This window comes from Streptomyces sp. NPDC001604 (assembly GCF_042893475.1).
GTDB lineage: Bacteria > Actinomycetota > Actinomycetes > Streptomycetales > Streptomycetaceae > Streptomyces.
The window spans coordinates 445,720-501,517 of the sequence record NZ_JBIAUY010000001.1 but is presented as its reverse complement, the minus strand read 5'-3'; the positions used below and the strand labels follow the sequence as shown (position 1 = coordinate 501,517).

Sequence of the window (55,798 nt, the reverse complement as noted above, 5' to 3'; positions counted from 1 at the left end):
GCACACAGCCGCTCCTGCTCGGCACGAGCCCGCTCCCGGTCCCCCGAGCGGCACAGCCCGTCCAGACGGACGTACCCCTGAGGATCGACATTGGCGAGACCGGGCACCGCCCCGTCCGCCCCCATCGCAAGCGCCGCATCGACGACCAGTTCGGAGCCCGTCAGGACGCTGAAGCCACGGATGTCTGACCGGTTGCGCGCGCCGCCGACGACCTCCCGGAAGCCCCCCAGATCACCGCTCGAGTCCTTGAGCCCCGCGAGCACGCCCTCGGCGGCCAGATCGAGCACGACGTCCGCCGGCAGCTTCGTGTGCACGGCCACCGGGATGTCATACGCGACCACCGGCACCGGCGACGCAGCCGCGACCAGGCGGTAGTGGCGCGCGATCTCCGCCGGGTGCGTGCCCGCGTAGAACGGCGCCGTCACCACCACCGCATCCGCACCCGCGGCCGTCACCGCCGCCACGTGATCCAGCACCCTCGGCGTCGTCATGTCGATCGCCCCGGCGAGGACGGGCAGCTGTCCGGCCACATGAGCCACCACCGACTCCACCACCAGCCTGCGCTGCCCGTCCCGCAGAAACGCCGCCTCCGACGACGACCCCAGCACGAACAGCCCGTGCACCCCGCCGGCCACCAGGTGGTCGACCAGCCTGAGCAGTGAGGGGACGTCCACCTCGCGGTCCGGTGTCAGGGGCGTGCAGACGGGCGGGACGACACCGGTCAGCGGGGTGGGGATGGTCATGAGGGCTCCGTGGGGTGGTTCTGGCGTACAGGGTCCTGCGTCGACTGGTTCTCCTCCCCAGGATGGTGACAGCGGAAGCGGTGTCCCGCGGAGGACGCGGCCGAAACTCCGGCTTTTTGACGGTCCGCCGCCACCACTTCCGCGGCATCGAGGCCCGTACCCTGATCCGATGACGGACACCTGGCATCCCGCGGACCCCGGTGTGCTGCGACTGCCGTCGGGACGACTGGTCCGCGGCCGCGGGCTACGGCGCCCCCTCGCCCCGGGGGCGCCCACGCCCTCGTACGCCCTCTACCTCCTCGGCAGACAACCCCCGCCCGTCCCCTGGGAGTTCACCTGGATCCGCTGGCCCGACTTCCGCCTCCCCGGCGACCGCCCGGCCGCCCGCGCCGCACTGACCGCCGCCTGGGAGCGGATGGCGACCGAGCGCGTCGAGATCGCCTGCGGGGGCGGCCGCGGCCGAACGGGCACGGCCCTGGCCTGCTTGGCGGTCCTGGACGGCGTACCGGCAGGGGAGGCGGTGGCCTATGTACGGCACCACTACGACCGGCACGCGGTGGAGACGCCGTGGCAGAGGCGGTATGTGCGGAGGTTCTGAACCGTTGGGTCACCTGCACGGCAGCGTGCGGCGGCCTGAGATCTCGGTCTCCTTCCGTCGGTACGGAACGGCGATCTCTTCACTGCCCCACGCCGTACGTCATCCCTTGGTTGCCCGGCCGTAGACCATCGGCGGACGGCGGTGAGGGCGCGTCCTCGCCACAGTGAGGGGCATGGAGAAGACGAAGGGGATCAATCGGGCGCAGTTCCTGGCGGGGGCGGCGGCCCTCGGCCTGTCGGCGGCGGTGCTGCCGGCCGGCCCGGCCGCAGCGACCGGCCGCGGGCTGCGGCACCGCGGTGTCGTCTACACCGTGGGCGAGGGCGAGACGCCGGGGACCGCGTGGAGTGCGGCCCGGATGCGCCGGGACGTCCGCGTCATCCGCGACCGGCTGCACGCCGACGCCGTCGACGTCACCGGCGACGGCGTCGAACGCCTCACCGCCACCGCCGCCGAGGCCGCCGAACGGGGGCTGCACATATGGCTCCAGCCGACCCTCGCGGACGCCCCGCAGCGCGACACCCTCGAGCACCTGGCCGAGTGCGGTCGGTTCGCGGAGCGGCTGCGGCGGCAGGGCGCGAGCGTCGACCTCAGCGTGGGCTGCGAGTTCTGGCTGCTGGTGCCCGGGATCGTGCCGGGGGAGACGGTCCTGGAGCGCGTGCAGACCATGCTGAAGGGCAACTTCGACCCCGTGAAGATGCAGCGCCGCCTGGACCGCTTCACGGCGAGGGCGGCGGCGGTGGGCCGGTCCGTCTTCCGCGGCGAGCTGAGCTATGCCGCCGCTCAGGACGACAAGGTGGACTGGCGTCTCTTCGACGTCGTGGGCATCGACTACTACTCGTACTTCCACCAACGCTCGGCTTACGTACGGGAGTTGCGGAAGTACCTGCGGTGGGGCAAACCCCTCGCCATCACCGAGTTCGGGACCTGCACCTACGTCGGCGCCCCGGAGGCGGGCGGCATGGGCTGGGACGTCGTCGACCAGGACAAGGACCCGCAGGAGATCAAGGGCCACCTGGTCCGCAGCGAACACACCCAAGCCGCCTGTCTGACCGGTCTGCTGGACGTCTTCGAGTCGATGAGCCTGTACGCGGCGATGGCCTTCGAGTTCGTCACCCCGGACGCCCCGCACCGCACCGACAACCCGCGCTACGACCTCGACATGGCGAGCTACAGCATCACGAAGACCATCAAGGACCGCCCCGACGACCCCCGTTCGCCCTGGCACTGGGAGCCGAAGGAGGCGTTCCACGCACTGGCGCGCCAGTACGGGCGGGCCTGCGTACGCCCGGCACCGTAGACGGACCGGCCGCGCGCCGACGGGAGCGTGTTCAGCGGCAGTGGACGTCCTGCCGCGGCCGCTCGCCTGTCGCCAGGAAGCGGGAGACCGTCGCGTCGCCGCACCCGGTGCCGTTGGCGAGGTAGGCCTCGTGGCCGGTGGCGTCGTTGGTGACCATGACGGCGCGGCGGCCGAGGGCCTCGCGGAGCTTCAGGGCGCCGCTCAGCGGGGTCGCGAGGTCGCGCTCGTTCTGGACGAGCAGGACGTTGGACGGGCCCCGGTCGGTGATCCGTACCGGAGGCTCCTTCGGCTGCCACGGCCAGGCGGCGCACACCAGCGCGTTCCTCGGCATGCCCGCGGTCAGCGGGTACTTGGCGCGGCTTTCGGCGACGTCCTTCCGGTAGGTGGCGGCATCGCGCGGCCAGGCGGCGTCGTTGCAGATGGTGGCGGCGCTCACCGCGACGACGTTCTGCATGGCCGCGTCCGGCGGGGCCGCCGGTGCGGGCGGCACGGTGCCCTTCAGGGCGGCCGCGATCAGCTTGGCCAGGGCGGGGTAGTCGTCGGGGTCGGTGAGGCCGTCCAGCATCGTCTGGCGCAGCACGTTGCCGTTCAGCTCCTCCGGGTTGGCACCCGGCCAGGGGAGCGGCTCGCGGTCCAGGCGGGCGGCGAGGCGGAGGAAGAGCGGACGGATCTCGGCGGCGGTGCCGGCCAGGCGGTACGGGTTGCCGGGCGTGGAGGCCCACTTGGCGAACTCGGGGAAGTTGTCCTCGACGCCCACCTCGTACGCGGCGACCCAGGCCCGCTCCGCCCGTACCGGATCGGGGTTGTCGTTGCTGTCCAGCACGATTCGGTCGGTGCGCTGCGGGAACATCTCGCTGTAGGCGGCGCCCACATACGTGCCGTACGAGACGCCCCACGCGGACAGCCTGCGCTCGCCGAGCGCGGCGCGGATGCGGTCGATGTCGCGGGCGTTGTCCCTGGTGGTGATGTGGCGCATCAGCTCGCCACCGTTGGTCGCGCAGGCGGCGGCCACCCGGCGGGCGGTGCGCATGTTCTCGGTGACGGACCCGTCCGGGGCGGGCCACGGGCGCAGCTTCGACAGGGCGAGATCGGCATGATCGAGGCCACAACTGACGGCTGTGGAAGGCGCGTTGCCGCGCGGTGCGAACCCGATCAGGTCGTAGGCGTCCCGGACGGACTGCGGCAGCTTCTGCCCCTTCCGCGAGGGGTCGTCCAGACCGGTGCCGCCCGGCCCGCCGGCGATCAGCAGCAGGGCGCCCCGGCGGGCGGACGGTTTCTCGGCGGGGATGCGCGAGACGGCGATGTCGATCGTGCGGCCGTCGGGGTGGGCGTAGTCCATGGGGACTTCGAGGGTCGCGCACTGCTGACGGGGGTCGAGGCCGCTGCCCGCGCACCTGGCCCACTTCAGCGGTTCCTCGGCGGCGGACGCGGTGAGGGGCGTGACGGCACCGAAGACGATGCCGGAGGCGGCGGCGATCAGGGCCGCGCTTTTCGTGATCTCCTTCATGGACACGAGACTCCCGGATGCCGCCTGCGCATCCCATCCGGTCAACTGCCTTGTCGGCAGGGGGGTTTACCCCCGGCCGTACGCAGGGTTTCTCATACGTCCCGCCGGTCCACGACCACCACCGCCACGACGGCCGCGACCGCCGCCCACACCGCGAACACGACCCACCCGCCCGCGACGGTGGCCGGATACTTCGGGACCAGCACATAGCGGGTCTGCCCGTACCCCACGTCCACGAGCCGAGCCCAGGCGTTGAACGGAAGGGCGTGGCGGACCGACGCCGTCCAGTGGTAGCGGTCCGTGACGAAGGACGGCAGGAGCAGCAGGACGAACGTCGTCAGGACCATCGTCGTGGCGCTGTGCCGGATCACCGCGCCCAGCCCCATGCCGACCAGCGCACACACCGGGGCGAGCAGGGCCGATGCCACGACCACCCGCCAGGCGCCGGGATGGCCGATCGGCACGCCCAGGCCCCGCCCGTCGAGGATGGCCTGCGAGGAGGCGTACGAGGCGGCGGCCAGGAGCGCGCCGTACATCGTCATGACCGCCGTGAGCACCGCCACCTTGGCCGCCATCAGGGCCCGTCGGTCCGGCACGGCGGTGAACGTCGTACGGACCAGGCCCGTCGCGTACTCCCCGACGACCGTGATCGCGCCGATGCCCGCGCACACCAGCACCAGGATCATGGCGGAGCCCTGGGTGAAGGCGTCCCGCAGCGCCCAGTACACGAAGTCCTCGCGGATCGGCCCGCCGTAGTGCGGATAGTTGACGTAGTCGGCGCGGGCCGCGTTCGCGTTGAAGCCGACGACGGCCAGAGCGCCGGAGCCGAAGGCCCAGTAGGTGGAGCGCAGGGAGCGCAGTTTGATCCACTCGGCGGCCAGCAGGTCGGTGAAGCGGGCGGCGGGCAGGGCGAGGGTGGTCATCGGTTCTCTCCAGCCGCGTACTCGACGCTGTCGGCGGTCAGTTCCATGAAGGCCGTCTCCAGCGAGGCCACCTGTGTCGTCAACTCCCAGAGCAGGAAGCCGTGTTCGTGCGCCAGCTCACCGACCCGGACGGCGCTCGTCCCGTCCACCTTCAGCGTCTCCTCGTCGTACGGCGCCACCACCGCACCCTCCGACTCCAGTACGGCGGCCAGGGCACCCGCGTGCGGCGAGCGCACCGTCACCGTCGGCGCCGTGCCGCGCGCGGCGAACTCGGCAAGGCTCTCGGCCGCGATGAGCTCCCCGCGGCCGATGACGATCAGCTCGTCCGCGGTGTTCTCCATCTCGGACATCAGATGGCTGGAGACGAAGACGGTACGGCCTTCGTGCGCGAGCCTGCGGAACAGCCCGCGCACCCACAACACCCCTTCGGGGTCGAGCCCGTTGAGCGGCTCGTCGAACAGCAGCACCGGCGGGTCGCCGAGCAGCGCGGCCGCGATGCCGAGCCGCTGCTTCATGCCCAGCGAGAAGGAGCCGACCCGGCGCCGGGCGGCAGCCTGGGTGAGCCCCACCTCGGCGAGCACCTCGTCCACCCGCGCCCGCGGGATGCGGTTGCTGCGGGCCAGCGCGTGCAGATGCGCCCGCGCACTGCGCCCGCCGTGCACGTCATGGGCGTCGAGCAGGGCACCGACGTGCCGCAGCCCGCGCGGATGCCGGCGGAAGGAGTGCCCGCTGATCGTGGCGGTACCGGCGCTCGGCTCGATCAGCCCGAGCAGCATCCGCAGGGTCGTCGTCTTGCCCGCGCCGTTCGGGCCGAGGAAGCCCGTGACATGGCCGGGGCGGACGCTGAAGGACAGATCGCGTACGGCGGTCGTGGGGCCGTACCGCTTGGTGAGCTGCTCGACTTCGATCATGCCGACCACGGTGGCGCGGGCGGCCCTCCCTGGGCATCGGCCGGACGCTGACACTCGTACGAGGCGACTGTCGACCCTGGTTGTACGTCCACGGTCCGATGACCGCACCGCGCCCGGCGCCTACGATCACGGCATGCCCGCCACCTCGCCTCCGCCGCCCCTGCTCAAACGCGTGCCGCCGGCCGGGTGGACGGCGATCGTGTGGACCGCGAGCACGCTGTTCACTCTGCTGACGACCGTCCGGCTGCCCGGCGAGTCGGTGCCGTCCCAGTGGCCGGCGGCCCAGTTGTACCGCTGGGACGGCCTGTCGTTCCTGGCGGTGTCGACCGCGTTGGCGTTCCAGGCCGGTCGGCTGCTGCAACGCAGGCCGTTCCTCGCGACCACTCTGGCGATCCTGGCCGGGGTCTTCGAGACGACCACCCTCGGCGTCGACCTGCTGCCGATGAACCAGTACCTCACGACCATGGTGGTCCTGTACTTCGTCGCGGTCGCCCACCCTCGGCGCATCGCCCTCATCGCCCTCGCCATGGCGATCGGCACCCTGATCACGTACATAGCCGTACGGATGCTGCGGCACTGGCCCGCCGGCACCTCCGCCGAACTGGCCGTCGCCCTGGTCACCGTGATCGTCTGGCTGCTCGGCAACTCGGCGCACCAGTCCCGCCTGCACGCCGAACGCCTCAGCGCCGAGCATGCGGCCCAGGCGGTCACCGCCGAACGGCTGCGCATCGCCCGCGAGATGCACGACACCGTCGCCCACAGCATCGGGATCATCGCCCTCCAGGCGGGCGCGGCTTCCCGGGTGGCGACGGCGCATCCCGAGGCGGCCCTGGCGGCGATGCGGGCGGTGGAGAACGAGGGCCGCCAGACCCTGGCGGGCCTGCGCCGCATGCTGGTCGCACTGCGCGCGGCCGACACCGGGCAGGACCCGGAACTCGCTCCCGCGGGCCTGTCGGACGTCGACCGACTGGCGGCCACGACCACGGCCGCGGGCGTCCGGGTGGAGGTCCACCGGCTCGGCGAACCACGCCGACTCCCACCCGACATCGACCTGTCCGCCTTCCGGATCATCCAGGAGTCGGTCACCAACGTCGTACGGCATGCGGGCACACGCGCATGCCGGGTCACCGTCGACTACCGCGACGAGGAGGAACTCGCCCTGGACATCACCGACGACGGCCTGGGACAGGGCAGTTCGACCGACACCGGGTTCGGTCTGGCCGGCATGCGCGAGCGGGTGGCCCTGCTGCACGGCGAGTTCACGGCGGCCCCGCGCCCCGAGGGCGGCTTCCGTGTGACGGCCCGTCTGCCGCTCCCGGTGTCCGTCCGATGACCGCTGCCCCGACGGTCCGGGTCCTCCTCGTCGACGACCAGGAACTCATCCGCACCGCACTGAGCATGGTCATGGCCGACATCGAGGACGTGGAGGTCGTCGGCGAGGCGGCGACGGGCAAGGACGCGGTACGGCTGGCCGGTGAACTCGCCCCCGACGTGGTGGTGATGGACATCCGCATGCCGGGGATGGACGGCATCGAGGCGACACGCCGCATCACGGAGACCCAGGCCGACGTCCGGGTGGTCGTCCTCACCACCTTCGACGACGACGCGTACGTGTACGGGGCGCTGCGCGCCGGTGCGGCAGGCTTCCTGGTCAAGGACATGGCGCTGGACGACATCATCGGCGCGGTACGGGTGGTGGCGGCAGGCGACGCGCTGATCGCGCCGAGCGTGACCCGCCGCCTGATCCAGGACTTCGCCGCCCGGCCCGAACAGACCGTCAAACGGCGGGAGTTGAAGGCCATCACGGACCGCGAACGCGAGGTCCTCATCCTGGTCGGCAGCGGCCTGTCCAACGCCGAGATAGCCGCCGAGCTGTGCATCAGCGTGGCCACGGCGAAGACGTACCTCACCCGCCTGCTCACCAAGCTGGACGCGCGGGACCGGGTCCAGCTGGTGATCATGGCCTACGAGGCGGGGCTGGTGTCCCCCTGATCCCGCCGGTCTCCTTGATCCCTCTGTCTCACAGCCCCAACGTCATGATCAACCGGTCCTCCCCGGGCCCGAAGTAGCCCTTGCGCACCCCGCCCTCGAACGAGAAGCCCAGGGACTGGTAGAGCGTGATCGCGGCCGCGTTCGTCGGTTCCACCGTCAGGCGGACCTGGTGGACGCCCTCGGTGCGCAACCGGCGTATCACCTCGACCATCAGCCGGCGACCCAGCCCGCGTCCGCGCAGTTCGGGGGTGACGGCGAGGCTCTTGATCCAGTTCACATAGCCGTCCGAGGTGGTGACGAACAGGACGTAGCCGTGCAGGCTCTGGCCGTCGTCGAGGACGAGGATGCGGTCGCCGTGGATGTCGTAGCTCTGGCGCAGCTCGAAGTAGTGGTACGGCTCCTCGGGGAAGGCCTCCCTGTCGACGCGGTGCAGTTCCGGCAGGTCGGCCTCGACGACGCCCCTCATGGTCAGGGGGCGGTCGGCGCGGTCGGCCGTGGAAGGAAAACGTTTCTCTGGAAGAGTCGTCATGCCGCCCCCTGCGGGTTGGGAGTCAAGGGCGCGTTGACACCCGTACGAGTGGTCCGGGTGAGACGCCTGTTGTCTGCCTTTCTGGTGTGTTCGGCAGAGTTCCGACCATCTTGAGCGGGACAATCCGGCCGTTCAAGGCCGGATCAGGCCGCAGGAATGCATTCGCCACGGTGCGCCCCCAGTGCGCCCCGTCCCCCTGCCGGGGACATGACGTAATTCTCGGGACATTGACCGCAGGGGGATCCGGAGGGCCTCCGGTGTTGGTACCGTAGGTAAATGACCTTGAGCTCGTCGGGGGATGCCCAGGTGAAAAATGCGGACGCGCCCTGGGACTCATTCGACCCGATCGCCTACGTTCGGCACAACTACCGCTTCTTACAGGCGGAGGACGAGGAGATCCTGCATATCATCCGAGGTCATTTCGGCGCTCATTTCCGGAAGCAGGGCGTCGGACCTGTTTACGGCATCGACGTGGGCGCCGGGGCGAATCTCTATCCCGCGCTCTCCATGCTGCCCTGGTGCGACGAGATCACCCTCTTCGAGCACTCGTTCGCGAACGTGGAGTACCTCGAGCGCCAGACGGACGGCTACGACGAGAACTGGGACCCGTTCTGGAACGCCCTGTGCGAGCACGAGGCGTACGGCTCGCTCTACTTGGACCCCCGCGACCGGTTCCGCAAGGTCGTCAAGGTCGAGCAGGGCAACATCTTCGGGCTTGAGCGCTTCGGCGGGCGCTGGTCGGTCGGGACCATGTTCTTCGTCGCCGAGTCGATGACCACCTCCCGCCAGGAGTTCGACCTGGGGGTGAGGCGCTTCATGTGCGCCCTGGCCCCCGGTGCTCCCTTCGCCGCCGCCTTCATGGAGCATTCGAAGGGCTATCACGCCGGGGAGGAGTTCTTCCCGGCCTGTGACGTCGGCGAACCCGAGGTGCGCGCGAGTCTCGCACCATTCGCGCGCGACTTCGAGGTGCAGCGGCTCAAGTCTGCGGCAGGTGTGCGCGACGGGTATTCGGGAATGATCCTGGCCTACGGTTGGCGAGGGAATACGGACGCAGGCATTCCGGCCGGATAAAAAATCTTCACAACAGAAAAGGGTCATTCCTCAAATGACGGCAGTGCGGCCTGTGTGAGGGGCATGGGATGCAGATCAAGCCACGCCAGCATTTGCTGGACATCTGGCAGGCCATCGCCCGCCACTCCTTCGAGCGGGAGCAGTGGGCCTGGGGCGAGTGGGGCGGACAGAGCAGCGTCGCCGACGCCGAGCGGCTGCTCTGCCTGCTGTACCCGGCCACGGAGATCCCCGCGTTCCGGCTCGACGACCCGGACACCACACAGGAGGACGTCCAGCAGGCGCTGAGGAAGGCCGGCGGGCGGCTCGACCTCCCGGCCAACCTCGTCAAGGCCGCGTCCGACTTCATGCGCACCCACACCGGCGAGGACAAGAGGCCCACCTTCGCCGGTGGTTACTACTTCGGATCCCAGGACAAGGCCCAGGGGGAGCCCACCGAGGAACAACGCCAGCTCGGAGTGGTCGACTCCTTCTCGATGTCGATCACCCTCTGCCTGGCCACGCTCGGCTTCCTCAAGGTCTACGAGACCAGGACCAGACGCAGCGACATCCAGGAGACGATCGCCGAGCTGCGTTCGGCCACCAGCAACCGGCTCACCGCCGCCATGGTGAGCCTGCTGCGCTCCTTCACCGTCAACGCCTTCGACGCCGACTCCGCCCAGGGCCGCAACCTGGTCGAACTCCTCGGCCAGGGACGGCTGTCGCCGCGGCAGGTGCTGAACATGTACCAGAGCCGCTTCCGCGCGCTGCGCGCAGCGATCGTGGAGAGCCTCACCCTCGGCATCGACGTCCAGGCGGGCCTCAAGGACGAGAACCAGTTCTTCGAGTGCGGCTGGTCGTGGAGCCTGGTGAAGGACGCCCCCGAGGTCGAGACCGACGAACTCATCGGGCCGCAGCCCAAGGGCGCCGCCGACCCGGTGCCGTATCTCTACTTCACCGTGGTGGCGCTCGACGGCATCCAGGACCTGTTCTCCGACCGCACCCTCACCCTGGGCCTGCTCAACGCCGAACAGCAGAAGCTCGCGGAGGCGCTCCGGCTGCGCTGGGAGCTGACCCAGCAGTACTGGTCCGGCATCGCCCGCTTCGACGCCGAGCGCTGGCCCCTGGAGGACATCCCCTGGCGTACGACGGGACAGGAACTGGAGTCCGAGTACTTCTCCCTCTCCGTCGCCGCCATCCTCGTCCACGACCTGATGCGGCGCCGGGCCACCGACGACGACCTGGCCCGCACCGTCACCGTCATGGAACGCCTCGCCGAACGCGGCCGTATCACCAGCCGTATGACCCGCGACGACCGCACGGTCTACGAGCTGCACAACGCGGGCGTCAAACTGCCCCTGCAGGGCAGCGAGCGGCTCGGCCCGCCGATGGTGTGGTCCCTGCACGACTTCTCGGCGCAGCTGCTGAAGCGGACCATCCAGCTGCGTGCGCTCTCCCGCAACCTCGACTCGCACGACCGGCTGCTCAGACTCGCCGAGGACGTCTTCGACCACATGTGGCGCCGCCGTATCCGCGAGGGCGAGGGCACCGGCCTGTGGGACTACGTCCACGCCGCCTATCCCGAGGCGGAGATCGTCCCGCGCCGGGTGCCGGTGTCGTGGAACATCACCGAGCGGGTCGCCGAGGTGATGGTCCAGGTCCACCAGATGTACCGGCAGCCCCCGGTACGCAGCCTCGAACTGACCGAGCTGGCAGGGGCGTTGCTCAGCGAGTCCGCCCATCTCCTGGGCAACGAACAGATGGAACCCGCGCCCAGCGACGACGGCCGGCACGGCATGCAACTCAGGAACATCGAGGTCAAGCTGCGCCGCGCCCGCAGCCTCCTGGACCAACAGCCGGGCACCGCCTACGCGTTGGCGCTCGACGTGCTGGGACAGCTCGACGCGCTCACCCGGGCTCGCGAAGCCGCGGCCCAGGGACGGTGACCGCGTGCTGATCTTCGCCGCCTCCGACAAGGGGGGCACGGGCCGCTCCGTCACCAGCGCCAACCTCGCCTACCACCGTGCGCTGGCCGGGGACGACGTGTGCTACCTGGACTTCGACTTCGGCTCGCCCACCGCCTCGGCCGTCTTCGACGTGGCCGACGCCCGCGCGGCCGTCGAGGACCGCGGCCTGCACTCCTACCTGATAGGGGAGGTCGGCGAGCCGGAGCGCATCGACGTCTGGGCCGGCACCGAGCACCAGGTGCTGCGCGACCCGCCGCCCGGCTGCGGCCGGCTGGTGCTGATGCCCGGCGACGTCGGCGGCGGCGAGTTCGCCACCACCGGCGACCACGTGCGGCTCTGCGTCGACCTGCTGATGAAGCTGTACTACGAGTTCGACCTGGTCGTCGTGGACCTCAGCGCCGGCCGCTCCTACGCCGTCGACATGGTCCTGGAGGCCACCGCGCAGCCCGAGATGCGGGAGATCACCGCCCGCTGGCTGGTCTTCCACCGCTGGACCCGCCAGCATGTGGCGGCCGCCGCGAGCCTGGTCTTCGGCGAGCGCGGCATCGTCGCCGGCGGTGTCGACCGCGGCCACGAGGAGGAGGCGCTGCGCGGCGCCATCCGCTTCGTCCGGGCCGCCGTACCCGATCCCGAGTCGCCGCTGTGGTCGCAGGTCTCGCCCACCCAGTCGGCGTGGATGCGCAAGACCGACAGCGACCTCAAGCAGCTCGCCTCCACGCACGGCATCGGCTACAGCCAGGTCCTCGGCTCCATTCCCCTCGAACCGGTCCTGCAGTGGCGTGAGCAGCTGATCACCGACGAGGACGTGCTCGACAGTCAGATCGCCAACATGGAGACCTGGCGGGCGCTGAACCAGCTGGCCGCCCGGCTCACCGACGACAAGTACTGGGAGCAGGCGTGACAGAGGCCGTCTTCCGGGAGACCACGGCGGAGCTCCGCACCCAGTCCGTGCCGCTGTCCCACCTCTCCCTGGAGCTGGGCCACCTCTACATGGAGGACTTCGAGGCGGGCCCCGAGCGACTGCGGGAGCACTTCGCCGAGGTGCGGCTGTGGGTGGACGCCGCCCGTGCCTCCGCCGCCCGCCGCACCGGCGGCAAGCGCCCCCGTATCAGCACCTGTTTCCTCGTCGACGACTACTTCACGCGCTTCTCCACCCCCGCCGAACTCGTCCCGCTGGTCCTCAAGGAGGCCGAGAAGGCCGGCCTGGTCATCGACTACCTGGCCCGCGAGTCGGGCTGCGCGGTCGCCGACCGGATCGAACTCGCCGAGTCCGTCATGCACCGCCTGGTCGAATCGCCGCCGCCGGGCAGCTACGGCTCCCGCCCCTCCGTCAGCCAGACCGGCTGGCTCGCCAACGGACAGCGCACCCCCACCACGAAGCGCGCCGCCCTGGGCGAGGTCAAGGGCTGGGAGCCGCCCCAGGAGACGGCGGCCCGCAACCACTCCGTCTTCATGGACGTCGAGCTGTGGTCGGAGAAGGACGGCCGGCGGCTGTGGTCCTGCCCGTTCCTGGCCGCCGTATGGCAGCTGGCCAGGCTGGGCCTGTTACGACACCTCGGTGAGCCGGTGCTCGTCCCGCGCCCCTGGAACGGCGAGGACTTCCCGCAGGACTGGGACCGGCTGCCGCCCCTGCTCCAGCTCAACCCGCGGGCCGCGGCCTTCAGCGCCTACCGCACCTGCACCCTGATGCCGAACCGTTTCCTGGCCGTCGAGGACGCGGTACGGCTCATCCTCGACCAGACGGAGGTCGACTCCGGGGCGCTCAGGCAGGTCGCCGAGCGCTCGGCCCGGGAGGGGCTCGCGGTCCCGGCCGCGGTCGCCCAGCGCGCGACGTACGTCTTCTACGAGGAGCCCGTGGGCGCCCTTGCCGACGAGGGGCCCTGACATGACGACGGCCCTCGGACAGCCCGCGCGCCCGGTCCTCGCCTGTGGTGAGGTGCGCACCTGTCTGCTGCCGTCCTTCCAGGCGCTGGACGGCAGGGCCGCCGCCCAGCTGCTCAGGCTGCGCGCCGACGAACACGTCCGGGTCTCCGAGCGGCCCAACCTGTACGCCCTGTCCCCGGAGGTGCTGACCGGGGTGGACTGCCGGCTGCCCACCTCCAACGGCGCCAAGGTCCGGGCCGTCGGCACGGTCGCCACCCGTGTGGCGCTCACCGAGGGCCGGCTGCTGCAGTCCACCGCGTACTTCAGCGCACCGGCCGCGGGCCCCGACACGCGCCGCCCCTGGGGGCACTATCTGGTACGGCCCGGGGTGGTCGAGCCGTTCGGGAAGCTGCCCGAACAGGCCACCGCCGAAGGCGTGCTGCGCGGCGCCGGGCGCGGTGAACTCGACCTGGGGATGATCGCCGAGTCCCTGCTGACACGGCTGCTGCGCCACCCGCTCCTGGATCGCAAGGTCCCCTTCAAGTCCCGCCGCACACACCTGCGTTGGACCGCCCGCCGGATCCCGGGGGGCGAACGGGCGGAACTGACGCGGTTCACGCTGGCGGAGAACGGGCTGCGGACGGTGGAGCTGCGGCTGCCGGAGGACACACCGGTCTCCGCGGCCGCGGGTCTGTGCGAGGACCTCGCGCTGCACGACTGGCTTTTGACGACGGTGGTGCACATGCTGGACAGCAGTCGGCTCGCCGCGGCGGACGGGGGCGCCGTGGTCCAGGCGCTGCGCCCGGCCGTCGACCATCTGCTGCATCTGTGGATGCCGCACGCGCAGGTGGACCGCTCGCTGGTCCACCTGTGGGAAGTGCTGGAGCGGGAACCGGGGTTCACACGCCAGTGGCAGAACCTGGTCCAGCGCATCCGGGACCAACTGGCCGTCCAGGCCATACCGCTGCTGCACCAGGCACTGAGCACGAGCTGAGGGGCGGCACCAACCACATACCCGACGGGGGAGAGACATGAGCGGAGCGACGTTAGGGCCCGGGGACCACGGAGCGGGGCCGCAGCGGCAGGGCATACCCAAGCTGTTCTGGAAGATCCTGATCACGGCGTCGGCGGCGGGCGGCGCCTTCCTGCTGACCATCCTGCTGAACGGCGACAACAACGACATCTGGCAGTGGGTGGCGTCCATCGTCCTCGGCAGCGCCACGCTGATCGTCCAGTACCTCGTGGACTTCGGGGAGCGCCTGGAGGTGGTCGAGGAGAGCCAGCGTCACCACATCGACGACATGAAGCGGAGCCTGGCCAATCACCACGCGGAGATGCGCACCGCGGTCGACCAGAGCTTCGCCAAGATCAACGAGGCGACGGAGCTGTTCAGCAAGGTGGACGGCTCCGTGCTGCGCTCCGAGGAAGTGACCCGGCTGGTCAAGGCGTACACCCAGGTCGGGGACGAGGCGCCGGGGATCGTCAAGAGCTTCGCCGAGGAGGAGCTGAAACGTCTCGCCGAGCTGATGGAGGACCTCATCAGCGGAAGAGCGGACTCGTCGTTCGAGAACCACGAGTGGCTGATCGACCTCGCCCTGTGCGTCAAGAAGACCCTCTACGCCACGAGCACCACCGTCGACCGGGACTTCTGGGCCAGCGAGCCCGCCAAGCGGTATCTCAGCGCGCAGGAGAAGGCCATCAAGACCCGTGGGGTGGAGGTCCGGCGGCTGTTCCTGGTGGACGAGCCGGAGGAGGTCACCGAAGCCCTCGAGCAACTCTGCGCGCGGCAGCGCAGGTACGGCATCGACGCGCGGATAGGCGTGCAGTCGCAGCTGGATCCGGGCGGCACGGTGATGGACTACATCATCTTCGACGGGGAGCTGTGCTACGAGACCCGGCCGGACAATCACGTCCGGCCGGACATGACGATGCTGAGGATGAAGCGCGAGCACGTCGAGGACCGCGTCAGCCAGTTCAACGAGCTGTGGGCGGCGACTGAGCCGGACCACGAGCCCGAGCCGGAACAGGGGAGCGTCCGCCGGCGGCTGCGCCGGGTGGCCGACTGACTGCTTTCTTCATATAGGCGGCCGGTCGCGCCCCGCGCCCCGTCGAACTCCGTCAACCGATCGAAAATACCGTCGGTTTTTGCAGGGCCTGGTCAATGCGCATCGCGATTTCGGGCCGAGGCTTTTCGAAAGGCCTGCTCGAACTCCCGGATTGCGAGCCGTGACGCGTGCGAAGCATTGGCCATGGCCCAACCGCCTCTCCCTGGCCTGCACTTGTGGAGCACAGACTCCAGCCGAGTGTAGGCGCAGCGGCCCACGCCGGAGACGAAAAGCGTGAAACTCAAAAGGAAAGGGGAGCACGCTGTAGGCGCAACGAACACGGTGCCCGCAATTATGAGTCGTGTTCGTTACGGTCGTTAAGGAGAGGAAATGAAACCGCCCGTCGGTACTCATGTCGTGGACACGCGAACTGGGAAGGTGGGAATCGTCATGGGGCACGAAGGGCCGTATGTGCAACTGAGACCGTACGGGGGCGGCAGGGAGTGGGACGCCGATCCCGCCGCCGTGCGCGGGGCCACCCAGGCGGAGCGGCTGAGCGCGGCGACCGCGTACGCCAACGCCCGCAGCCGGGGTGAAGTGCCTTGAGTAAGGTGCGGGCGCATGAGTCTGCCGAGCATCTGGAGATGGCGCAGGCCGCGGGCCGCGCGGCGCTACCCCGACCCGCTCACGGCACACCAGCTGTGGATGGTGTCGCTGAGCGCGCCGGTCAGCCGGGACCGCGGCGCCTCGCGGACCACTCTGTACCCGTTCACGCGGATCGATGACGACAGCGCCCGCAGCCGGCTGGCCGAGCAGTGGGAGATCACCTCGCGCGCCGGGCTGACGGACCGGCTGGACGGCTTGTCGCGCAGCGGCTACCGCGCCCGGGCCCTGCAGCTCCTCGGCGTCTCGCCGCTCGCCTGGGACGCCGCCCTGTACGCCGACATCACCCGGCTCGGCTTCGGAGCCGGAATGATCACCGAGGCCGAGGCCTGGACCGCCCTCAAGAACATCGTGCCGGCAGTCGTGGGGACGTACGCCTCCTGGCAGGAGTACGCCGACCACTGCCTGCTGGGGCGGGCCGTGTGGCGCGACGGGCTGCGCGGCACCCGGGACGCGGCCTTCCCCGCCCCCCGGTCGGCCGCCGACGCCCACCTGCGCGCCCTCCTGAACCCGGCGAACCGGACCAGCCCCTGGAACCTGGCCCCCTGGGACACCATCAGCCACCCCGACCGTCCCCGCTGAGCCCGGCGGTACGGGAGAATGGACCTCATGAGTCTGTTCCGCGACGAAGGCCGACCGGAACCCTGCGGGGGCCGGCGATGAGTCTGTTCCGGGACGACGGCATCGTGCTGCGCACCCAGAAGCCGGGTGAGGCGGACCGGATCATGCTGCGTCACCGCGGGGGACACCCCCCGCGCCCCCGGCCGAACACCCCCGGTGGTGCGTGATGAGTCTCTTCCGTGACGACGGCATCGTGCTGCGCACCCAGAAGCTCGGTGAGGCCGACCGCATCATCACCTTGCTCACCCGTGGTCACGGCCGGGTGCGGGCCGTGGCGCGTGGGGTGCGGCGTACGAAGTCCAAGTTCGGCGCCCGTCTCGAACCCTTCTCCCATGTCGACGTGCAGTTCTTCGCGCGCGGGAGTGAGCTGGTCGGGCGCGGGCTGCCGTTGTGCACGCAGAGCGAGACCATCGCGCCGTACGGCGGCGGGATCGTCGCCGACTACGCCCGCTACACCGCGGGGACCGCCATGCTGGAGACCGCCGAGCGGTTCACCGACCACGAGGGCGAGCCGGCGGTGCAGCAGTACCTGCTGCTGGTGGGCGCCCTGCGCACCCTCGCCCGCGGCGAGCACGCCCCGCACCTCGTCCTCGACGCCTTCCTCCTGCGCTCCCTCGCCGTCAACGGCTACGCCCCCACCTTCAGCGACTGCGCCAAGTGCGGAATGCCCGGGCCGAACCGGTTCTTCTCGGTGGCCTCCGGCGGAGCCGTCTGCGTCGACTGCCGGGTGGCCGGCAGCGTCGTACCCTCGCCGCAGACCCTGGAACTGCTGGGCGCACTGCTTACGGGAGACTGGGAGACCGCGGACGCGTGCGAGCCGCGGTACGTCAGGGAGGGGAGCGGGCTGGTGTCCGCCTATCTGCACTGGCATCTGGAACGCGGGCTGCGCTCGCTGCGTTACGTAGAGAAGTAAGCCGAAGAGGAGACGAGAAGCACATGGTCGTACGCGGGATCCTGGGACGCCAGCGCCGCGAGTACAGGGCACCGGAGCCGCACCCGTCCGGCGCCCGCGCGCCGAAGCTGCCGGGCGAGCTGGTCCCGAACCATGTGGCGATCGTCATGGACGGGAACGGGCGGTGGGCGAAGGAGCGCGGGCTGCCGCGCACCGAGGGCCACAAGGTGGGCGCCGAGCGCGTCCTGGACGTGCTGCAGGGCGCCGTCGAGATGGGCGTCGGCAACATCTCGCTGTACGCCTTCTCCACCGAGAACTGGAAGCGCTCGCCCGAAGAGGTCCGCTTCCTCATGAACTTCAACCGGGACTTCATCCGCAAGACCCGCGACCAGCTCGACGAACTCGGCATCCGGGTGCGCTGGGTGGGCCGTATGCCCAAGCTGTGGAAGTCGGTCGCCAAGGAGCTCCAGGTCGCGCAGGAGCAGACGAAGGACAACGACAAGCTGACGCTGTACTTCTGCATGAACTACGGCGGGCGGGCCGAGATCGCCGACGCCGCGCAGGCCCTGGCGGAGGACGTGAAGGCGGGGCGGCTCGACCCCTCCAAGGTCAACGAGAAGACCCTCGCCAAGTACCTCTACTACCCGGACATGCCGGACGTGGACCTGTTCCTGCGGCCGAGCGGCGAACAGCGCACCTCCAACTACCTGCTCTGGCAGAGCGCATACGCCGAGATGGTCTTCCAGGACGTGCTGTGGCCGGACTTCGACCGCCGCGACCTGTGGCGGGCCTGTGTCGAGTTCGCCTCCCGCGACCGCCGCTTCGGCGGCGCCGTCCCGAACGAGGAACTGCTCGCCATGGAGCGGGACATGCAGGGCGGCCCGGCCACCTGAGGGGACTGGCCGGGAGCTGGTCATCTCCTGGCCGAAAAGCACCTGTACGATCCCGCCTCATGGTCATGGACATGGGGCGGGACGCCGAACAGGGCGTGGTGGAGCTGGCGTACGAGCCGGTGGTGGACGACTTCGTCGGGGCGCTGCGGGTGCGCCAGGGACTGCGGCGGCGGGGATGGGTGCGTAAATGGGCCATCGGCCTCACGGTCTTCGCCTTCCTGCTGAAGGCCTCGCTCGCGGTGGCGGGTAAGGAGGACCCCGACTGGTTCCTGCTGATCTGGCTGCCGCTGGTCGCCACCCTGTTCCTGCTCACACCCAGGCTCCAGGCCCGAGCCTTCCTCAAGCTCGCCGCCCGCAACGGCACCTACCGCGTGAGCGTCGCGGACACCGGCCTGACGATGACCAACGACAACAGCACGACGTCGGTCAAGTGGGCCGCGCAGCCCCGCTACCGGGAGACCAAGGACGCGTTCTACACCTACAGCGACGACAAGAACGCCAGTTGCTTCACGGTGCTGCCCAAGCGGGGCCTGCAGAGCCCCGCGGACGCGGACCGGCTGCGGGAGATCCTCGACCGCAACCTGACCCGCGTCTGAGCGTCAGTTCCCGGCGGAGGCGCACTCCGCGCAGGTACCGAAGATCTCCACGGTGTGCGCCACGTTGACGTACCCGTGCTCCGCCGCGATCGCCTCCGCCCACTTCTCCACGGCGGGGCCCTCGACCTCGACCGCCTTGCCGCAGACGCGGCAGACGAGGTGGTGGTGGTGTTCACCGCTGGAGCAGCGGCGGTAGACGGACTCGCCGTCGGAGGTGCGCAGGACGTCGACCTCGCCGGCGTCGGCAAGGTTCTGGAGGGTGCGGTAGACCGTGGTCAGGCCGACCGAGTCGCCCTTGTGCTTGAGCATGTCGTGGAGTTCCTGCGCGCTGCGGAACTCGTCCACCTCGTCGAGCGCCGCCGCCACAGCGGCACGCTGCCGGGTGGCGCGGCCCTTCACGGGCGGTCCAGCGGTCGTCACCGGTTCCTCCTCTTTTCGGCTCGATCGCCTGCGGGGCGCCTTGTGCCGGTGTCGAGACCGCGACCGTGCTCAGCCCTCCGGGCCTCCGCGCGCTCGCGCCGTCGACACCGGCGCGCCCCTTCGGCTCCTCGCGCCTCCTACGTCTGCGCTTGCCGGGCCATTGTGCCAGCCCGGCCTGTGCGCAGTCAGACGCCGACCTTCCCCTCGGTGGCCCGCGCGGCCGGAATTGCACACTCCGCCGGGTCGCCGGCGGGCTGTGCGGCCGCTGCGGCACGGGCGCGGCGGCGGGCCAGCGGGGCCGCCAGCGCGGTCAGCGCCATGAAGGCCGCGATGGTCAGCAGCACGATCGTCGCGCCGGGCGGCACGTCCTGGTAGTACGACGTGATCGTGCCGCCGATGGTCACGGAGACCCCGATCGCCACCGCGATCGCGAAGGTCGCCGCAAAGCTGCGGCTCAACTGCTGTGCCGCCGCCACGGGCACCACCATCAGGGCGCTCACCAGCAGCAGGCCCACCACCCGCATCGCGACCGTCACCGTCACCGCCGCCGTGACGGCGGTGAGGAGGTTCAGGGCACGCACCGGAAGGCCCGTGACCCGCGCGAACTCCTCGTCCTGGCTGACCGCGAAGAGCTGTCGGCGCAGACCGAGGGTGACCAGCACCACGAAGCCCGCGAGCAGGCAGATCGCCGTGACGTCCGACTGGGAGACGGTCGACAGCGAGCCGAAGAGGTACGAGGTCAGGTTGGCGTTGGAGCCGCCCGGCGCGAGGTTGATGAACATCACGCCGCCGGCCATGCCGCCGTAGAAGAGCATCGCGAGGGCGATGTCACCGCGGGTGCGGCCGTACCAGCGGATCAGCTCCATCAGGACCGCGCCGAGCACGGAGGTGAGGGTCGCCATCCAGACCGGGGACGCGGAGAGCAGGAAGCCGAGGCCGACGCCGGTCATCGCGACATGGCCGATGCCGTCGCCCATCAGGGCCTGGCGGCGCTGCACGAGGTAGATGCCGATCGCCGGGGCGGTGATGCCGACGAGGACGGCGGCGAGCAGGGCCCGCTGCATGAAGGCGAAGTCGAGAAAGTCCATTACCGATCCATCAGCTCAGCAGGCCGGTGCGCACGGGCGTGTGCTCGTGGGGGTGTACGTGGTCGTGACCGGGCAGCGCGTGCTGGCCGACCGCCCGCGGGGGCGGCCCGTCGTGCAGGACGCAGCCGTCGCGGAGCACCACCGCGCGGTCGATGAGGGGCTCCAGCGGCCCGAGTTCGTGCAGGACGAGCAGCACCGTCGTACCGGCCGCGACCTGCTCCCGCAGCGTCTGCGCGAGCACCTCCTGGCTGGCCAGGTCCACGCCCGCCATCGGCTCGTCCATGATCAGCAGTTCGGGTTCGGCGGCGAGCGCGCGGGCGATCAGCACGCGCTGGTGCTGGCCGCCGGAGAGGGCGTTCACCGAGTCCTTCGCCCTGTCGGCCATGCCGACCAGCTCCAGGGACCGGCGTACGGCCGCGTGGTCCGCCTTGCGCAGCACACCGAAGCGGGCCCGGGAGAGCCGGCCCGACGACACGATCTCGGTGACGGTGGCCGGGACACCGCCCGCGGCGGTCGTGCGCTGCGGAACGTACCCCACCCGCGCCCAGTCCCGGAACCGCTTCCGCTCCGTGCCGAACAGCTCGACCTCGCCGGCGCTCACCGGCACCTGGCCGATGATCGTGCGGATCGCGGTCGACTTGCCGGAGCCGTTGGCGCCGAGCAGCGCGACGACCTCACCGCGTGCCACGGTGAGGTCGATCCCGCGCAGGACGGGGCGCGAGCCCAGGTCGGCGCGGACCCCGCGCATCGCTATGACGGGCTCCGTGCCGGGTTCACCTGCTGCGCCCACGCCCATGTCGTCCTCCGTAAACGTCATTTGGATCCCAGGGCCGTCTGCAGCGCCTTGAGGTTGGCCTCCTGGACCGAGAAGTAGTCCTTGCCGCGGGACTTCGACGTGATGCCCTCGATCGGGTCGAGGACGTCCGTCTTCAGTCCGGCGTCGGCGGCGACGGTCTTCGCGGTCTTGTCGCTGACGAGCGTCTCGTAGAACACCGTCGTGACGCCGTCGGCCTTCGCCATCTTCTCAAGGTCCTTCACCCGGGCCGCGCTCGGCTCGGACTCGGGGTCGAGGCCGTTGATGGCCTCCTCGGTCAGGCCGTAGCGCTCGGCGAGGTAGCCGAAGGCGGCGTGCGTGGTGATGAACACCTTGGACCTGGTCCCCGAAAGGCCGTCCTTGAACCGGTTGTTGAGTTCCTCGAGCCGCTTGACCAGGGCCGCGGTGTTCTTCTTGTAGTCGGCCGCGTGGGCCGGGTCCGCCTTCTCGAAGGCGGCACCGACGCCCTCGGCGACCTGGGCGTACCTCACCGGGTCGAGCCAGATGTGGGGGTCGAGCCCGGCCAGCTCCTCGTTCTTGGAGCTGTCGTGGGAGGCCGCGTGGCCGCCGACCTCGTTGCCGTGCTTCTCCAGCGAGGTGAGGGAGGCGGCGTCGATCTTCGTCTTGACCTCGGACTGGGCCACCGCGTCGTCGACGGCGGGCTGGAGGTTCTTCAGGTAGAGCACCGCGTCGGACTCCTGGAGCTGCGCGGTCTGCCGTGCGCTGATCTCCAGGTCGTGCGGCTCCTGCCCGGGCTGGGTCAGGTTGGTGACGTGCACATGGTTCCCGCCGATCTGCTCGGCGAGGAACTCCAGCGGGTAGAACGACGCGACGACGTCGAACTTGCCGGTGTTGCCCGCGGCGGCGCTCTCACTGGAGCAGGCGGAGAGGGTGGTGAGGCCGAGGGCGGCGACCGCGGCCGTGGCCGCGGTGGATATGAGGCGTCGTCGTACGTTCATGACAGTCATTTTCAACAAAGATGGAAACCGTTGTCAACAAACATCCGAGTGGGAACCGATTTGATTGAGGGGGAGCCCACGCCGGTACCCTGAAGCATTCGCTCTGAAGCGTCTCGCTTCCTCGCCCGTCGTCGTAATGAAGAGAGCACCGTGGCCGCCGACAAGATCGACACCATCGTCAGCCTGAGCAAGCGCCGTGGCTTCGTTTTCCCCTGTAGTGAGATCTACGGCGGCCAGCGCGCCGCCTGGGACTACGGACACCTGGGTGTCGAGCTCAAGGAGAACATCAAGCGCCAGTGGTGGCGCTACATGGTGACGTCGCGCGAGGAGGTCGTCGGTATCGACTCGTCCGTGATCCTGGCTCCCGAGGTCTGGGTGGCCTCCGGTCACGTCGCCACCTTCTCGGACCCGCTGACCGAGTGCACCTCCTGCCACAAGCGCTACCGCGCGGACCACCTGGAGGAGGCGTACGAGGAGAAGAAGGGCCGCGTCCCCGAGAACGGCCTCGCCGACATCAACTGCCCCAACTGCGGCACGAAGGGCCAGTTCACCGAGCCCAAGCAGTTCTCGGGTCTGCTCTCCACGCACCTCGGCCCGACCCAGGACTCCGGTTCCGTCGCGTACCTGCGCCCGGAGACCGCCCAGGGCATCTTCACCAACTTCGCCCTGACGCAGACCGCCGCGCGCAAGAAGCCGCCGTTCGGCATCGCGCAGATGGGCAAGTCCTTCCGCAACGAGATCACGCCCGGCAACTTCATCTTCCGCACCCGCGAGTTCGAGCAGATGGAGATGGAGTTCTTCGTCAAGCCGGGCGAGGACGAGAAGTGGCAGGAGTACTGGATGCAGGAGCGGTGGAACTGGTACACCGGCCTGGGCCTGCGTGAAGAGAACATGCGGTGGTACGAGCACCCGCAGGAGAAGCTCTCCCACTACTCCAAGCGCACCGCCGACATCGAGTACCGCTTCCAGTTCGGCGGCAGCGAGTGGGGCGAGCTCGAGGGCGTCGCCAACCGCACCGACTACGACCTCACCGCGCACTCCAAGGCCTCCGGCCAGGACCTCCACTTCTTCGACCAGGAGGCCGGCGAGCGCTACACCCCGTACGTCATCGAGCCCGCCGCCGGTGTCGGCCGCACCATGCTGGCGTTCCTGCTCGACGCCTACGTCGAGGACGAGGCGCCCAATGCCAAGGGCAAGATGGAGAAGCGCACGGTGCTGCGCCTTGACCACCGCCTCGCCCCCGTGAAGGTCGCGGTGCTCCCGCTGTCCCGCAACCCCGAGCTGTCCCCGAAGGCCAAGGGCCTCGCCCAGGCGCTGCGCCAGAACTGGAACATCGAGTTCGACGACGCCGGCGCCATCGGCCGCCGCTACCGCCGCCAGGACGAGATCGGTACGCCGTACTGCGTGACGGTCGACTTCGACACGCTGGACGACAACGCGGTGACGGTGCGTGAGCGTGACTCCATGAAGCAGGAGCGGGTGTCCCTCGACCAGATCGAGGGGTACCTGGCCGGGCGGCTCGTCGGCGCCTAGTTTCCTGGGGGCTCCGCCCCCAGACTCCCGACCGGCCCTGAAGGGGCCTCGTCCTCAAACGCCGGACGGGCTGAGGAAGCTCCCGTAGTGGCCCCCGATACAGGTCTCGCATTGGCCCTGTATCGGGGGCCGCTGCGTTACCAGGCTGGCCCCATGAGTCTCGCCTTTCTCCTCACCACCCTTGTCGTCGTCGCCACGCCCGGCACCGGTGTCGTCTACACCCTGGCCGCCGGGCTGTCGCACGGCCGCCGTGCGAGTGTCGTCGCCGCCTTCGCCTGCACGGTCGGGATCGTGCCGCATGTGCTGGCCACCGTCACGGGGCTCGCCGCACTGCTCAACGCGAGCGCGGCCGCCTTCCAGGTCCTCAAGTACGCCGGTATCGCCTATCTCCTCCACATGGCGTGGGCGACGGTGCGGGACAAGGAGGCGATCGCCGTGGACGAGGAGGCCGCCCCGAGTTCGGCGGGGCGGGTGATCGTCCGCGGTGTGCTCGTCAACCTCCTCAATCCCAAGCTGACGATCTTCTTCTTCGCGTTCCTGCCGCAGTTCGTGGACCCGGGTGCGCCGCATGCGCTGCCGCGGATGCTCTGGCTGAGCGGCGTGTTCATGCTGGCGACCTTCGTCGTCTTTTCCGCGTACGGGATCCTCGCCGCGTCCGTCCGCAGCCGCGTCACCTCGCGACCGCGGGTGATGGCCTGGCTGCGGCGGGGGTTCGCGGGGTCGTTCGTGGCGCTGGGGGCCAAGTTGGCGCTGACTGCGCGGTAGTCGCTCCTGGGGGGTGCCGCGATGCTGGGGCTGCCTGGGTTCAACGGCCCTGCAGGGCCTTCACGTTGTCGCCGAACGTCCAGTTCTTCGAGCCGTCCTAGTTGACCAACCCGGTCTTCAGGCCCTTGGAGGGCTGGGGCCCGGGTCCGGGGCCCGGGGCCGCCCGTCCCAGTTCTCCCATTGACATGCTCCTCGTCCTGGAGGACGAGGATTCTGGCCTTCTCTACCGATTGCTGTGCCGCTACGCGGCACGGTTTCCGGTCGGGAGTCCGTGGCTTCCTGTTTCTTCGCGCTGCGCCGGGATTGCTCCTGGTCTTACCGGCGCTCCGCAGGCTGATACCGCCAGTCCGGCGGCCGTTTTCACGTTGAGTGCGGCATTGGTGTCCCGGTCATGGACAGTGCCGCAGGCGCTACAAGTCCACTCCCGGACGAACAGGGGTTTGGGTCCATCCTTGACGCCGCAGGTGGAACAGGTCTGGGAGGTCGGCTCGAAGCGGCCGATCTTGACCAGGGTGCGGCCGTAGCGCTGGGCCTTGTAGGCCGGCATGCTGAGGAACGAGGCCCATCCGGCGTCGTGCACGGACTTGGCCAGCTTCGTGCGCGCGAGTCCTTTCACCGCCAGGTCCTCCACGGCGATCCCTTGGTTCTCGGAGATCAGCTTCGTGGAGAGCTGGTGGTGGAACTCGCGGCGTGCGTCGGCAACCTTGGCGTGGACGCGGGCGACCTTGAGGCGGGCCTTGGCCCGGTTCTTGGATCCCTTCTGCTTGCGGGACAGTTCCTTTTGGGCCTTCTTCAGTTTCTTCTCCGCGCGCCGGAGGAAGCGCGGGGAGTCGATCTTCGTGCCGTCGGAGAGGACCGCGAAGTGGGTCAGGCCGAGATCGATGCCGATGGTGCGGTCGGTCTCCGGCATCCGCATCGCGTCGGCGGCGCGGTCGCTGTCGATGACGAAGGAGGCGAAAAAGCGGTCGGTCGCGTCCTTGATGACGGTGACGGAGGTGGGGTCGGCGGGCAGGGGCGGGACCACTTCACCTTCACCGCGCCGATCTTCGGCAGGTTCAGACGGCCGGCGTCAGTGATGCTCCAGCGGGCGTTGGCCGTGAACCGGATCGACTGCCGGGCGTCCTTGCGTGACTTGAAGCGGGGCGGGCCCAGTTTTGGCCCCTTCCGGGTGCCCTTGAGGGAGGCGAAGAAGTTCTTGTAGGCGGCCTCAGCGTCCCGCAGAGACTGTTGGAGGACGACGGCGGACACCTCACCCAGCCAGGCCCGCTCCGGAGTCCGTTTCGCTTCTGTGATCAGGCATGTGGACAGTTGCCCGGCCGTCGGGAACGACTTCCCGGCCTTACGGGCGTCCTCGCGGGCACGCACTGCGTCGTTGAACACGACGCGTGCGCACCCGAACGCCTTGGCCAGCGCGGCCTGCTGAGCGGCGTCGGGGTACAACCTGAAGGCGTACCGGAGCTGCATGACGATCACACTAGGCAAGTCGAACCCGCGTCGTCACCGGGAACATGTGGACGATCCGTCACCATCACGAAGCAGGGTCCGGCTCCGCCGGAACGAGACCGCGACGCAGCCACGAGATTCCCTTCACCCCCGACCTGAAGGCCGGAGCACTGCGAATGATCTCCGGTAGTCCCGGAGCCTTTCCTGCGGGCCTCGACCTGACCGCGCAGGTGTCGGCGGCCGAGGCGGTGGGCGCGGCGGGCAGCTGGGCGACGGCTGCGGTCGCGAACGCGGTGGCGAGCAGGGCCAGGGTGCGGCGGAGCATCGGGCCTCCCGGTGGGGGATCGGTGAGGTGCCGTAGGCATGACAGTGCTCTGGTCCAGACCTCTCGTCAATAGGTCTGGACCAACCTGGAGAGGGAGGCTCGGCGGCGGTAAAGTTGGAATGACAGATATTGAAATCTGTCAGCTGTCATGTCAGGGTGGGATGCATGACGATGCGAACCCGAAACCTCGGAACCACCGGCCCCCAGGTCTCCGCCCTCGGCCTCGGCTGCATGGGCATGTCCGGCATATACGGCGAGGCGGACCGCGCCGAGTCCATCGCCACCGTCCATGCGGCCCTGGAAGCCGGCGTGACCCTGCTCGACACCGGCGACTTCTACGGCATGGGCCACAACGAACTGCTGATCAGCGAGGCCCTGCGCACCGCCCCGCCCGCCCTGCGGGAGAACGCGCTGCTCAGCGTGAAGTTCGGCGCCCAGCGCGGACCGGACGGCGACTGGTACGGCTTCGACGGACGCCCGGCCGCCGTGAAGACCTTCGCCGCCTACTCCCTCCAGCGCCTCGGCGTGGACCACATCGACGTCTACCGCCCCGCCCGCCTCGACCCGAACGTGCCGATCGAGGAGACCGTCGGCGCGATCGCGGAACTGGTCGAGAAGGGGTACGTCCGCCACATCGGCCTCAGCGAGGTCGGCGCGGACACCATCCGCCGGGCCGCCGCCACCGCCCCGATCGCCGACCTGCAGATCGAGTACGCGCTCATCTCCCGAGGCCCCGAGCGGGAGATCCTGCCCACCCTGAGTGAACTGGGCATCGCCGTCACCGCGTACGGCGTCCTCTCCCGGGGGCTGATCTCCGGCCATGTCACGCCCGGCCAGGGGTTCGCCGCGAACGACTTCCGTGCCCACACGCCCCGCTTCCAGGGCGACAACCTTCAGCACAACCTCACGCTGGTCGAGTCGCTGCGCAAGATCGCCGAGCAGAAGGGCGTGTCCGTCGCGCAGATCGCCATCGCCTGGGTGCTGTCGCAGGGCCCGCGGCACAACACGGACATCGTGCCGCTGATCGGCGCCCGTACCCGCGAGCGGCTGGGGGAGGCCCTGGGTGCCCTGGACGTGACCCTGGACGCGGCCGACCTCGCCGCCATCGAGGCCGCCGTGCCGGCGGACGCGGCCGCCGGCGAGCGGTATGCCCCCGCCCAGATGGCCATGCTCGACAGCGAGCGCTGATCACGGTGCCCGGTACCGTCTAGGCATGCCTGCGACCACCGAGACCCTGACCGCCGAGCGCATCCTCGAGGCGACCGAGGAGGTGCTGCGCCGCCACGGCCCGGCCAAGGCCACCGTGGTCGACGTGGCCCGCGCGCTCGGCGTCAGCCACGGCAGCGTCTACCGCCACTTCCGTACGAAGGCGGCGCTGCGGGAGGCGGTGACGAAGCGGTGGCTGGACCGTACGACTCAGGAGCTGGCCGGTATCGCCGCGGACGCGGAACGGGACCCGGCGGCCCGGGTGCGGGAATGGTTCGCGGCGCTCTTCGCGGCCAAGCGCCGCAAGGCGGGCGGGGATCCCGAGCTGTTCGCCACGTACTCCGTCCTGGTCGGTGATGCGGGTGAGGTGGTCAGCGGCCATATCGCCGAGCTGACCGGCCAGTTGACCGAGATCGTGCGGGCGGGGGTAGAAATGGGCGTCTTCGCTGTCGCGGACCCGGCGACTGCTGCCCGCGCCCTGTTCCAGGCCACCGGCCGCTTCCATGACCCCGGTTATGCCAAGGAGTGGGAACGGCCGGGGGTGGAGGGGGAGTTCGAGGCGGTGGTGGATCTGTTGGTGCGGGGCTTGCGGCGCTGAGCGCCGCCGGGGCCTTTGACGGGGTGTTCATCGGCTGCGGGTCCGTCGTGGCTGGTCGCGCCCACGCGGCGGAAGCCGCGATTTCAATACAGCCCCCGCCCCTACGGGGCGCGTCAGCTTCCCGCCACGCAGGCCCAGAAGTCCCGCATCACCGGTGTCGGTGTCGGGTTTGTCATTGACGCCTGGGTCAGCAGGATCGTGACCTTTCCCGTCGGCGGGATGATGTGGGCCGTCGTGCCGGTGCCGCCTACCCAGCCGTAGCGGCCGGGGACGTTCCAGGGGTCTGCCGGGGTGACGTCGACCTGGCCGCCGTAGCCCCAGCCCTGGCCCTCCAGGAAGAGGGGGACGGCGTCCCGCTGTGAGGCCGTGAGGTGGTTGGTGGTCATACGGCTGACCGAGGTGGGGGAGAGGAGGCCTCCGCCGGAGTCCAGCAGCATGCGGGCGAAGGCGAGCCAGTCGTCGGCCGTGGAGACCAGGCCCCCGCCGCCGGAGTGGAAGCGTGGGAGGCGGCTCCAGTCGCCGTCCGGGGTGTCCGCCAGCTGGAGGGTGCCGTCCTCGGCCGGGGCGTAGGACGAGGTGAAGCGGTGCCGTTTCGACGACGGGACCTCGAACGCCGTGTCCTGCATGCCCAGCGGCTCGAAGATCCGTTCCGCGAGGAATTCGGGGAGCGTACGGCCCGACGCCCGGGCGATCAGGATGCCCTGCAGATCGGACGAGGTGCCGTAGAGCCAGGCCTCGCCCGGCTGGTGCAGCATCGGCACCTGGGCGAGGAGGCGCAGCCAGGTGTCGTGGTCCGGCCAGTCCTGGAGGTGCCGGCCGTCCTTCTGGACCGTGAACAGGGACTGCACCGCGGGGAGCGAGAAGTCGGCGGGGAAGCCCCAGCCGGTGCGGGAGCTGAGCAGGTCCTCGACGGTGATCGGGCGGGCCGCCGGGACCACGTCCTCGACGGAGGAGCCGGGGGTGCGGACCACGAGCGGCTTCGCCAGTTCCGGCAGCCACTCCTCGACCGGTGAGTCCAGGCCGAGCAGCCCGTCCTCCACCAGCATCAGCACCGCCGCCGCCGTGATCGGCTTGGTGATGGAGGCGATACGGAAGAGGGAGTCCCGGGACATCGGGGCGGTGCCTTCGATGTCCACCGAGCCGACGGTCACCACCTCGACGTCGTCGCCGCGGGCCACCAGGGCGACGGCGCCGGGCACGGAGCCGTTGTCGACGTGCCGTTGCAGGGTGTCGTACAGAGTGCTCATCGGTCGGCCTTCCGGGGTGGGCGGTCGTCCTGAGTACGACTCCCGGGACGGCGGAAAGTCATCGGGCCGTCCGCTCCCGGGAGCCCTACGCGTCCGATGCCCCCGCCGGATCCACCGTTGCCTGGTGCGCCTCCGCCAGATGCTCCTCCGCCTTCAGCCAGGGCAGGAACTGCGCACCCTTGCGCCAGCCGCACGTGTCACATCTGATCATGCGCTGTGCGCCCTTGCGCTGCACTCGGACGACGTGCTCGCGCCCGTGCTGGTCCCAGCGGCTCACCTTGCTCGTGTTGATCTCCAGCATGATGTCTCGCCTCCGGCACAGGAGTGTGCAGCAAGACCAACATCAACAGGGACTTCCGCACGGCGAGTTGACCAAGCCGTGGCCCATTCCACACAGGATCGCGCGGGCGTCAGCCGATGGTGCGCGGCAGACGCAGGCTGAGCAGGCCGGTCAGGACCACACAGCCCAACTGGGTCAGGAGCGTGGTGACCAGGGCGTCCCGCATGCCAAGACCCGGGACCAGGGAGAGGAAGAGGGTACCGAGGGCCGCCACCCCGAGTGCCAGGGAGGACTGCTGGGTCGTCATCATCACGCCGCTGCCGACACCGGCCCTCGCGGGCTCCACCTCGGACAGCACGACCCGGAAGATGATGGGGAGTTGGAGCGCCTGACCGCCGCCGGCGAGAGCCGCTCCGGGGAGCAGTTCGACGAAGCCGAGGTCCGGCCAGGACCGCCAGGCGGCCAGCGCCATCAGGCCGATGCCCGCCCCCTGGATCAGCGCTCCGGCGGTCACCACCCGGGTGCCGTACCGGGCGACCAGCCGCGGCCCGGCGAGCGAGACGAAGAGGAAGACGACGGCCATCGGCGCGAGCGCCAGCCCCGCCGGGACCGGCCCGAGCCCCGCGCCCCGCTGCAGCGCCACCGCGACGACGAACATGAAGCCGCTGAAGCCGACGCCGAACGGCACGATCATCACCAGTCCGCGGCGGAGCGAGGTGAGCGCGAAGAGGCTGGGCGGGACCAGCGGCGTACGGCCCCGGCGGTCCGCCCGGCGCTCCACCGCGTAGAACGCGGCCGCGAGGAACGGGAACGCCGCCAGCGACAGCCATGTCCACAGTGGCCAGCCCGCCGAACGGCCCTCGGTGAGCGGGGCCAGCAGCGCGAGCAGGGAGGCGGTCAGCAGGACGGTGCCGGGACCGTCGACCGGCTCCGGGTGCTGGGAGCGGGTCTCCGGGACGGCACGGGCGGCGAGCACCAGGCCCGCGATCACCACGGGCACGTTCACCAGGAACACCGAGCGCCAGCCGGTGCCGGCGATGTCGGCCGCCACCAGGATCCCGCCGAGGATCTGCCCGGCCACCATGGACAGTCCGGCCGTGGCGCCGTAAAGCCCCATGGCCTTCGCCCGCCGCTGTCCCGAGGTCGCCGCCTGGATGGTGGCGAGGACCTGCGGCAGCATCGCGGCGGACGCCGCGCCCTGCGCGACCCGCGCCGCGACCAGGGCCCAGGCGTTGGGCGCGAGTCCGCAGGCCAGCGAGGTCAGCCCGAAGGCCGCCACACCGCCGAGGAAGAACCGCCGCCGTCCGAACAGATCGCCCAGCCGTCCGCCGAGGACGAGCAGCACGGCGTACGCGAGCCCGTACCCCGCGACGACGAGCTCGAGGACGGCCTCACTCGCGTGCAGGTCCCGGCCGATGGTCGGCAGGGCGACATTGACGATGAAGAAGTCGATGAGAGGAAGTGCCGCTGCCAGCAGCACGGTGAAGAGTCCGAGGCCGCCGAGCGAGGGTGGCGCGGCCGGCGAACGGACGGTGCGTGTAGCGATGGTTTCGGTCACGCTTCTGAGCGTGCGCCCCCTCCCAGGCTGGTACCAGAGTCTTCTTATCCTGGTAGAAGAACCACCTGGAAACAGTGTCCGCAGTGCGGCAGCCTGGAGGCATGGCGACGATGGCTCAGGTGACGACCCAGGAGACGGCGGCCCCGCGCTCCCACGGCATGGGCGCCGAGGTGCGGCGCCATGAGCTGGCGGCCTTCCTGCGCAGTCGCCGCGAGCGCATCACCCCCGAGGAGGTGGGGCTCCCGCGCGGGCGCCGGCGCCGCACGCCCGGTCTGCGCCGTGAGGAGGTCGCCCAGCTCTCCGCGGTCGGCGTCACCTGGTACACCTGGCTCGAACAGGGCCGTGACATCCAGGTCTCCGTCCAGGTCCTCGACGCCCTCGCCCGCACCCTGATGCTCGACGCCACCGAGCGCGCCCACCTCTTCCAGCTGGCCGGCGCGGTGGACCCGACACCGGCCCTGCTGTGCCCGTCGGTGACACCCGCCCTGCGGGCCATGCTGGAGCAGCTGGAGCCGTACCCCGCCAGCATCCAGAACAGCCGGTACGACATCCTCGCGCACAACCGCACCCTCGGCCTGCTGCTGTGCGACCTGGAGGCGGTACCGCCCGAGGACCGCAACTGCATCCTGCTGTCCTACACGAACGACGACTGGCGCAACTCGATCGTGCACCTGGAGGACACCCGCCGCCTGATGGCGGCCCGCCTGCGCGCCGTCATGGCCGGCCATCTCACCGAACCCGCCTGGAAGATGCTCCTCAAGCGCCTCCGCGAGTACCCGGAGTTCTGCGAGGCCTGGGAGCGCCACGAGGTGGTCGCCGCCCACAGCAAACGCAAGGAGTTCCTCAACCGCCTGGTGGGCCGAGTGGTCGTGGACCAGTCCGAACTGTGGCTCGGCCCGGAACTGGGCTCCCGGATGGTCACGTACGTCCCGGCGGACGAGGAGTCGAGGGCGCGACTGGAGAGGCTCCATGAGATCGCCCTCAAGAGGGGCACGACTCGACCGGCACAGGGGCAGCGGCCTTGAGGGGGCGCGGGGAAACTGGCGTGGGTGGGGCGGCCTTGAGGGGGTGCGGGGAAACCGGCGTGGGTGGGGCGGCCTTGAGGGGGTGCGGGGAAACTGGCGTGGGTGGGGCGGCCTTGAGGGGGTGCGGGGAAACTGGCGTGGGTGGGGCGGCCTTGAAGGCGCGCGACTGGACCGGCGTTGGTGGAGCGGCCTTGAAGGGGCGCGCCTGGACCGGCGTGGGTGGAGCGGCCTTGAGGGGGCGCGGAGTAACCAGCGTGGGTGCAGCGGCTTTTAAGGGGCGCGGGGAACTGCGCGACAAGCCCCCACCGACCCGCACCCGCCAAACTACGCACTGACCCCCGCGGCTTGGCGCACCTCAGCAGAGTCAAGCTCCGCAGCCGTGCGCTCAGCACTACGCCGAGCCCACCGCCCACTGCTGAGCGCCCCAAGACCGAGCACCGCAGCCCCACACCCCGTGAGAATCCACCATCCCGGCACGGAGGCCGACACGAACACGTCCCTGTACGACGAGGCCCCCACACCGGAGGCCAACACCGCCCCCACCACAGCGACGCCGAGCGTCTGCCCGAGCTGCCGGCTGGTGGACGCGACGGCGGCCGCCACCCCCGCCTGGGCACGAGGCATCCCCGACACCGCCGTATTGGTGATCGGCGCGTTCACGAACCCGAACCCGATACCGAACAGCAGGTAAGCGACGAACAGCGTCACGTTCGACGTCTCGGCCTCGAACCCGGCGAACAGCACCCCACTCGCCGTGATCGCCGTACCGGCGACGAGGAGCGACAGCCGCGGCCCCCTGCTCCCCACCAGCCGCCCGGACAGCGGCGCGCACAGGAACGTCGGCACCGCCATCGGCAGCATCCACAGCCCCGCGTGCAGGGCGTCGTACCCGCGCACGTTCTGCAGATACAGCGTCGAAAGGAACAGGAACCCGCCGAGCGCGGCGAACGCGCTGATCGCGATCACCGTCGCCCCGCTGAACGGCACCGACCGGAAGAACCGCAGGTCGATCAGCGGTTCGTCGCGACGCGGCTCGTACCAGAGCAGCCCCGCCAGGGCGGCCAGCGCGACCGCGACGAAGGGCAGCACGTAGTCCGCGCCCGAGTTCGGGGCTTCGATGATCGCGTACGTCAGGGAGCCGAACAGGGCGATCACCAGGAGCTGGCCGACCGGGTCGGGACGGCGGGCCTTGGGCGCGCGGGACTCGGGAACGTAGCGCAGCGTCAGCAGCAGGGCCGCGAGGCCCACCGGCAGGTTGACCCAGAAGATCGAGCGCCAGCCCACCGACTCCACCAGCAGCCCGCCGGCCAGCGGCCCCGCGGCCATCGAGATGCCGACCACGCCTCCCCAGACACCGATCGCACGGGCGCGCTCGGCCGGGTCGGTGAAGGTGTTGGTGATGATCGACATGGCGACCGGGTTGAGCATGGAACCGCCCACCGCCTGGATCATGCGGAAGGCAATGAGCGAGTCGAGGTTCGGGGCGAGGGAGCACAGCAGCGAGCCCGCGGTGAAGATGATCAGGCCCGCCATGAAGACCCGCTTGCGGCCGATGCGGTCGGCCGTGGAGCCGGAGAGCATCAACAGCGAGGCCAGGACCAGCGTGTACGCGTCGATGGTCCACTGCAGTCCGGCGGTGCTCGCGTGCAGCTCCCGTTGCATCGACGGCAGGGCGACGTTCAGAGCTGTGACGTCGAGGCTCACGATCAGCAGGCTCATACAGCAGATCGCGAGGACCAGGAAGCGTCGGCGGTGGCTGAGCTCGGGCATGCGTTTCACTCTACGCCCGCATCGATAGTGTGTCTAACTAATAGTGCTGCTAACTAATGGCTGTTACATGATCACCCCGACGGCTGCCACATGATCACTGCCGATGCGCGACAATGGCCCAATGCCCACGCCCGTGTCCCCGCTGCAGATCGGCCCGCACACCGTCGAGCCGCCCGTCGTCCTGGCCCCGATGGCCGGGATCACCAACGCGCCCTTCCGCACCCTGTGCAGAGAGTTCAGTGGCGGCAAGGGCCTGTTCGTGAGCGAGATGATCACGACCAGGGCGCTGGTCGAGCGCAACGAGAAGACCATGCAGCTGATCCAGTTCGACGCGACGGAGAAGCCGCGCTCGATCCAGCTGTACGGCGTCGACCCGGCCACCGTCGGCAAGGCCGTCCGCATGATCGCGGAGGAGGACCTCGCCGACCACATCGACCTGAACTTCGGCTGCCCGGTCCCCAAGGTGACGCGCAAGGGCGGCGGCTCGGCCCTGCCCTACAAGCGCAACCTGCTGCGCGCCATCCTGCGCGAGGCGGTCTCGGGCGCGGGCGACCTCCCGGTCACCATGAAGATGCGCAAGGGCATCGACGACGACCACATCACCTTCCTCGACGCCGGCCGGATCGCCGTGGAGGAGGGCGTGACGGCCATCGCCCTGCACGGCCGCACCGCCGCCCAGCACTACGGCGGCACCGCGGACTGGGACGCGATCGCCCGCCTCAAGGAGCATGTGCCGGAGATCCCCGTCCTCGGCAACGGCGACATCTGGTCGGCCCAGGACGCGCTGCGGATGGTGCGGGAGACGGGCTGCGACGGCGTGGTCGTGGGCCGCGGCTGCCTCGGCCGGCCGTGGCTGTTCGCGGACCTGGTGGCGGCCTTCGAGGGGCGTACGGATGCCATCGCGCGCCCCGCCCTCCGCGAGGTCGCCGACATCATGGTCCGCCACGCCACCCTCCTCGGCGAGTGGATCGGCGACGAGTCCAAGGGTGTCGTCGACTTCCGCAAGCACGTCGCCTGGTACCTGAAGGGCTTCGCGGTCGGCAGTGAGATGCGCAAGCGCCTCGCGATCACGTCCTCTCTCGCCGAGCTCCGGGCCGGGCTCGACGAGTTGGACCTCGACCAGCCCTGGCCCACCGGCGCCGACGGCCCCCGCGGCCGCACCTCCGGCAACAACCGGGTGGTCCTGCCGGACGGTTGGCTCAAGGACCCGTACGACTGCGCGGGAATCGGCGAGGACGCGGAGCTGGACACCTCCGGCGGCTGAGCCGCCCGGGGCCCCTCAGTCCTTCTTCGGGTGCGGGGTCGAGCCGTATGCCGTCAGGAACTTGTCGCGGAACGCACTCATCTTCCAGACCGGGGCGTCGTGCGCCGGGCGCAGGCCGTCCGACCAGCCCCAGCTGTCGATCTTGTCGAGGACCTTGGGGTCCTTGGCGACGATCGAGACCGGCACGTCACGGCTGGCGTGGTTGCCGCTGACGCGGGCGATGGGCTGGTGGTCGCCGAGGAAGACCAGGACGGTGTTGTCGTTGCCGTAGCGCTCCAGCCACTGGGTGAGGGCGGTCACCGAGTACTGGACCGACCTGCCGTACTCCGCCTGGGACCTGGGCGAGCTGGCGATGATGTCCGACGGCTTGTTGCCGGCCTTCTGGATGGCCTTGAACACCGAGCCGTCACCGAGGTCGTCCCAGGGGACCATCTTGGGGATCGGCGCCCACGGCTGGTGGCTGGAGGTCAGGATGACCAGCGACATCAGGGGCTTGCTGCGCTTCTTGCTGTGCTCCAGGTTCTGGAACTGCTGGAGTGCGTACTGGTCCGGCATCGTCGACCAGCTGAACTTCGGGCCCTTGTAGCCCATCTGGAAGGCGTTGCGGTAGGAGTCCAGGCCGTAGAACTTCGACTCCGGCCAGCTCTTCTGCACCCCCGGCATGATCCCGACCGTGTCCCAGTCGCCCGTCTTCTTGAACGCCTCGGTGAGGCTCATGTGGTCGCTCGCCATGAGCGTGCGGTAGCGCTGCTGGTTGCTGATCCACAGGCCCGACATGGTGGTGGAGTGCCCGAGCCAGCTGCTGCCGCCGTAGGTCGCCGACGTCAGCCAGCCGCTCCTGGCGTGGAAGCCCGCCTTGGCGAGGGCCTTGGTGCGGGCGTCGAGCGTCGCGTCGACACCGGGCGCCTCGACCGGGTCCTCGATCGCGCTGCGGCCGTAGCTCTCGATGAACGTGAAGATCATGTCCTTCCCGCGCAGATCCGGCACCAGCTGGCCGGGCGGTGTGTTGCCGAACTCGTCGACCTTGGCCACCTTCTGGAACTCGGCCTCGTCCCGCAGCGTGTCCCGCACCCGGACCGCCTGGACGGCGACTGCCCCGGCCGTACGGTCGGACGCGACCGGAACCCCGGCGATCTGCAGCCCCAGGGCGGAGCAGGTGACCCAGACGACGGCGGCGGCCAAGGTCCCCCGGGTCGCGATCTGTTTGTGCAGCGCGAGCAGGTTGCTGAGCCGCACCATCGCCAGCGCCATCACGCCGAGGACCACGAAGATGAGGACGAAGACCCCGATGGTCGCCCCGACCTCCACCGCCTTGCCCATCGAGTCCGCGATGTACGACTGCGCGTCGGGCAGCAGCTCCCAGTCCAGTACGACGTTGAAGGGCCGCCCCAGGTACTCCACGAACCCCATGTCCAGCAGGTTCAGGACCACCATCGCCCCGAGCGCCGCCCCCGACAGCGCCGCCACCACCAGCCTGGGCCGCCGCGGCAACGCCAGCGCGACGGCCGCCCCGATGATGGCCTCCACGGGTATCCGCGTGAACCACCGTCCGGCCTCCAGCGTGGTCAGACGGTTCGGCAGCAGCAGCGCACCGAGGACGAGGACGGCGGCGAGGACGGTGACCGTCCACCGGGTGTTACGGACGGCCGTGGGGTGCCGGTCGCGCCACCCGGCGAGGCGGGAGCGCAGACCGACCTCGGGTGCCGTGCCATCGGTGATGGTGTCGGCCGTATCCGGCTCCTGACGAACGCGCGTGAAGACAGGCACCCGAAGGTCCTTCCGTGCGAGACCCGTGGAAAGGCGGCGGGCCACGCTGGGGAGGCAACACGGATCACTTCCAGGACCCGCTTGGCCCGCCGCCATTCCGTACGGGCTGCCTCGTCCCCCTGTTCAGGGGGACGAGGCAAACACCGGGCAAACGCCTGGGCAACGCTGCGGCTCGTTCCTCACGGGGGGCGCGGGCAACGCTTTCAGGGGCGCGGGGAACTGCGCGATCAACCACAACGAACCCGCACCCGCCAGTCGACCGAACCGGCCGAGCTCTTACGCGCCCCCCACGGCGGTGAGCAGCGCCAAGGGAGCCGCCGCCGACCGAGACTCCCGCACACACGCGTGCGGATAAGGCACAGGCTCCGCATGCGTATCCCGCCCATACCCGGCGATCACCTCAGGCAGCCGATGCCCCGCGGCCGTCGCCGCGTCGACCAGGGCGTGGGCCACCGTACGGGCCTCGTCATGCAGCCCGTACCGCGCCAGCCCCAACGCGATCAGCGCGTTGTCGTGCGGCCACACCGAACCCCGGTGGTACGACAGCGGGTGATACGCAGCCTGGCCCGCGGCCAGCGTCCGCACACCCCACCCCGAGAAGAAGTCCGGCTCCAGCAGCCGCCGGCCCACCAGCTCCCCGTACTCCTTGTCCAGCAGCCCCGACCACAGCAGATGCCCGGCGTCCGAGGCGAGCGCGTCCACCTGGTTGCCCTTGCCGTCCAGAGCCAGCGCCGGGAAGGACCGGTCCGGCATCCAGAAGTCCCGCTGGAAACGGTCCCGCAGATCACCGGCCGCCTGCTCCAGGAGCGCCGCGTACACCTCGTCCTCCCAGACCGTGCGCGCGACCCAGGCCGTGCGGCGCAGTGCGTCGTAGGCGTACCCCTGGGCGCCGGCCGCCATCACGGCCCCGGTCGCCCGGGTCCCGTCGGCGGAGCAGATCGCGCCGGGGGAGTCCTTCCAGTTCTGGTTGGCGAGGCCGCCCTGGTCGGCGCGGTAGACGAGGTAGCCGCGGGAGGTGAGCCCGCCGTGATCCAGCATCCAGCCGATCGCCGCACGCGCGTGGGGCTCCAGCCGGCGCGCGAGTGCCAGGTCCCCGGTCTGCTCGACATAGGCACCGAGCAGCACGAGGAACAGCGGGGTCGCGTCCACCGACCCGTAGTAGCGCCCGTACGGCACCTGTCCGAAGTGCGCCAGCTCCCCGTGCCGTACCTCGTGCACGATCTTGCCGGGCTGGGACACCGAGTCCACGCCGGTCTCGGTCGCCTGGGTGGCGGCGAGGGCGGGCAGCGTGGCGGCGGCGAGCTGCGGGCGGTAGGGGAGGGCGAACAGGGAGGTGAGCAGGGCGTCGCGGCCCAGCAGGGTCAGGAACCAGGGGGCGCCGGCCGCCGGTACGCGCAGCTCCTCGCCGTCCGGGCCGGTCGCGGTGACCTGCAGCGAGGCCAGGTCCGCGAGACCGCGTGCGCAGGCCGCCGCCAGCTCGGGCCAGCCGGTCGGGAAGGGCACGCCCTCCGCGAACTCCCCCTCCAGTGCGAGGAGCCGGGCGTTGGCGGCGGCGGGCGAGTCGGGAACACGGGGGCCCGGAACCGCTCCGTGCGGGCGGGCGGCCACCCGCAGCGCCAGTTCCGCGGTGCCGTGCGGCTCCAGTTCCAGTGTCCAGACCAGGCGCCGGGCGCCTGTGCCCGTCTCCTCGACGCCGTCCGGGGCGGGCTCGGCCGTCACCGTCGTACAGGAACGCCATTCACCGCGCTGGTAGCTGAACTCCACGCCGTCGTCGAGGACCTGGCGGGAGCGGGTGGCGCCGATCTTGGTGTAGGTGCGGTGGTCGGAGCGCAGCTCGAACTGGTCGGTGAAGTCGGCGTCCGCGGTGAGCGCGAGGCGGATCGTGGTCGGCACCGGGCGGTTGCTGGTCACCCGCAGCGACTCGACGAACGCGCTGTCACCGACGGCCTGCTCGCGGAAGATCGTGTACGCGGGCGGCTCCTGGCGTCCGCCGCGCGGGACCAGGACGCAGCGTGCCGTGTCGCCGTCGGCGACCGGTGTGAGCGACTCCGGCACCGCGCCGTCGACCGTCAGCTGCCAGCGGCTCAGATGCCGGGCATCGCGCACGAACAACCCGTCCGGGGAGCCCGACCCCCGTACGCCGCTGATGTCCCCCCCGTCGCCGACGGCCGCGAACGTCCCGCCGTGCACGAGCAGATGATGCCGGTCCGTCATGCCCGGTCGCCTCCCCTGACTTCCTCGTCGCTCCTGGCGAAGTCACTTCCGGCGCAGCCGCTTCTGCCGAAGTCGCCACTGCCGAGGTCGCTTCTGTCGACGTCGCTTCTGCCGACGTCACTTGTGTCGAACGTGCCGATGCCCGTGCGGGACACGCCGTGCCCGGGGCGCTCGTGGAGCAGGTCCAGCGCGAGCGCGGCGGTCCAGCCGAACCCCCTCGCGCCGCACGCCTCGCCGGTGAACGGGTCCACGTACTCGGCGAACCCGGAGGTGCCGGCGATGTCCAGGACGGCCTCCCGCAGCGCGTCGGCCCGCGACTGCTCGCCGTGTGTGCGCAGCCCCCGCTCCAGCAGCCAGCTCGTGTTGAACCAGGCCGGACCCCGCCAGTAGCGGTGCGGGTCGAAGGCCTCGCCGAGGAGGTCGTAGGAGGGGACGAGGCGGGTCGCGTCGCCGAGGCCGAAGTGCGGGCCGCAGGCCGTGCGGACGAGAGCGGCGGCCGTCTCGCGCGGGAGCGTGGGCAGCAGGAGCGGTACGAGGCCCGAGACGCTCCGCTCCCGGATCAGCTGCCCGCCGCGCACGTCCCGGCAGAAGAACATCCCCTCCGCCGGGTCCCAGAGTCTTTCGAGCAGCGCGCCCGTCAGGCGCTCCGCACGCGCGTGGCGGGCCGTGCCCGGCGCGCCCAGCTCGTGCGCGATCCGGGCCAGGGCGTGCTCGGAGGCGATGAGCAGCGCGTTGAAGGACGGGTCCTCGACCGCGAACTCGGCGCCGTGGTCGGCGTAACCGCGGTCCCGGTAGTCCGTCGCCAGCCGTACGTACCGCCCGTAGTCCAGATCCGTCGGCCGGTCCTCGGCGGCCCCGTGGTCGAGGTCGGCGCGGCGGAAGGAGCGGGCCGGCGCGGGTGTGATGCGGGCGAGCGGGGCGTCCCAGCAGGGGCTGTTGTCCATGCCCTGTTCCCAGGGGTGCACGACGGACGCCAGGCCGCCGCCGCCCAGGTCCCGCCGGTGCAGCAGATAGCGGTGCCAGGCGGCCAGCCGGGGATACACCCGGGTGAGGAAGCCGCGCGCACGGGACAGTCCCGGGTCGGCACAGTGCACCAGCCAGGCCGCCAGCGCGTGCACCGGTGGCTGCACGATGCCGGAGGTCTGTACGGTGCGCGGGGCGCCCGCAGCGCGCCCCGCGGTCGAGGAGCGCCAGAAGTCGGGGCTCGGGAAGTACGCGTCGAGGGGCACGGAGGGGTTGAAGACGATGTGCGGGATGCGGCCGTCCTCCCACTGGGCGGCCAGCAGCGTCTCCAGTTCCGTCTGGGCCCGTAACGGCGACAGGTGCCTGAGACCGATCGCGATGAAGGCCGAGTCCCAGGACCACTGGTGGGGATACAGGCTGCGCGAGGGGACCGTGGACGCTCCCGTCCAGTTGTCCGCCAGCACCCGGGCGGCCCTGACGTGCAGCGAACCCGGCGCGGCGGGTGGATCGTATGCAATGGGGTGCTGTGCGGCACGGCTGGTGAGTTGGGCAGTGCGATCCACTCGGGGCTCCCCGAAAGACGTGCGGTCGACCGGTTTAGTCGTGGCTACCGTAGAGTTACGTCTATTTAACACGCAAAACCCAGGATGTAATGCAAGCTTGAGAAACACAAGGGGGTGTGCATGACCGGACGGAGCCAGGCGAGCGCCGGAGATCTCCTCGAACTGGTGCGAAGCGGGCGTGCGACCACGCGCGGCGCGCTCCAGCAGGCCACCGGGCTGTCCCGCGCCACCGTCGGCCAGCGCCTCGACCGGCTCTTCCGTGCGGGCTGGCTGCGCGAGGGCGCCGGCGGCCCGGTCGACTCACCGCTCGGTGGCCGCCCCTCCATCACGCTGGAGTTCGACGACGAGCACGCCGTGGTCCTCGCCGCCGACCTCGACACCCGCCACGCCCGCGCCGCCCTCCTCACCCTGACCGGCGAGATCCTCGCCGAGCACTCCGGCATCCTCGTCATCGAGGACGGCCCGGACGCCGTGCTCGGTGAACTCGGCCGCTGGTTCGCCGAGTTGCTGGAGAAGGCCGGGCAGCGGGCGCAGTCGGTGTGCGGGATCGGACTCGCGGTGCCGGGGCCCGTCGACAGCGAGACCGGACGGGTCGTGCAGCCGCCGATGATGCCGGGCTGGGACGGCTACGACATAAGAGGCCGCCTCGCCAGATCCTTCACCGAGCACACGGGCGCAGGCACCGTGCCGGTGCTGGTGGACAACGACGCGAACCTCATGGCGTACGGCGAACAGCGCACGGGATACGCCGACTGCTCGGCGTTCGTGCTGGTCAAGGTGTCGACCGGCATCGGCGCCGGGGTCGTGGTCGACGGCTCGATCTACCGCGGCATCGACGGGGGCGCCGGCGACATCGGTCACATCCGGGTGGGCGCGGAGGCGCTGTGCCGGTGCGGGTCGTACGGCTGTCTGGCCGCCGTCGCGAGTGGCGGCGCCGTGGCGCGGCGGCTCGCGGAGGCGGGGGTGCCGGCCGCGTCCGGCTCGGACGTACGGGATCTGCTGGCGGCCGGGCACCCGGAGGCGGTCGGGCTCGCGCGGGAGGCGGGGCGGCAGGTCGGGGACGTGCTGGCGACCGTCGTCACGCTGCTCAACCCCGGAGTTCTGATGATCGCGGGGGATTTGGCCGGAACCGCATTCCTCACCGGTGTACGGGAGCTGCTGTACCAGCGGGCGCTGCCGCGCTCCACGGCTCATCTGGACGTCGTCACCTCGCGGCTCGGCGAGCGCGCCGGGCTGGTGGGGGCCGGTGCGCTGGTCGTGGAGTACCTGTATGCGCCGCAGCGGGCGGAGGAACGGCTGCTGGCGATGGGCGTGTGACGGCCGCGTTCTGCCCCGGTTTCTGTCCCGAAACGCGTCCGCATGGTGAAATCCGGCGCTCTGTGGGAGCGTGATTCTTGCCACCCTTGATAAGGGTTGCGCTCAGATGAGCGGATCTTGGGCGACTGCACTTCTCCAAGGGGTGGCACTCGGTGCCACCCCTTGATCGTTCATCGATCGAAATCAGACGTGCAGGAAGCCCGCTCATCTGAGCGTAATGCCGTGCTCATGGGCGGTCTTGCGTTCAAGAAGTGAAAACATCTGCCCGTCACCGCTTGCCAAGCTTTGACTTTCGATCCGCTGGCGGACGACTGGTTACGGGCGCATGACACGCGAGTAGACGTACCCAGACGCCTTTGATCTGGGTATGTTCCTCGCCGTCAGGGCAGCCACCGCGTCCTCGAGGGAGTCGAGACCGTGTCGGAAAACAAAGAACCCCATGTAGCGAAGTTCGTTTACGACTTCACCGAGGGAAACAAAGACCTCAAGGACCTCCTGGGTGGCAAGGGCGCGAACCTCGCCGAGATGACCAACCTGGGACTCCCCGTTCCTCCTGGCTTCACCATCACGACCGAAGCCTGCAAGGTCTACCTCGACAGCGGCGAGGAGCCGGCGGCACTGCGTGACGAGGTGAGTGCGCACCTCGACGCGCTGGAGCAGCGCATGGGCAAGAAGCTCGGCCAGGCCGACAACCCCCTGCTCGTCTCGGTCCGTTCCGGCGCGAAGTTCTCGATGCCCGGAATGATGGACACGGTCCTCAACATCGGGCTCTCCGACAAGTCCGTGAAGGGCCTCGCCGAGCAGGCCGGCGACGAGCGGTTCGCCTGGGACTCCTACCGGCGCCTCATCCAGATGTTCGGCAAGACGGTCCTCGGCGTCGAGGGCGACCTCTTCGAGGACGCGCTGGAGGCGGCGAAGACGGCCAAGAAGGTCACCGTCGACACCGAGCTGGAGGCGGCCGACCTCAAGAAGCTGGTCACCAAGTTCAAGAAGATCGTCAAGACCGAGGCCGGCCGGGACTTCCCGCAGGACCCGCGCGAGCAGATGGACCTCGCCATCAAGGCGGTCTTCGACTCCTGGAACGGCGACCGCGCCAAGCTCTACCGCCGCCAGGAGCGCATCCCGCACGACCTCGGCACCGCCGTCAACGTCTGTTCGATGGTCTTCGGCAACCTCGGCCCGGACTCCGGCACGGGCGTCGCCTTCACCCGCGACCCCGCCTCCGGCCACCAGGGCGTCTACGGCGACTACCTGCAGAACGCACAGGGCGAGGACGTGGTCGCGGGCATCCGCAACACCGTCCCGCTCGCTGAGCTGGAGCAGATCGACAAGAAGTCGTACGACCAGCTGATGCAGATCATGGAGACCCTTGAGAACCACTACAAGGATCTCTGCGACATCGAGTTCACCATCGAGCGCGGCCAGCTGTGGATGCTGCAGACCCGCGTCGGCAAGCGCACGGCGGGTGCGGCCTTCCGTATCGCCACGCAGCTCGTGGACCAGGGGCTGATCGACGAGACCGAGGCCCTGCAGCGCGTCAACGGCGCCCAGCTCGCCCAGCTGATGTTCCCGAAGTTCGACGAGCACGCGAAGGTCGAGCAGGTCGGCCGGGGCATCGCGGCCTCCCCGGGTGCGGCGGTCGGCAAGGCCGTCTTCGACTCGTACACCGCGGTGAAGTGGTCGCGTTCCGGCGAGAAGGTCATCCTGGTCCGCCGGGAGACCAACCCCGACGACCTCGACGGCATGATCGCGGCCGAGGGCATCCTGACCTCGCGCGGCGGCAAGACCTCCCACGCGGCCGTCGTCGCGCGCGGCATGGGCAAGACCTGTGTCTGCGGTGCCGAGGAGCTCGAGGTCGACACCAAGCGGCGGCGGATGACCGTGCCCGGCGGACACGTCGTGGAGGAGGGCGACCTCATCTCCATCGACGGCTCCAGCGGCAAGGTCTACCTGGGCGAGGTCCCGGTGGTGCCCTCCCCGGTCGTCGAGTACTTCGAGGGCCGGATGCACGCCGGCGCCAACGACGCCGACGAACTCGTCGAGGCCGTCCACCGGATCATGGCCTTCGCCGACCGCAAGCGCCGGCTGCGGGTGCGCGCCAACGCGGACAACGCCGAGGACGCGCTGCGCGCCCGTCGCTTCGGCGCCCAGGGCATCGGTCTGTGCCGTACGGAGCACATGTTCCTCGGCGACCGGCGTGAGCTGGTGGAGAAGCTGATCCTGGCCGACACGGACGCCGAGCGCGAGGAGTCCCTGAAGGAGCTGCTCCCGCTGCAGAAGCAGGACTTCGTGGAGCTGTTCTCCGCGATGGACGGCCTGCCCGTCACGGTCCGCCTCCTGGACCCGCCCCTGCACGAGTTCCTGCCCGACATCACCGAGCTGTCGGTCCGGGTCGCCCTCGCCGAGGCCCGCAAGGACCCGCACGAGAACGAGCTGCGGCTGCTGCAGGCGGTCCACCGCCTGCACGAGCAGAACCCGATGCTGGGCCTGCGCGGCGTGCGCCTCGGCCTGGTCATCCCCGGTCTGTTCACCATGCAGGTACGGGCGATCGCCGAGGCCGCGGCCGAGCGCAAGAACGCCAAGGGCGACCCGCGCGCCGAGATCATGATTCCGCTCGTCGGCACGGTGCAGGAGCTGGAGATCGTCCGCGAGGAGGCCGACCAGGTCATCGCGGAGGTCGAGGCGGCGACGGGTACCCAGCTCAAGCTGGCCATCGGCACGATGATCGAGCTCCCGCGCGCGGCCCTCACGGCCGGCCAGATCGCGGAGGCGGCGGAGTTCTTCTCCTTCGGCACCAACGACCTCACCCAGACGGTGTGGGGCTTCTCCCGGGACGACGTGGAGGCCTCGTTCTTCACCGCCTACCTGGAGAAGGGCATCTTCGGGGTGTCGCCCTTCGAGACGATCGACAAGGACGGCGTGGGCTCGCTGGTCGCCGCCGCGGTGAAGGCGGGCCGCGAGACCCGTCCCGACCTGAAGCTCGGCGTCTGCGGCGAGCACGGCGGTGACCCGGAGTCGGTCCACTTCTTCCACGAGGTGGGTCTCGACTACGTCTCCTGCTCACCGTTCCGGATCCCGGTGGCCCGCCTGGAGGCGGGACGCGCCGCCACCCAGTCGGCGGGCAGCGACCACCGGTAGGCCCTACGGCCACGAAGGCCCCGGAGCCGCCGCCCGTCCCCGACCCTCAATACCGATGGGCGGCGGCTCCGGATCACCAAAGGAGGGGCGGCACCTGTGCGGAGGTGCCGCCCCTTCGGGCTGCTCAGAGGGCGCCCTGGGTGTTCACCGGGCCGACCTGGAAGAGGTGCGAGCAGATCGTCCAGGAGGCCGGGACGAGCACCGCCTGGTACGAGGCCGGTGGGTAGATGCGCAGATAGGTGCCGGTGCGCAGACAGGGCCCGCCGATGGGGCCGTTGGTCGTACGGATCACCGCGGAGACGGAGTGGGCGGGGGCGAGGACCACGGTGGCGAAGGGCCGGCCGCTGTGCGTGGCCGCCGGGCCGATCTGCCGGTGCGCCGGGTCCAGGACGCTGACGCCCGGATAACCGCGCAGGGTGCAGCTCGTCGCACTGGTGTTGGTGAACCGGATCGGCCAGTACACCGAGCCCGCCGCGCCCTCCTTGCGCCCCATGGAGACGTAGAGGTCGCTCACGGCGCAGGTACGCAGGCCCTGTGCCGCCGTCGCCGTCCCTGCCGTCGCGCTCCATGCCGCTCCGGCGCCCGCGAGCCCCAGGAGGCCCGCGGACAGAAGGGCGGCTACGCCGCGTCGGGATCGTCGCTGAGAGTGAACAAACATGGCATATCCGCCTCCGTCGGGCGAATGGGTGGATGTGTACGTTCTGTTGGATGAGTGCCCAGCGGAAAAAGTTGTACCGGGCGGCCGAGGAACCCCTCGGGCGACATGCCGGACCCCTCTCCTACGCTGGGAAGCACCCGCACCCGGAGGGAGCCCGCCCATGCCCGGCTGGAACGAGAAGGCCGTCCCCGACCAGCGCGGGCGCATCGCCGTCGTCACCGGGGCCAACAGCGGACTCGGGTACGTCGTCGCGCGGGAACTGGCGCGCAAGGGGGCGCGGGTTGTCCTCGCATGCCGGAGCGAGGCGCGGGGAAACGCGGCGGCGGACCGGATCGTGGGTGAAGTGCCGGGAGCGATCGCGGAGTTCGCGCGGCTGGATCTCGGGGACCTGGGCTCCGTACGGGAGTTCGCGGCCTCGTACCGCTACGACTACCTCGATCTGCTGGTCAACAACGCCGGGGTGATGGCGCTGCCCTACGGGACCACGGCGGACGGGTTCGAGACGCAGTTCGGGGTCAACCACCTCGGGCACTTCGCGCTCACCGGGCTGCTGCTGCCGACGCTGCTCGCCACCGCCGGCGCCCGCGTGGTGAGCGTCTCCAGCGAGATGCACGCCGTGGCCAACATCGACATCGGCGACCTCAACAGCGAGCGCCGCTACCGGCGTTGGATCGCCTACGCCCGCTCCAAGACCGCCAATCTGCTCTTCGTCCACGAGCTCGCGCGCCGGCTCGCGGCGCACGGCGCGGACGTGGTGGCGGCCGCGGCCCATCCCGGGTACGCGGCCACCAACCTGCAGGGCGCCGCGCCCCGCATGGAGGGGCGCAGGCTCGTCGGGCGGGTGATGGAGCTCGGCAACCGGGTCTTCGCGCAGTCCGCGGAGGCCGGCGCGCTGCCCGTCCTGTACGCGGCCACGGCGCCGGACGTGCGGCCGGACTCCTTCACCGGACCGTCGTTCATGATGTGGCGCGGGGCGCCCGCCCCGTCCTGGCGGGCGCCGTGGACGCTCAACGACGCGGCGGGAGAACGGCTTTGGGCCGCGTCCGAGCGGCTCACCGGGGTGGCGTACGACGCGTTGAAAGGGTGACCGGGCACGTCCCGTGAGCCGTCGTGTTGCGGGCCTCCGTGCTCGATGCGACGGTGTACCGGGGGGCGATGCCGACGGCCTGGCGAAGGGAATCCTTGCAGGTCACGGCAGTACGCGTCGATCCACGCGACCGATCCGCGCCCCCTTTGTCCGGCGCTGACCCTGCGTGTCCCGACGTGTGTCCACGAACGGGGGGAGCAGCGCACAGAAAGCGGGAAATTCAATGGCGAACGGACCCATGGACAGGCGCGCCTTCGGCGAGCACCCCGATCGGCCCCACCCCCGATTCGAAGGCCAGGGAGCGGAGTACACCGGCCGGTACGTGGTGTTGCTCGACCAGAGCAACCAGGAGAGCGGGTTGAACGCGCTGCGTTCCTCCGCAGACATCGCGTCCGTCGAACGTGTCCGCGGAACCGACGTCGAGAACGTCGCGGAACTCCTCGAGCGCCCCGACGTCTCGGTGCACTTCGAGGAACTCGGCGCGGCCGTCGTCGAGGTACGGCCCGAGCAGCGTCATGCGCTGGTGACCACGGCGGAGCGGGAGTCGTCGATCATCGCGGCGGAGCCCGAGCGCAAGGTGTACGCCTTCCCGATCACCGCCCCGACACTGGCGCCGACCGAGTTCTACCCGGCCTACCGCAGTGACGAGGACGTGGTCGGTCGCCACTCCCGGGCCGAGATGGCCGCCGCCCAGGGTCCGGCCTGGGACGAGCAGAACTGCACCTGGGGCCTGCAGGCGATCCGGGCCCATCTGTCCCAGCTGACCGGACGGGACGTGAAGATCGCCGTGCTGGACACCGGCGTGGACACCGACCATCCGGACTTCTCCGGCCGCCTCGAGGCGACGGCCTCGTTCGTCCCCGGCGAGCCCGTCAAGGACGGCCACGGCCACGGCACGCACTGCATCGGCACCGCCGCGGGCCCCGCCCATCCCCAGCAGGGACCCCGGTACGGGGTGGCCTGCGAGGCCCGGATCCTCGCGGCGAAGGTGCTCGACAACCAGGGCTCCGGCAGCGACGGCCAGATCCTGGCGGGCATGGCCTGGGCCGTGGCCCACGGCGCGAAGGTGATCTCCATGTCGCTGGGCGCGCCGGTCCAGCCGGGTGAGCTCTTCCCGCAGACGTACGAGAGGCTGGCCCAGCGCGCGCTGGAACGCGGGACGGTGATCGTCGCCGCCGCGGGCAACGACAGCCACCGGCCCACGGAGGTCTGGCCCGTGAGCCGGCCGGCCAACTGTCCGTCCATCCTCGCGGTGGGTGCGCTGGACAAGGCGATCAGGACGCCGTTCTTCTCCAACGGCGCCATCAACGGGCAGGGCGGCGAGGTCGACATCGCCGCGCCCGGCTGGCAGGTGTTCTCGGCCAAGCCCGGCGGCGGGCAGCAGGAGATGAGCGGTACCAGCATGGCCACCCCGCACGTGGCCGGTGTCCTGGCACTGCTCGCCCAGGCGAACCCCAACGCCTCCGCCAAGGAGCTGTGGAACGCCCTGCAGGCCGGTGCCTACCCGCTGATGCAGTCGAGCAAGGACGTCGGCGCGGGCCTCCTGCAGGCCCCGTGACCGAGTCGTCCCACTCCGCTCCGGTCGGGGTCGTCCTCGCGGTCGACCCCGACCGGTTCGCGGAGGTCGTCGCGGCCCTGCGGCGGGCCGGTCTCACGGTCACGGGCGAGCAGCCGATCCTCGGCACGCTCTCGGGCACCGTCGCGGAGGACCGGATCCCCGCCCTGGAAGCGGTCGACGGCGTGGACGCCGTCGACCGGGAACTCACCATCCAACTCCCGCCCCCGGACGAGCCGATCCAGTGATCCCATCCGGTCAGGCCGTCGCCCCGCTGCCGGCCACCAGGTCCGCCCAGCAAGTCCTTCTGCGCCCCCCGGACAGGCGGGTCCAGTGACCCACCGGTCAGGCCGTCGCCCCGCTGTCCACCACCAGGTCTCGTGCCCCCCACCGATGCCGCGTCGTGGGAGGTCGGGTAGAGGACGGCGGCCACTTCCTGCGTCGCGGGGAGGTGGCCGAGGGGAGGGTGGCTTGCACGCGTTCGGTGCGGTCCGTCTGTGTCTTCTGGGTGGGCGGACCCAGTGATCCCATCCGGTCAGGCCGTCGCCTCGCTGCCGGCCACCAGGTCCGCCCAGCAAGTCCTTCTGCGCCCCCCGGACAGGCGGGTCCAGTGACCCACCGGTCAGGCCGTCGCCCCGCTGTCCACCACCAGGTCCGTGCCCACCACCGATGCGGCGTCGTCGGAGGCCAGGTAGAGGACGGCGGCGGCCACTTCCTGCGTGGCGGAGAGGCGGCCGAGGGGGAGGGTGGTCCGGACCCGTTCGGTGCGGTCCGCCTCCGTCTCGCCCGGGCGCAGGGACATGGGGGTGTCGGTGGCGCCGGGGCTGACCACGTTGATGCGGACGCCGTCCCGGATGTGGTCCAGGGCGGCGCCCCTGCTGAGCGCGGCGACGGCGGCCTTGGAGGCGGCGTACGCGGCGGCTCCGGGGATGCGGGCGTGCGCACCGAAGGTGGAGGCGACGTTCACGATCGCGCCGCCGGACGGCTGGGTGCGCATCCGGCGGATCTGGGCCTGGAGGGCGAGGAAGACGCCGGTGACATTGATGTCGAGCTGGGTGTGCCAGTCGGCCTCCGGCAGCTCGGCGAGCGGGCCGCCGCCCCGGAACACGCCCGCGTTGTTGACCGCCACGTCGAGCGAGCCGAAGGCTTCGACGGCCGTCTCCACCAGCGCCTGGTTGTCGGCGGCGGCCGACACGTCGGCGGTGGCCGCCAGCGCCTTGCCGCCCCGGTCCTCGATCAGCCGGACCGTCTCGTCGAGGGGTTCCCTCCGGCGTCCTGCCACGACGACCCGGGCGCCCTCCGCCGCGAACGCGAGCGCGATCGCCCGTCCGATGCCGGAGCCCGCGCCGGTGACAAGCGCGGTGGGGTCCGCGAAGCGTCCGCCGGCGGTGTGAGCCGTGCTGGTCATGATCTCCCCTTTTTTGACCGATCGGTTCAGTATGAAGCCGTAGAAAACGCCCCTCGGAGGAGGGGCGTTCCCGGAGTCTCAGTCGAGCAGGGCCAGCGCCTGCTCCGCCGCGTCCCGGACCCTGGCCGGATCGGCGGACGCCTTGCCGACCACCCGCAGGCCCTGCAGCAGCACCAGCAGCATCCGGGCGAGGGCGAGCGGATCGCGGCCGGCGGGCAGCTCGCCCTGGGCCTGCGCGCGGACCAGGGCCGAGTGCAGCACGGTCTCCAGATGGTCCCAGTTGCGCTCGACGCGCCGGGCGGCCGCCGCGTCGTGCGGGGCGAGTTCGCTCGCCGTGTTGGTGACCAGGCAACCGTTCAGGCGCAGTTGCCCGTCGGCCGCCTCGGTGGCGTAGCGCCGTACGAGTGCCCGTACGGCGGGCAGGGCAGGACCCGGCTGGGACAGCTCCCGCACGATCGGCGGGAGCCCGGCCCGGTCGTAGCGCTCCAGCGCCTTCAGGTACAGCTCGTGTTTGCTGCCGAAGGTCGCGTAGAGGCTGGCGCGGCCGATGCCCAGATGGTCCACCAGGTCGGACATCGACGTCGCCTCGTAGCCGCGCCGCCAGAACAGCTCCAGGGCCGACTGCAGCGCGGCATCGGGATCGAACTCCTTGGTCCTGGCCATGTGGCGCAGCCTAGAAGCAACGAGAACGATCGGTCAAGAAATCCCGAGGCGGGAGCTTACGCCGCGCGTACCTGGTACGTCGCGATCCGCACCGACTCGTCGTCCAGGCACTGCCCCGTCAGCAGGTCGAACCGCTGCTTCAGCAGGGGCGAGGCGACGAACGGACGGCCCTTGTGGGTGCCCGTCAGGCCACGGGAGAGGACCGCCGCGCCGCCGAAGGGGTCGCGGTTGTCGATGGCGTACAGCTCGCCGTTGCGGTCGCGGAACAGGGCGGCCTGGCGGCCGTCGGGCAGCAGCGCGGCCACGCCGCGGCCGGGGAGCAGCTGGTTGAGTTCGCAGACCGCGAACCAGTCGTCGTCCAGCTGCAGTTCGACCTTGAGGTCGGTGGTCTCGGGTGCCAGGGTCATCGCTGGGCGCTTCCTTCCAGGAGGTCTTCAGAGGGGCGCATGCCGATGGACAGCAGCGGCAGGTCGGGCTTGATCTGGTCGCGCTCCGGGACGAAGCCCACGACCGGGTCCGGGGTGTCGGGCGCGTTCACGAAGGACACGAACCGGGCCAGCTTGTCCGGGTTGTTGATGGTGGTCGCCCACTCGTCGGCGTAGTTCGCCACGTGGTCCGCCATCAGGGACTCCAGCTCCTCGCAGATGCCGAGGGAGTCCTCCACCACCACGTCGCGTACGTGGTCCAGGCCGCCGGGGATGCGCTCCAACCAGGTCGAGGTGCGCTCCAGGCGGTCGGCGGTGCGGATGTAGAACATCAGGAAACGGTCGATCAGGCGGACCAGTTCGGCGTCGGAGAGGTCCTGCGCGAGCAGGTCCGCGTGGCGCGGGGTGGCGCCGCCGTTGCCGCCGACGTACAGGTTCCAGCCGTTGGACGTGGCGATCACGCCGAAGTCCTTCGACTGGGCCTCGGCGCACTCGCGGGCGCACCCGGAGACCGCCGACTTCAGCTTGTGCGGCGACCGGAGGCCCCGGTAGCGCAGCTCCAGGTCGATCGCCATGCGGACGGAGTCCTGGACGCCGTAGCGGCACCAGGTCTGGCCCACGCAGGACTTGACGGTGCGCAGGGCCTTTCCGTAGGCGTGGCCGGACTCGAAGCCGGCGTCCACCAACCGGGCCCAGATCAGCGGGAGTTGCTCGACGCGGGCGCCGAACATGTCGATCCGCTGTCCGCCGGTGATCTTCGTGTAGAGGCCGAAGTCACGGGCGATCTCACCGATCACGATGAGGCCCTCGGGGGTGATCTCACCGCCGGGGATGCGCGGGACGACCGAGTACGAGCCGTTCTTCTGCAGGTTGGCGAGGAAGTGGTCGTTGCTGTCCTGGAGGGCCGCCTGCTCGCCGTCCAGGACATAGCCGCTCGCGCCGATCGTCGGGGCGAGGGAGGCGATGATCGAGGCGACCGCCGGCTTGCAGATCTCGCAGCCGTCGCCGCCCCTGGCCTCGGCGCGGCCGTAGCGGTCCAGCAGGTCCTGGTAGGTGTTGATGCGCAGGGCGAGGACGATCTCGTAGAGCTCCTCGCGGGTCTGCGAGAAGCAGCCGCACAGGCCCTTGTCGACCTCGACGCCGGACGCCTCCAGCTCGGCCGTGACCAGCTGGCCCAGCACCTTGACGCAACTGCCGCAGGTCGTACCGGCCTTGGTGCACTTCTTCACCTCGGGCACGGTGGTGCACTGGTGGTCGGTGACCGCGGCGCGGATGGTGCCCTTGCGGACGTTGTTGCAGGAGCAGATGATCGCGTCGTCCGGCAGCGCGGTCGGACCCAGCTGCACCGACTCACCGGCGCCGGCGGGCAGCACCAGCGACTCGGGCGAGACCGGCGGCACCGAACCGGTGAAGGCCTTCAGCGTGCCGTACGCCTCCGCGTCACCGACCAGGATGCCGCCGAGCAGCGTGCCGTCCCGGCCGATGACCAGCTTCTTGTACAGGCCCGCGCGGGAGTCGGAGTAGACGACGTCCAGGCAGTCCTCGGTGGTGCCGTGCGCGTCGCCGAAGGACGCCACGTCCACGCCGAGCAGCTTCAGCTTGGTGGAGAGGTCGGCGCCGGTGAACGTCAATTGCTCGGTCTCGTCCTCGGCGATGGTCGCGGCGGCCGTCTCGGCCTGCTCGTAACCGGGGGCGACCAGGCCGTACACCCGGCCGTCGGAGGCCAGCGCGCACTCGCCGATCGCGAAGACGTGCGGGTCGGAGACCGTACGGCACTGCTCGTCGACGGTGATGCCGCCGCGCTCGCCGACCGTCAGGCCGCAGTCGCGGGCCAACTGGTCGCGGGGGCGGACACCGGCGGAGAACACCACCAGGTCGGTGGCGAGTTCGGAGCCGTCGGAGAGCTTCATGCCGATGACCGCGCCGTCCTCGCCGACGACGATCTCCTGGGTGCCGACGCCCGTGTGGACGGTCAGGCCCATCTCCTCGATGGTGCGCAGGAGAGCGGCGCCGCCGCCCTCGTCGACCTGCACCGGCATCAGACGCGGCGCGAACTCCACGATGTGGGAGGTGAGTCCGAGGCCCTTCAGCGCACCCGCGGCCTCGAGACCGAGCAGACCGCCGCCGACCACCGCACCGGTCGTCGCCTTCGTCCTGGCGTACTCCTCGATCGCGAGGAGGTCCTCGATCGTGCGGTAGACGAAACAGCCCTCGGCGTCCTTGCCCGGGACCGGCGGCACGAAGGGGTACGAGCCGGTGGCCAGCACGAGGGTGTCGTACTCGAAGACCTGACCGGACTTCGCGGTCACCTTCTTCGCGTCACGGTCGACCGTCTCCGCCGGGTCTCCGACATACAGCTCGATGCCGTGGTCGTTGATGAACTCCATGTCGGTCATGGAGAGCTCCTCGGGCGTCTTGCCCGAGAAGTACGAGGTGAGCGCCACGCGGTCGTACGCGGGACGAGGCTCCTCGCACAGCACGACCACGCGGTGCGTGGCGGTCAGGCCGCGCGCGGCGAGCGCTTCGAGGAAGCGCTGGCCGACCATGCCATGGCCGACGAGCACGATCGTGGGGGTAGCCCCGCGAGTGGCGGACATCAGGAGCCTCCATCGTTGGTGAGCAGGTGGAGCAGAGGGGCACCGTCGGCGGGGAGCGGCTCTGCCCCCTCCCAGGCGCGGGCGAGTGCGCCGACGGTGCCGAGTTCGCCGACGAGGACCCCGCCGACCAGGCGGTCGTCGCGGACGACGACCTTGCGGTAGGTGCCACGGGTGGCGTCGGCCAGCTGGACGACGTCGTCGCCTGGCCGGGCCTCCGTCTCGCCGAACGCGGCGAGGTCGAAGGGGGAGCCGTGCCCGGCGAGCGTGAGCCGGGTCAGGGCACGGGTGCCGGTGTAGCGGGCGCTCGTGCGGCCGGACAGCAACTCGGCCAGGACTTCCGCCTGTTCGAGCGCCGGCGTGGCCAGCCCGTACACCTCGCCGTCGTGCTGGACGCAGTCGCCGATGGCCCGGATGTGCGGGTCGGAGGTGCGCAGCTCGTCGTCGACGACGATGCCCTTGCGCACCTCGAGACCCGCGATCTGCGCGAGGCCCACACGGGGGTGCACCCCGCAGGCCAGCACCACCAGGTCCGCGTCGAGGGCGTACCCGTCGTGCATCTCGACCGAGCGGACCGCGCCGCCCACGCAGCGCACGTCGCGCACCCGGCACTCGGTGTGGATCTCGACGCCGAGGTCCTTGAGGTGCCGCTGCACGAGCTTCGAGGCGCTCGGGTCGAGCTGGCGCTCCATGAGCCGCTCGCCCTGCTGGGCGAGGACGACCTGGGCGCCGCGCCGGGCGAGCGCGCGGGCGGCGGAGACCCCGAGGAGCCCGCCGCCGATGACGACCGCCTTCACCCCGGGCCGTACGGCCTTCGACAGGCCCAGGCAGTCGTCCATGGTCCGGAACGCGTGCACACCCTCGGGCAGCACGTGGTCCGGGGTGAACAGTCCGCGCAGGGGCGGGAGCACGGGGTTGGATCCGGTGGCCAGGACCAGCGTGTCGTATGCGATCTTCGAGCCGTCCGCGCACTCGACGGTCCGATCCTCGCGGTCGATGCCGGTGACCCGGGCGCGGATCAGCTCCGCGGGCGCAGGCAGCGCGATCACCTCGGGGCTGTACCGTCCCGCCAGCACTTCGGCGAGCAGCACCCTGTTGTACGGGCGGTGCTCCTCCTCGCCGATCAGCGTCACGGGTGTGCCGAGCTCACCGAGCCGCCGGGCGAGACGGACGCCCGCGAGGCCGGCGCCGATCACCACCACACGCGTATTCGAGGTCATGTCCAGGAGCGTGCGATGCCGGTGTTACCCGGCAGCATCACATCTGTTTCCCGCGAGGAACGCTGCCCTCAGCTCAGGCCCGCCGGGGGTGTGAGGGTTCGGAGTGCACGTCGGGGGCGTGATGTGAGGTGGCGGCGGCTTCGGCACCGCCGCCCGCCGGGTTCCGTGCAGGCACCATCGTCTACGACGCCCTGGTCGCGGGCAGCCCGAAAACGGGTGGGGAGCGTTCCGCTCGTTCCTCTACGGTGGCCCGATGGCGACCCAGGTGATCGTGCTCAACGGCGGCTCCAGCTCCGGCAAGTCCGGGATCGTGCGGTGTCTGCAGGAGGTGCTGCGGGAACCGTGGCTGGTGTTCGCGATCGACACGCTGGTCGACTCGATGCCCGCGTCCCTGCAGGCCTCGCTCGTCGCGCCGGACGGCGGGGTGAGCGTCGGGCCCGAGTTCCGGAGGCTTCAGACGGCGTGGATGGAGGGTGTCGCGGCCACCGTCCGCGCGGGCGCCCCGGTCATCGTCGACGACGTGTTCCTCGGCGGCGGGCAGTCCCAGGAGGGCTGGCGGAAGGTTCTCGTCGGCCTGGACGTCCTGTGGGTCGGCGTGCGCTGCGAGGCCGCGGTGGCCGCGGGCCGGGAGATCGCGCGGGGCGACCGGGTGCGGGGCATGGCCGAGCGGCAGGCGGAACTGGTCCACCGGGATGTCGACTACGACGTCGAGGTGGACACCACGCACACGGAGTCGCTGGACTGCGCACGGGCCATCGCGGGGGCGGTGCTCGGCGGCTGGCGGTAGTCGTGCTCAGTGGCTTGCGGTGAGGTGCGTGAGGGCGACGATCCGTTCCCTGTTGCA

Annotated in this window: 51 protein-coding genes and 1 pseudogene (1 of these 52 cut by a window edge); 28 read left to right on the top strand and 24 right to left on the bottom strand. The window is 70.5% G+C overall.

Annotation, left to right across the window (positions count from 1 at the left end):
* Window positions 1-743: the 5' portion of a dihydrodipicolinate synthase family protein gene (locus ACFY1E_RS02370; RefSeq protein ID WP_389070418.1), read on the bottom strand. The gene continues 193 nt to the left of window position 1, outside the view; the window shows 743 of its 936 coding nt (coding positions 1-743); the start codon lies at window positions 741-743; its stop codon lies beyond the left edge, outside the window.
* 169 nt (window positions 744-912) lie between these two features.
* Here ACFY1E_RS02370 and ACFY1E_RS02365 point away from each other — a divergent pair, with 169 nt between their 5' ends.
* Window positions 913-1,341, top strand: a complete 429-nt coding sequence (locus ACFY1E_RS02365) for a protein phosphatase (protein ID WP_389070416.1) — start codon at window positions 913-915, stop codon at window positions 1,339-1,341.
* Between the two features lie 172 nt (window positions 1,342-1,513).
* Entirely contained in the window at window positions 1,514-2,638 is a 1,125-nt protein-coding gene (locus ACFY1E_RS02360; RefSeq protein ID WP_389070413.1) for an abortive phage infection protein, read from the top strand.
* 31 nt (window positions 2,639-2,669) lie between these two features.
* On the opposite strand, the gene ACFY1E_RS02355 is transcribed toward ACFY1E_RS02360, so the two are convergent.
* The 3 genes from ACFY1E_RS02355 to ACFY1E_RS02345 all read right to left on the bottom strand — a co-directional run bounded on the left by ACFY1E_RS02355 (window position 2,670) and on the right by ACFY1E_RS02345 (window position 5,979).
* The gene (locus ACFY1E_RS02355) at window positions 2,670-4,145 is read right to left on the bottom strand and encodes an alpha/beta hydrolase (RefSeq protein WP_389070412.1); all 1,476 of its coding nucleotides are present in this window, start codon (window positions 4,143-4,145) and stop codon (window positions 2,670-2,672) included.
* 92 nt (window positions 4,146-4,237) lie between these two features.
* Window positions 4,238-5,068 carry an ABC transporter permease gene (locus tag ACFY1E_RS02350; RefSeq protein WP_389070409.1) on the bottom strand — a complete coding sequence of 277 codons (831 nt, stop codon included), beginning with the start codon at window positions 5,066-5,068 and terminating at the stop codon, window positions 4,238-4,240.
* Window positions 5,065-5,979 (bottom strand): ABC transporter ATP-binding protein, encoded by a 915-nt coding sequence (locus ACFY1E_RS02345; RefSeq protein WP_389070407.1) that lies wholly within the window; start codon window positions 5,977-5,979, stop codon window positions 5,065-5,067. The genes ACFY1E_RS02350 and ACFY1E_RS02345 overlap by 4 nt, the downstream gene beginning before the upstream one ends.
* A 133-nt stretch (window positions 5,980-6,112) precedes the next feature.
* On the opposite strand from ACFY1E_RS02345, the gene ACFY1E_RS02340 reads away from it, so the two are divergent.
* Window positions 6,113-7,312, top strand: a complete 1,200-nt coding sequence (locus ACFY1E_RS02340) for a sensor histidine kinase (RefSeq protein WP_389070404.1) — start codon at window positions 6,113-6,115, stop codon at window positions 7,310-7,312.
* Window positions 7,309-7,971 (top strand): response regulator, encoded by a 663-nt coding sequence (locus ACFY1E_RS02335; RefSeq protein WP_389070402.1) that lies wholly within the window; start codon window positions 7,309-7,311, stop codon window positions 7,969-7,971. Before ACFY1E_RS02340 ends, ACFY1E_RS02335 begins: the two co-directional genes overlap by 4 nt.
* A gap of 28 nt (window positions 7,972-7,999) precedes the next feature.
* Here the strand turns inward: ACFY1E_RS02335 and ACFY1E_RS02330 are convergent, their stop codons facing one another.
* Window positions 8,000-8,500, bottom strand: coding sequence for a GNAT family N-acetyltransferase (locus ACFY1E_RS02330; protein WP_389070399.1), 501 nt, complete (start codon window positions 8,498-8,500; stop codon window positions 8,000-8,002).
* 276 nt (window positions 8,501-8,776) lie between these two features.
* Here ACFY1E_RS02330 and ACFY1E_RS02325 point away from each other — a divergent pair, with 276 nt between their 5' ends.
* From ACFY1E_RS02325 to ACFY1E_RS02270, 12 genes are all read left to right on the top strand, one after another.
* Window positions 8,777-9,571, top strand: a complete 795-nt coding sequence (locus tag ACFY1E_RS02325) for an SCO2525 family SAM-dependent methyltransferase (RefSeq protein ID WP_389070396.1) — start codon at window positions 8,777-8,779, stop codon at window positions 9,569-9,571.
* Window positions 9,572-9,639: 68 nt separating this feature from the next.
* Window positions 9,640-11,493 (top strand): SCO2524 family protein, encoded by a 1,854-nt coding sequence (locus ACFY1E_RS02320; RefSeq protein WP_389070394.1) that lies wholly within the window; start codon window positions 9,640-9,642, stop codon window positions 11,491-11,493.
* A gap of 4 nt (window positions 11,494-11,497) precedes the next feature.
* Window positions 11,498-12,415, top strand: a complete 918-nt coding sequence (locus ACFY1E_RS02315) for an SCO2523 family variant P-loop protein (protein WP_389070391.1) — start codon at window positions 11,498-11,500, stop codon at window positions 12,413-12,415.
* A complete protein-coding gene (locus ACFY1E_RS02310; RefSeq protein ID WP_389070389.1) occupies window positions 12,412-13,398 on the top strand; it encodes an SCO2522 family protein in 987 nt (328 codons plus the stop codon). Before ACFY1E_RS02315 ends, ACFY1E_RS02310 begins: the two co-directional genes overlap by 4 nt.
* 1 nt (window position 13,399) lies before the next feature.
* Window positions 13,400-14,371, top strand: a complete 972-nt coding sequence (locus tag ACFY1E_RS02305; protein WP_389070386.1) for an SCO2521 family protein — start codon at window positions 13,400-13,402, stop codon at window positions 14,369-14,371.
* A 37-nt stretch (window positions 14,372-14,408) separates the two neighbouring features.
* Entirely contained in the window at window positions 14,409-15,443 is a 1,035-nt protein-coding gene (locus tag ACFY1E_RS02300) for a DUF6879 family protein (protein WP_389070384.1), read from the top strand.
* 369 nt (window positions 15,444-15,812) lie between these two features.
* Window positions 15,813-16,028: a hypothetical protein gene (locus ACFY1E_RS02295; protein WP_030933991.1), complete on the top strand. Its 216-nt coding sequence runs from the start codon at window positions 15,813-15,815 to the stop codon at window positions 16,026-16,028.
* A gap of 15 nt (window positions 16,029-16,043) precedes the next feature.
* Complete coding sequence (locus ACFY1E_RS02290) at window positions 16,044-16,667, top strand: DUF1266 domain-containing protein (RefSeq protein ID WP_389070381.1); 624 nt, start codon at window positions 16,044-16,046, stop codon at window positions 16,665-16,667.
* Between the two features lie 77 nt (window positions 16,668-16,744).
* The gene (locus tag ACFY1E_RS02285; protein ID WP_389070379.1) at window positions 16,745-16,873 is read left to right on the top strand and encodes a hypothetical protein; all 129 of its coding nucleotides are present in this window, start codon (window positions 16,745-16,747) and stop codon (window positions 16,871-16,873) included.
* On the top strand, window positions 16,873-17,619 hold the full coding sequence (recO, locus tag ACFY1E_RS02280) for a DNA repair protein RecO (protein WP_351470694.1): 747 nt from the start codon (window positions 16,873-16,875) through the stop codon (window positions 17,617-17,619). Before ACFY1E_RS02285 ends, recO begins: the two co-directional genes overlap by 1 nt.
* A gap of 23 nt (window positions 17,620-17,642) precedes the next feature.
* A complete protein-coding gene (locus ACFY1E_RS02275; protein ID WP_389070377.1) occupies window positions 17,643-18,491 on the top strand; it encodes an isoprenyl transferase in 849 nt (282 codons plus the stop codon).
* A 59-nt stretch (window positions 18,492-18,550) separates the two neighbouring features.
* Window positions 18,551-19,087, top strand: a complete 537-nt coding sequence (locus ACFY1E_RS02270; RefSeq protein WP_389070374.1) for a YcxB family protein — start codon at window positions 18,551-18,553, stop codon at window positions 19,085-19,087.
* A gap of 3 nt (window positions 19,088-19,090) precedes the next feature.
* Here the strand turns inward: ACFY1E_RS02270 and ACFY1E_RS02265 are convergent, their stop codons facing one another.
* The 4 genes from ACFY1E_RS02265 to ACFY1E_RS02250 all read right to left on the bottom strand — a co-directional run bounded on the left by ACFY1E_RS02265 (window position 19,091) and on the right by ACFY1E_RS02250 (window position 22,368).
* Entirely contained in the window at window positions 19,091-19,507 is a 417-nt protein-coding gene (locus tag ACFY1E_RS02265) for a Fur family transcriptional regulator (RefSeq protein ID WP_389070372.1), read from the bottom strand.
* A gap of 185 nt (window positions 19,508-19,692) precedes the next feature.
* Window positions 19,693-20,595: a metal ABC transporter permease gene (locus tag ACFY1E_RS02260; protein ID WP_389070369.1), complete on the bottom strand. Its 903-nt coding sequence runs from the start codon at window positions 20,593-20,595 to the stop codon at window positions 19,693-19,695.
* A 10-nt stretch (window positions 20,596-20,605) separates the two neighbouring features.
* Entirely contained in the window at window positions 20,606-21,412 is an 807-nt protein-coding gene (locus ACFY1E_RS02255; protein WP_389070366.1) for a metal ABC transporter ATP-binding protein, read from the bottom strand.
* Window positions 21,409-22,368, bottom strand: a complete 960-nt coding sequence (locus ACFY1E_RS02250; protein ID WP_389070364.1) for a metal ABC transporter substrate-binding protein — start codon at window positions 22,366-22,368, stop codon at window positions 21,409-21,411. Before ACFY1E_RS02250 ends, ACFY1E_RS02255 begins: the two co-directional genes overlap by 4 nt.
* A gap of 150 nt (window positions 22,369-22,518) precedes the next feature.
* Here ACFY1E_RS02250 and ACFY1E_RS02245 point away from each other — a divergent pair, with 150 nt between their 5' ends.
* Both ACFY1E_RS02245 and ACFY1E_RS02240 read left to right on the top strand, forming a co-directional pair.
* Window positions 22,519-23,901, top strand: coding sequence for a glycine--tRNA ligase (locus ACFY1E_RS02245; RefSeq protein WP_389070361.1), 1,383 nt, complete (start codon window positions 22,519-22,521; stop codon window positions 23,899-23,901).
* 153 nt (window positions 23,902-24,054) lie between these two features.
* Window positions 24,055-24,666 (top strand): LysE family translocator, encoded by a 612-nt coding sequence (locus ACFY1E_RS02240; RefSeq protein WP_389070359.1) that lies wholly within the window; start codon window positions 24,055-24,057, stop codon window positions 24,664-24,666.
* A 241-nt stretch (window positions 24,667-24,907) separates the two neighbouring features.
* On the opposite strand, the pseudogene ACFY1E_RS02235 reads toward ACFY1E_RS02240, so the two are convergent.
* Together ACFY1E_RS02235 and ACFY1E_RS02230 are read right to left on the bottom strand one after the other, a co-directional pair.
* Window positions 24,908-26,130: pseudogene (locus ACFY1E_RS02235) on the bottom strand (RNA-guided endonuclease InsQ/TnpB family protein).
* A gap of 64 nt (window positions 26,131-26,194) precedes the next feature.
* Window positions 26,195-26,434: a hypothetical protein gene (locus ACFY1E_RS02230; RefSeq protein ID WP_389070356.1), complete on the bottom strand. Its 240-nt coding sequence runs from the start codon at window positions 26,432-26,434 to the stop codon at window positions 26,195-26,197.
* Between the two features lie 165 nt (window positions 26,435-26,599).
* Between ACFY1E_RS02230 and ACFY1E_RS02225 the strand changes: the two genes are divergently transcribed.
* Window positions 26,600-27,622, top strand: coding sequence for an aldo/keto reductase (locus ACFY1E_RS02225; RefSeq protein ID WP_389070354.1), 1,023 nt, complete (start codon window positions 26,600-26,602; stop codon window positions 27,620-27,622).
* 25 nt (window positions 27,623-27,647) lie between these two features.
* The gene (locus ACFY1E_RS02220; RefSeq protein ID WP_389070351.1) at window positions 27,648-28,238 is read left to right on the top strand and encodes a TetR family transcriptional regulator; all 591 of its coding nucleotides are present in this window, start codon (window positions 27,648-27,650) and stop codon (window positions 28,236-28,238) included.
* A gap of 113 nt (window positions 28,239-28,351) precedes the next feature.
* Here the strand turns inward: ACFY1E_RS02220 and ACFY1E_RS02215 are convergent, their stop codons facing one another.
* From ACFY1E_RS02215 to ACFY1E_RS02205, 3 genes are all read right to left on the bottom strand, one after another.
* On the bottom strand, window positions 28,352-29,485 hold the full coding sequence (locus tag ACFY1E_RS02215) for a serine hydrolase domain-containing protein (RefSeq protein WP_389070349.1): 1,134 nt from the start codon (window positions 29,483-29,485) through the stop codon (window positions 28,352-28,354).
* Between the two features lie 85 nt (window positions 29,486-29,570).
* Window positions 29,571-29,786, bottom strand: coding sequence for a hypothetical protein (locus ACFY1E_RS02210; protein WP_389070348.1), 216 nt, complete (start codon window positions 29,784-29,786; stop codon window positions 29,571-29,573).
* Window positions 29,787-29,895: 109 nt separating this feature from the next.
* The gene (locus ACFY1E_RS02205) at window positions 29,896-31,323 is read right to left on the bottom strand and encodes an MFS transporter (protein ID WP_389070345.1); all 1,428 of its coding nucleotides are present in this window, start codon (window positions 31,321-31,323) and stop codon (window positions 29,896-29,898) included.
* A gap of 101 nt (window positions 31,324-31,424) precedes the next feature.
* On the opposite strand from ACFY1E_RS02205, the gene ACFY1E_RS02200 reads away from it, so the two are divergent.
* Window positions 31,425-32,348, top strand: coding sequence for a helix-turn-helix transcriptional regulator (locus tag ACFY1E_RS02200; RefSeq protein ID WP_389070343.1), 924 nt, complete (start codon window positions 31,425-31,427; stop codon window positions 32,346-32,348).
* Window positions 32,349-32,672: 324 nt separating this feature from the next.
* Here the strand turns inward: ACFY1E_RS02200 and ACFY1E_RS02195 are convergent, their stop codons facing one another.
* The gene (locus tag ACFY1E_RS02195) at window positions 32,673-34,118 is read right to left on the bottom strand and encodes an MFS transporter (RefSeq protein ID WP_389070340.1); all 1,446 of its coding nucleotides are present in this window, start codon (window positions 34,116-34,118) and stop codon (window positions 32,673-32,675) included.
* Window positions 34,119-34,239: 121 nt separating this feature from the next.
* On the opposite strand from ACFY1E_RS02195, the gene dusB reads away from it, so the two are divergent.
* Entirely contained in the window at window positions 34,240-35,382 is a 1,143-nt protein-coding gene (dusB, locus tag ACFY1E_RS02190) for a tRNA dihydrouridine synthase DusB (RefSeq protein ID WP_389070338.1), read from the top strand.
* 15 nt (window positions 35,383-35,397) lie between these two features.
* Here the strand turns inward: dusB and ACFY1E_RS02185 are convergent, their stop codons facing one another.
* The 3 genes from ACFY1E_RS02185 to ACFY1E_RS02175 form a co-directional block, all read right to left on the bottom strand.
* Window positions 35,398-37,149: a sulfatase-like hydrolase/transferase gene (locus ACFY1E_RS02185; RefSeq protein ID WP_389070336.1), complete on the bottom strand. Its 1,752-nt coding sequence runs from the start codon at window positions 37,147-37,149 to the stop codon at window positions 35,398-35,400.
* A gap of 276 nt (window positions 37,150-37,425) precedes the next feature.
* Window positions 37,426-39,363: a glycogen debranching N-terminal domain-containing protein gene (locus ACFY1E_RS02180; RefSeq protein WP_389070334.1), complete on the bottom strand. Its 1,938-nt coding sequence runs from the start codon at window positions 39,361-39,363 to the stop codon at window positions 37,426-37,428.
* Window positions 39,360-40,889 (bottom strand): trehalase family glycosidase, encoded by a 1,530-nt coding sequence (locus tag ACFY1E_RS02175; RefSeq protein ID WP_389070332.1) that lies wholly within the window; start codon window positions 40,887-40,889, stop codon window positions 39,360-39,362. The genes ACFY1E_RS02180 and ACFY1E_RS02175 overlap by 4 nt, the downstream gene beginning before the upstream one ends.
* Before the next feature lie 120 nt (window positions 40,890-41,009).
* On the opposite strand from ACFY1E_RS02175, the gene ACFY1E_RS02170 reads away from it, so the two are divergent.
* The gene (locus ACFY1E_RS02170; RefSeq protein WP_389070330.1) at window positions 41,010-42,206 is read left to right on the top strand and encodes an ROK family protein; all 1,197 of its coding nucleotides are present in this window, start codon (window positions 41,010-41,012) and stop codon (window positions 42,204-42,206) included.
* 417 nt (window positions 42,207-42,623) lie between these two features.
* A complete protein-coding gene (gene ppdK, locus ACFY1E_RS02165; RefSeq protein WP_389070328.1) occupies window positions 42,624-45,344 on the top strand; it encodes a pyruvate, phosphate dikinase in 2,721 nt (906 codons plus the stop codon).
* 124 nt (window positions 45,345-45,468) lie between these two features.
* On the opposite strand, the gene ACFY1E_RS02160 is transcribed toward ppdK, so the two are convergent.
* Window positions 45,469-46,002 carry a DUF4232 domain-containing protein gene (locus ACFY1E_RS02160; RefSeq protein WP_389070326.1) on the bottom strand — a complete coding sequence of 178 codons (534 nt, stop codon included), beginning with the start codon at window positions 46,000-46,002 and terminating at the stop codon, window positions 45,469-45,471.
* 160 nt (window positions 46,003-46,162) lie between these two features.
* Here ACFY1E_RS02160 and ACFY1E_RS02155 point away from each other — a divergent pair, with 160 nt between their 5' ends.
* From ACFY1E_RS02155 to ACFY1E_RS02145, 3 genes are all read left to right on the top strand, one after another.
* Entirely contained in the window at window positions 46,163-47,089 is a 927-nt protein-coding gene (locus ACFY1E_RS02155; RefSeq protein ID WP_389070324.1) for an oxidoreductase, read from the top strand.
* A 223-nt stretch (window positions 47,090-47,312) separates the two neighbouring features.
* Window positions 47,313-48,647 (top strand): S8 family serine peptidase, encoded by a 1,335-nt coding sequence (locus ACFY1E_RS02150; RefSeq protein ID WP_389070321.1) that lies wholly within the window; start codon window positions 47,313-47,315, stop codon window positions 48,645-48,647.
* Complete coding sequence (locus ACFY1E_RS02145) at window positions 48,644-48,892, top strand: hypothetical protein (protein WP_123964970.1); 249 nt, start codon at window positions 48,644-48,646, stop codon at window positions 48,890-48,892. Before ACFY1E_RS02150 ends, ACFY1E_RS02145 begins: the two co-directional genes overlap by 4 nt.
* Before the next feature lie 374 nt (window positions 48,893-49,266).
* Here ACFY1E_RS02145 and ACFY1E_RS02140 read toward each other — a convergent pair whose 3' ends face one another.
* From ACFY1E_RS02140 to ACFY1E_RS02120, 5 genes are all read right to left on the bottom strand, one after another.
* Window positions 49,267-50,052, bottom strand: a complete 786-nt coding sequence (locus tag ACFY1E_RS02140) for an SDR family NAD(P)-dependent oxidoreductase (protein ID WP_389070319.1) — start codon at window positions 50,050-50,052, stop codon at window positions 49,267-49,269.
* Between the two features lie 78 nt (window positions 50,053-50,130).
* On the bottom strand, window positions 50,131-50,715 hold the full coding sequence (locus ACFY1E_RS02135) for a TetR/AcrR family transcriptional regulator (protein WP_389070317.1): 585 nt from the start codon (window positions 50,713-50,715) through the stop codon (window positions 50,131-50,133).
* Between the two features lie 56 nt (window positions 50,716-50,771).
* A complete protein-coding gene (nirD, locus tag ACFY1E_RS02130) occupies window positions 50,772-51,122 on the bottom strand; it encodes a nitrite reductase small subunit NirD (RefSeq protein ID WP_389070315.1) in 351 nt (116 codons plus the stop codon).
* Window positions 51,119-53,737: a nitrite reductase large subunit NirB gene (gene nirB, locus ACFY1E_RS02125; RefSeq protein WP_389070312.1), complete on the bottom strand. Its 2,619-nt coding sequence runs from the start codon at window positions 53,735-53,737 to the stop codon at window positions 51,119-51,121. Before nirB ends, nirD begins: the two co-directional genes overlap by 4 nt.
* Entirely contained in the window at window positions 53,737-54,954 is a 1,218-nt protein-coding gene (locus ACFY1E_RS02120; protein ID WP_389070310.1) for an NAD(P)/FAD-dependent oxidoreductase, read from the bottom strand. The genes nirB and ACFY1E_RS02120 overlap by 1 nt, the downstream gene beginning before the upstream one ends.
* A gap of 253 nt (window positions 54,955-55,207) precedes the next feature.
* On the opposite strand from ACFY1E_RS02120, the gene cpt reads away from it, so the two are divergent.
* A complete protein-coding gene (cpt, locus tag ACFY1E_RS02115) occupies window positions 55,208-55,741 on the top strand; it encodes a chloramphenicol phosphotransferase CPT (protein WP_389070307.1) in 534 nt (177 codons plus the stop codon).
* Window positions 55,742-55,798 lie beyond the last annotated feature (57 nt).

Coding starts and splice junctions, on each gene's coding strand:
- ACFY1E_RS02200 (WP_389070343.1), top strand. CDS start 31,425: ATGGCGACGATGGCTCAGGTGACGACCCAGGAGACGGCGGCCCCGCGC.
- ACFY1E_RS02195 (WP_389070340.1), bottom strand. CDS start 34,118: ATGCCCGAGCTCAGCCACCGCCGACGCTTCCTGGTCCTCGCGATCTGC.
- ACFY1E_RS02290 (WP_389070381.1), top strand. CDS start 16,044: ATGAGTCTGCCGAGCATCTGGAGATGGCGCAGGCCGCGGGCCGCGCGG.
- recO (WP_351470694.1), top strand. CDS start 16,873: ATGAGTCTCTTCCGTGACGACGGCATCGTGCTGCGCACCCAGAAGCTC.
- dusB (WP_389070338.1), top strand. CDS start 34,240: ATGCCCACGCCCGTGTCCCCGCTGCAGATCGGCCCGCACACCGTCGAG.
- ACFY1E_RS02135 (WP_389070317.1), bottom strand. CDS start 50,715: ATGGCCAGGACCAAGGAGTTCGATCCCGATGCCGCGCTGCAGTCGGCC.
- nirB (WP_389070312.1), bottom strand. CDS start 53,737: ATGTCCGCCACTCGCGGGGCTACCCCCACGATCGTGCTCGTCGGCCAT.
- ACFY1E_RS02340 (WP_389070404.1), top strand. CDS start 6,113: ATGCCCGCCACCTCGCCTCCGCCGCCCCTGCTCAAACGCGTGCCGCCG.
- ACFY1E_RS02160 (WP_389070326.1), bottom strand. CDS start 46,002: ATGTTTGTTCACTCTCAGCGACGATCCCGACGCGGCGTAGCCGCCCTT.
- ACFY1E_RS02275 (WP_389070377.1), top strand. CDS start 17,643: ATGGTCGTACGCGGGATCCTGGGACGCCAGCGCCGCGAGTACAGGGCA.
- ACFY1E_RS02330 (WP_389070399.1), bottom strand. CDS start 8,500: ATGACGACTCTTCCAGAGAAACGTTTTCCTTCCACGGCCGACCGCGCC.
- ACFY1E_RS02325 (WP_389070396.1), top strand. CDS start 8,777: ATGACCTTGAGCTCGTCGGGGGATGCCCAGGTGAAAAATGCGGACGCG.
- ACFY1E_RS02170 (WP_389070330.1), top strand. CDS start 41,010: ATGACCGGACGGAGCCAGGCGAGCGCCGGAGATCTCCTCGAACTGGTG.
- ACFY1E_RS02350 (WP_389070409.1), bottom strand. CDS start 5,068: ATGACCACCCTCGCCCTGCCCGCCGCCCGCTTCACCGACCTGCTGGCC.
- ACFY1E_RS02300 (WP_389070384.1), top strand. CDS start 14,409: ATGAGCGGAGCGACGTTAGGGCCCGGGGACCACGGAGCGGGGCCGCAG.
- cpt (WP_389070307.1), top strand. CDS start 55,208: ATGGCGACCCAGGTGATCGTGCTCAACGGCGGCTCCAGCTCCGGCAAG.
- ACFY1E_RS02140 (WP_389070319.1), bottom strand. CDS start 50,052: ATGACCAGCACGGCTCACACCGCCGGCGGACGCTTCGCGGACCCCACC.
- ACFY1E_RS02240 (WP_389070359.1), top strand. CDS start 24,055: ATGAGTCTCGCCTTTCTCCTCACCACCCTTGTCGTCGTCGCCACGCCC.
- ACFY1E_RS02355 (WP_389070412.1), bottom strand. CDS start 4,145: ATGAAGGAGATCACGAAAAGCGCGGCCCTGATCGCCGCCGCCTCCGGC.
- ACFY1E_RS02305 (WP_389070386.1), top strand. CDS start 13,400: ATGACGACGGCCCTCGGACAGCCCGCGCGCCCGGTCCTCGCCTGTGGT.
- ACFY1E_RS02120 (WP_389070310.1), bottom strand. CDS start 54,954: ATGACCTCGAATACGCGTGTGGTGGTGATCGGCGCCGGCCTCGCGGGC.
- ACFY1E_RS02260 (WP_389070369.1), bottom strand. CDS start 20,595: ATGGACTTTCTCGACTTCGCCTTCATGCAGCGGGCCCTGCTCGCCGCC.
- ACFY1E_RS02270 (WP_389070374.1), top strand. CDS start 18,551: ATGGTCATGGACATGGGGCGGGACGCCGAACAGGGCGTGGTGGAGCTG.
- ACFY1E_RS02215 (WP_389070349.1), bottom strand. CDS start 29,485: ATGAGCACTCTGTACGACACCCTGCAACGGCACGTCGACAACGGCTCC.
- ACFY1E_RS02345 (WP_389070407.1), bottom strand. CDS start 5,979: ATGATCGAAGTCGAGCAGCTCACCAAGCGGTACGGCCCCACGACCGCC.
- ACFY1E_RS02360 (WP_389070413.1), top strand. CDS start 1,514: ATGGAGAAGACGAAGGGGATCAATCGGGCGCAGTTCCTGGCGGGGGCG.
- ACFY1E_RS02155 (WP_389070324.1), top strand. CDS start 46,163: ATGCCCGGCTGGAACGAGAAGGCCGTCCCCGACCAGCGCGGGCGCATC.
- ACFY1E_RS02150 (WP_389070321.1), top strand. CDS start 47,313: ATGGCGAACGGACCCATGGACAGGCGCGCCTTCGGCGAGCACCCCGAT.
- nirD (WP_389070315.1), bottom strand. CDS start 51,122: ATGACCCTGGCACCCGAGACCACCGACCTCAAGGTCGAACTGCAGCTG.
- ACFY1E_RS02210 (WP_389070348.1), bottom strand. CDS start 29,786: ATGCTGGAGATCAACACGAGCAAGGTGAGCCGCTGGGACCAGCACGGG.
- ACFY1E_RS02320 (WP_389070394.1), top strand. CDS start 9,640: ATGCAGATCAAGCCACGCCAGCATTTGCTGGACATCTGGCAGGCCATC.
- ACFY1E_RS02225 (WP_389070354.1), top strand. CDS start 26,600: ATGACGATGCGAACCCGAAACCTCGGAACCACCGGCCCCCAGGTCTCC.
- ACFY1E_RS02365 (WP_389070416.1), top strand. CDS start 913: ATGACGGACACCTGGCATCCCGCGGACCCCGGTGTGCTGCGACTGCCG.
- ACFY1E_RS02250 (WP_389070364.1), bottom strand. CDS start 22,368: ATGAACGTACGACGACGCCTCATATCCACCGCGGCCACGGCCGCGGTC.
- ACFY1E_RS02295 (WP_030933991.1), top strand. CDS start 15,813: ATGAAACCGCCCGTCGGTACTCATGTCGTGGACACGCGAACTGGGAAG.
- ACFY1E_RS02335 (WP_389070402.1), top strand. CDS start 7,309: ATGACCGCTGCCCCGACGGTCCGGGTCCTCCTCGTCGACGACCAGGAA.
- ACFY1E_RS02180 (WP_389070334.1), bottom strand. CDS start 39,363: ATGACGGACCGGCATCATCTGCTCGTGCACGGCGGGACGTTCGCGGCC.
- ACFY1E_RS02220 (WP_389070351.1), top strand. CDS start 27,648: ATGCCTGCGACCACCGAGACCCTGACCGCCGAGCGCATCCTCGAGGCG.
- ACFY1E_RS02230 (WP_389070356.1), bottom strand. CDS start 26,434: ATGCTCCGCCGCACCCTGGCCCTGCTCGCCACCGCGTTCGCGACCGCA.
- ACFY1E_RS02255 (WP_389070366.1), bottom strand. CDS start 21,412: ATGACGTTTACGGAGGACGACATGGGCGTGGGCGCAGCAGGTGAACCC.
- ACFY1E_RS02285 (WP_389070379.1), top strand. CDS start 16,745: ATGAGTCTGTTCCGGGACGACGGCATCGTGCTGCGCACCCAGAAGCCG.